Origin of the sequence: Chryseobacterium sp. LAM-KRS1 (assembly GCF_013184525.1) — a bacterium.
GTDB classification, from domain to species: Bacteria; Bacteroidota; Bacteroidia; order Flavobacteriales; family Weeksellaceae; genus Chryseobacterium; species Chryseobacterium proteolyticum.
The window spans coordinates 749,729-796,817 of sequence record NZ_JAAOIZ010000003.1; the positions used below are offsets into that span (position 1 = coordinate 749,729).

38 protein-coding genes are annotated in these 47,089 nt (G+C 36.6%); 23 read left to right on the top strand and 15 right to left on the bottom strand.

Features of this window, described 5'->3' with window-relative positions; all coding sequences use genetic code 11:
* The first annotated feature begins 215 nt into the window (after window positions 1–215).
* From G9C87_RS10870 to G9C87_RS10885, 4 genes are all read left to right on the top strand, one after another.
* Window positions 216–413, top strand: coding sequence for a KTSC domain-containing protein (locus G9C87_RS10870; protein ID WP_172280929.1), 198 nt, complete (start codon window positions 216–218; stop codon window positions 411–413).
* A gap of 110 nt (window positions 414–523) precedes the next feature.
* Window positions 524–988 carry a redoxin domain-containing protein gene (locus tag G9C87_RS10875; RefSeq protein ID WP_172280931.1) on the top strand — a complete coding sequence of 155 codons (465 nt, stop codon included), beginning with the start codon at window positions 524–526 and terminating at the stop codon, window positions 986–988.
* Between the two features lie 5 nt (window positions 989–993).
* The gene (locus G9C87_RS10880) at window positions 994–1,512 is read left to right on the top strand and encodes a DsbA family protein (protein WP_172280933.1); all 519 of its coding nucleotides are present in this window, start codon (window positions 994–996) and stop codon (window positions 1,510–1,512) included.
* A gap of 209 nt (window positions 1,513–1,721) precedes the next feature.
* Window positions 1,722–1,898: a bacteriocin-like protein gene (locus G9C87_RS10885; RefSeq protein ID WP_172280934.1), complete on the top strand. Its 177-nt coding sequence runs from the start codon at window positions 1,722–1,724 to the stop codon at window positions 1,896–1,898.
* A 92-nt stretch (window positions 1,899–1,990) separates the two neighbouring features.
* Here the strand turns inward: G9C87_RS10885 and guaB are convergent, their stop codons facing one another.
* The 8 genes from guaB to G9C87_RS10925 form a co-directional block, all read right to left on the bottom strand.
* On the bottom strand, window positions 1,991–3,451 hold the full coding sequence (gene guaB / locus G9C87_RS10890) for an IMP dehydrogenase (protein ID WP_172280936.1): 1,461 nt from the start codon (window positions 3,449–3,451) through the stop codon (window positions 1,991–1,993).
* Window positions 3,452–3,618: 167 nt separating this feature from the next.
* Window positions 3,619–4,326 (bottom strand): hypothetical protein, encoded by a 708-nt coding sequence (locus tag G9C87_RS10895; protein WP_172280938.1) that lies wholly within the window; start codon window positions 4,324–4,326, stop codon window positions 3,619–3,621.
* Window positions 4,327–4,352: 26 nt separating this feature from the next.
* Window positions 4,353–4,853 carry a DUF4252 domain-containing protein gene (locus G9C87_RS10900; RefSeq protein ID WP_172280939.1) on the bottom strand — a complete coding sequence of 167 codons (501 nt, stop codon included), beginning with the start codon at window positions 4,851–4,853 and terminating at the stop codon, window positions 4,353–4,355.
* 11 nt (window positions 4,854–4,864) lie between these two features.
* Complete coding sequence (locus G9C87_RS10905; protein ID WP_172280940.1) at window positions 4,865–6,148, bottom strand: DUF4252 domain-containing protein; 1,284 nt, start codon at window positions 6,146–6,148, stop codon at window positions 4,865–4,867.
* A 62-nt stretch (window positions 6,149–6,210) separates the two neighbouring features.
* Window positions 6,211–6,879 (bottom strand): hypothetical protein, encoded by a 669-nt coding sequence (locus G9C87_RS10910; RefSeq protein ID WP_172280941.1) that lies wholly within the window; start codon window positions 6,877–6,879, stop codon window positions 6,211–6,213.
* On the bottom strand, window positions 6,854–7,363 hold the full coding sequence (locus tag G9C87_RS10915; RefSeq protein WP_172280942.1) for an RNA polymerase sigma factor: 510 nt from the start codon (window positions 7,361–7,363) through the stop codon (window positions 6,854–6,856). Before G9C87_RS10915 ends, G9C87_RS10910 begins: the two co-directional genes overlap by 26 nt.
* Before the next feature lie 98 nt (window positions 7,364–7,461).
* A complete protein-coding gene (locus tag G9C87_RS10920) occupies window positions 7,462–8,622 on the bottom strand; it encodes a GlmU family protein (protein WP_172280943.1) in 1,161 nt (386 codons plus the stop codon).
* 591 nt (window positions 8,623–9,213) lie between these two features.
* The gene (locus G9C87_RS10925; protein ID WP_002976190.1) at window positions 9,214–9,465 is read right to left on the bottom strand and encodes a type B 50S ribosomal protein L31; all 252 of its coding nucleotides are present in this window, start codon (window positions 9,463–9,465) and stop codon (window positions 9,214–9,216) included.
* Window positions 9,466–9,650: 185 nt separating this feature from the next.
* On the opposite strand from G9C87_RS10925, the gene G9C87_RS10930 reads away from it, so the two are divergent.
* The 4 genes from G9C87_RS10930 to G9C87_RS10945 all read left to right on the top strand — a co-directional run bounded on the left by G9C87_RS10930 (window position 9,651) and on the right by G9C87_RS10945 (window position 14,024).
* A complete protein-coding gene (locus G9C87_RS10930; protein ID WP_172280944.1) occupies window positions 9,651–11,057 on the top strand; it encodes a hypothetical protein in 1,407 nt (468 codons plus the stop codon).
* Window positions 11,057–11,383, top strand: a complete 327-nt coding sequence (locus G9C87_RS10935; RefSeq protein ID WP_172280945.1) for a nucleotide pyrophosphohydrolase — start codon at window positions 11,057–11,059, stop codon at window positions 11,381–11,383. The genes G9C87_RS10930 and G9C87_RS10935 overlap by 1 nt, the downstream gene beginning before the upstream one ends.
* 104 nt (window positions 11,384–11,487) lie before the next feature.
* On the top strand, window positions 11,488–12,765 hold the full coding sequence (locus G9C87_RS10940) for a 3-phosphoshikimate 1-carboxyvinyltransferase (RefSeq protein ID WP_410499183.1): 1,278 nt from the start codon (window positions 11,488–11,490) through the stop codon (window positions 12,763–12,765).
* 257 nt (window positions 12,766–13,022) lie between these two features.
* Window positions 13,023–14,024: a phosphatidylinositol-specific phospholipase C gene (locus G9C87_RS10945; protein WP_228457000.1), complete on the top strand. Its 1,002-nt coding sequence runs from the start codon at window positions 13,023–13,025 to the stop codon at window positions 14,022–14,024.
* A 94-nt stretch (window positions 14,025–14,118) separates the two neighbouring features.
* On the opposite strand, the gene G9C87_RS10950 is transcribed toward G9C87_RS10945, so the two are convergent.
* The 3 genes from G9C87_RS10950 to G9C87_RS10960 form a co-directional block, all read right to left on the bottom strand.
* Window positions 14,119–15,945, bottom strand: coding sequence for an alkaline phosphatase (locus G9C87_RS10950; protein WP_172280947.1), 1,827 nt, complete (start codon window positions 15,943–15,945; stop codon window positions 14,119–14,121).
* A gap of 223 nt (window positions 15,946–16,168) precedes the next feature.
* Entirely contained in the window at window positions 16,169–17,677 is a 1,509-nt protein-coding gene (locus G9C87_RS10955; RefSeq protein ID WP_172280949.1) for a RagB/SusD family nutrient uptake outer membrane protein, read from the bottom strand.
* 25 nt (window positions 17,678–17,702) lie between these two features.
* Window positions 17,703–20,588: a SusC/RagA family TonB-linked outer membrane protein gene (locus G9C87_RS10960; protein ID WP_172280951.1), complete on the bottom strand. Its 2,886-nt coding sequence runs from the start codon at window positions 20,586–20,588 to the stop codon at window positions 17,703–17,705.
* Window positions 20,589–21,005: 417 nt separating this feature from the next.
* Between G9C87_RS10960 and G9C87_RS10965 the strand changes: the two genes are divergently transcribed.
* The 10 genes from G9C87_RS10965 to G9C87_RS11010 all read left to right on the top strand — a co-directional run bounded on the left by G9C87_RS10965 (window position 21,006) and on the right by G9C87_RS11010 (window position 36,346).
* Entirely contained in the window at window positions 21,006–21,794 is a 789-nt protein-coding gene (locus G9C87_RS10965; RefSeq protein WP_172280953.1) for an SDR family oxidoreductase, read from the top strand.
* Between the two features lie 125 nt (window positions 21,795–21,919).
* Window positions 21,920–23,524, top strand: coding sequence for a hypothetical protein (locus tag G9C87_RS10970; protein WP_172280955.1), 1,605 nt, complete (start codon window positions 21,920–21,922; stop codon window positions 23,522–23,524).
* Window positions 23,525–23,708: 184 nt separating this feature from the next.
* The gene (locus G9C87_RS10975; RefSeq protein ID WP_172280957.1) at window positions 23,709–26,849 is read left to right on the top strand and encodes a SusC/RagA family TonB-linked outer membrane protein; all 3,141 of its coding nucleotides are present in this window, start codon (window positions 23,709–23,711) and stop codon (window positions 26,847–26,849) included.
* Between the two features lie 21 nt (window positions 26,850–26,870).
* A complete protein-coding gene (locus tag G9C87_RS10980) occupies window positions 26,871–28,346 on the top strand; it encodes a SusD/RagB family nutrient-binding outer membrane lipoprotein (protein WP_172280959.1) in 1,476 nt (491 codons plus the stop codon).
* Window positions 28,347–28,427: 81 nt separating this feature from the next.
* The gene (locus tag G9C87_RS10985; protein ID WP_172280961.1) at window positions 28,428–30,776 is read left to right on the top strand and encodes a phosphocholine-specific phospholipase C; all 2,349 of its coding nucleotides are present in this window, start codon (window positions 28,428–28,430) and stop codon (window positions 30,774–30,776) included.
* A gap of 281 nt (window positions 30,777–31,057) precedes the next feature.
* The gene (locus G9C87_RS10990; protein ID WP_172280963.1) at window positions 31,058–31,636 is read left to right on the top strand and encodes a hypothetical protein; all 579 of its coding nucleotides are present in this window, start codon (window positions 31,058–31,060) and stop codon (window positions 31,634–31,636) included.
* A 96-nt stretch (window positions 31,637–31,732) separates the two neighbouring features.
* The gene (locus tag G9C87_RS10995) at window positions 31,733–32,533 is read left to right on the top strand and encodes a WxL protein host-binding domain-containing protein (protein ID WP_172280965.1); all 801 of its coding nucleotides are present in this window, start codon (window positions 31,733–31,735) and stop codon (window positions 32,531–32,533) included.
* Window positions 32,526–35,282, top strand: coding sequence for a hypothetical protein (locus G9C87_RS11000; protein WP_172280967.1), 2,757 nt, complete (start codon window positions 32,526–32,528; stop codon window positions 35,280–35,282). Before G9C87_RS10995 ends, G9C87_RS11000 begins: the two co-directional genes overlap by 8 nt.
* The gene (locus G9C87_RS11005; RefSeq protein WP_172280969.1) at window positions 35,279–35,809 is read left to right on the top strand and encodes a hypothetical protein; all 531 of its coding nucleotides are present in this window, start codon (window positions 35,279–35,281) and stop codon (window positions 35,807–35,809) included. Before G9C87_RS11000 ends, G9C87_RS11005 begins: the two co-directional genes overlap by 4 nt.
* A gap of 21 nt (window positions 35,810–35,830) precedes the next feature.
* Window positions 35,831–36,346 carry a hypothetical protein gene (locus G9C87_RS11010; RefSeq protein WP_228457001.1) on the top strand — a complete coding sequence of 172 codons (516 nt, stop codon included), beginning with the start codon at window positions 35,831–35,833 and terminating at the stop codon, window positions 36,344–36,346.
* A gap of 55 nt (window positions 36,347–36,401) precedes the next feature.
* Here the strand turns inward: G9C87_RS11010 and G9C87_RS11015 are convergent, their stop codons facing one another.
* The 3 genes from G9C87_RS11015 to G9C87_RS11025 all read right to left on the bottom strand — a co-directional run bounded on the left by G9C87_RS11015 (window position 36,402) and on the right by G9C87_RS11025 (window position 42,032).
* Window positions 36,402–38,303, bottom strand: a complete 1,902-nt coding sequence (locus tag G9C87_RS11015) for a SusD/RagB family nutrient-binding outer membrane lipoprotein (RefSeq protein ID WP_172280973.1) — start codon at window positions 38,301–38,303, stop codon at window positions 36,402–36,404.
* A gap of 10 nt (window positions 38,304–38,313) precedes the next feature.
* Window positions 38,314–41,214 carry a SusC/RagA family TonB-linked outer membrane protein gene (locus tag G9C87_RS11020; protein WP_172280975.1) on the bottom strand — a complete coding sequence of 967 codons (2,901 nt, stop codon included), beginning with the start codon at window positions 41,212–41,214 and terminating at the stop codon, window positions 38,314–38,316.
* A 224-nt stretch (window positions 41,215–41,438) separates the two neighbouring features.
* Entirely contained in the window at window positions 41,439–42,032 is a 594-nt protein-coding gene (locus G9C87_RS11025) for a PadR family transcriptional regulator (protein WP_172280977.1), read from the bottom strand.
* Between the two features lie 252 nt (window positions 42,033–42,284).
* Between G9C87_RS11025 and G9C87_RS11030 the strand changes: the two genes are divergently transcribed.
* The 5 genes from G9C87_RS11030 to G9C87_RS11050 all read left to right on the top strand — a co-directional run bounded on the left by G9C87_RS11030 (window position 42,285) and on the right by G9C87_RS11050 (window position 46,880).
* Complete coding sequence (locus tag G9C87_RS11030) at window positions 42,285–43,367, top strand: cupin domain-containing protein (RefSeq protein ID WP_172280979.1); 1,083 nt, start codon at window positions 42,285–42,287, stop codon at window positions 43,365–43,367.
* 36 nt (window positions 43,368–43,403) lie between these two features.
* On the top strand, window positions 43,404–44,291 hold the full coding sequence (locus G9C87_RS11035) for a fumarylacetoacetate hydrolase family protein (protein WP_172280981.1): 888 nt from the start codon (window positions 43,404–43,406) through the stop codon (window positions 44,289–44,291).
* Between the two features lie 23 nt (window positions 44,292–44,314).
* Entirely contained in the window at window positions 44,315–44,818 is a 504-nt protein-coding gene (locus G9C87_RS11040) for a DinB family protein (protein WP_172280983.1), read from the top strand.
* 35 nt (window positions 44,819–44,853) lie between these two features.
* Complete coding sequence (locus tag G9C87_RS11045) at window positions 44,854–46,146, top strand: spinster family MFS transporter (protein WP_172280985.1); 1,293 nt, start codon at window positions 44,854–44,856, stop codon at window positions 46,144–46,146.
* A 203-nt stretch (window positions 46,147–46,349) separates the two neighbouring features.
* On the top strand, window positions 46,350–46,880 hold the full coding sequence (locus G9C87_RS11050; protein ID WP_172280987.1) for a hypothetical protein: 531 nt from the start codon (window positions 46,350–46,352) through the stop codon (window positions 46,878–46,880).
* Here the strand turns inward: G9C87_RS11050 and G9C87_RS20800 are convergent.
* Window positions 46,873–47,089: hypothetical protein (locus G9C87_RS20800; RefSeq protein ID WP_228457002.1), on the bottom strand; the 217-nt coding region annotated here is incomplete at its 5' end. The genes G9C87_RS11050 and G9C87_RS20800 overlap by 8 nt on opposite strands.

Sequence of the window (47,089 nt, forward strand, 5' to 3'; positions counted from 1 at the left end):
ATTGCAAATTAAATAACTATTATTTACATCAAGTAACACAGTTTATATAAAAATTTACTCAAAAAATAATAGCAAATTATAAACAGATCCAAGAAAATAAATTATCTCGGATCTCTATTTTAAAATACCTTTCGAATATTTCAGTACACCCTAAAAATCATAATCCAACAGTTTTTTATATCCTAAATAGGAATATTTTTTGCAGTTCCTATACCATGCCTTCCTCAGTTGTACATAGTTATGAATATTTTCCGGAAACTGAAATACTACGAATCGTATATCAGTCGGGAGCAGTTTATGATTATTTGAAAGTACCACAGATCATTGTTGATCAGTTCAAAGCTTTTACTTCTAAAGGGACATTTCTTAATAAGGTTATCAAAAAGAAATTTAAGTATACCAGAATAAAATAAAATTCTCTGCTTTATTTTAACAATAATTTAAGTCGTTATCGGCTATGAATTAATTTCTTATTCCTAATTTTAGTTTTTCATTCAAAGAATTTACAACTAATCACAAAAATATGATACTACAACAAGGAACCCCGGCACCGGATTTTGAGCTCCATGCCACTCCCGACCAGAAACTAAAACGTTCTGATTTTTTAGGAAAGAACCTGATTTTAGTTTTTTATCCTGCAGACTGGAGTCCGGTTTGTGGTGATCAGGTGAGCCTATATAATGAAATGCTTTCCATTTTTCATAAATATAATGCAGATATCCTGGGTATTTCTGTTGACAGCGCCTGGTGCCATGATGCTTTCATGGAAAACAGAAAACTACACTTCCCTCTGTTGGCCGACTTCAATCCCAAGGGAGAAGTTTCAAAAGCTTACGGCGTCTATAATGAAGATAACGGAACTTCACAAAGAGCACTATTTGTTATTGATCCTGAAGGAATCATCCAGTGGAGCTACTTATCACCCGATGGAATTAATCCGGGAGCTGACGGAATCATTGATGCTTTAGAAAATTTAAAACAAAAATAATATTTATGTCTACTTTAAGAATTCCCATTGGTCCTAACGACCACGTTCAGGGAAATCCAGATACCGCGAAAATAGTTTTAGTAGAATATGGTGACTATCAATGTCCTTATTGTGGTCATGCTTTTCCTTTAATAAGAAGATTTGTTCAGGAAAACAGTGATGATGTAGCATTTGTATTCAGGAACTTTCCTTTGACTGATGCCCATGAATATGCCATGGCAGCCGCAACAGTTGCCGAGGCAGCAGGAAAACAAGGAAAATTCTGGGAAATGCACGACCTCATCTATGACAACCAAAATATATTGAACGAAGCACTACTCAAAGAGTGTGTAAAAGTTCTGAAACTGGATGTGAATAAAATCGAAAATGAGATTAACACCGAAGAACTTCAGGCAAAGATTGAGGCTGACTTTGAAGGCGGTGTACGCAGTGGAGTAAACGGAACTCCATCTTTTTTCGTCAATGGGCAAAAATGGGAAGATTATGACGGAACGTACGATTCATTCATTGACCTAATTTCTTAGTTTAACGATACTATTTCCGAATAGATTTTGGATAAAAGCCATATTGAGGAATATCATATATTTTCTTCACTGAAATGATCGCATAGAACAATTGAATTTTAAATTATTATTTTCCTTAGTAACTCTCTTTTTTTAAGAAATTCATTCAAATTGTGAAAAAAAAATTTACATTTGATACGTTGTACAAAACCTAAAACAATTAACTTATTATGAAAAATTCAAAAAAAATTTCAAGAGAAAGCTTGAAAACAATTAAGGGAGGATTTAAAATGTGTAATGCTGAGTTACCTAATTTCGGCTGTGGTGATGCAGAGTTTTTCTGCTGTGGACCTGGCGGTTGCAGAAGAATAGCAGATCTTCCACCAGGATCTTGTATTGCACAGTAATTTTTCCTTTTATTCAAATTATTAAATTACAAATACGGCTGGCTCAATAATGAGCCAGCCGTATTTTTTTTATATTAATCTTATTACTACAATTATAAGGAATAATTAGGAGCTTCCTGTGTGATAATCACATCGTGCGGATGAGATTCTTTCAATCCACTTCCTGTGATCATGACCATTTTTGTATCTTTCTGTAAAGCCTCAATATCTTTTGCTCCACAGTAACCCATTCCTGCTCTAAGTCCACCGGTTAATTGGAAAATTACATCTTCCAGTTTTCCTTTGTGGGGAACCCTACCTTCAATTCCTTCAGGAACGAATTTTTTAGCCTCACTCTGGAAATATCTTTCTTTTCCTCCTCTTTTCATTGCCGAAAGACTTCCCATTCCCTGGTAAGACTTGAACTTTCTACCCTGGAAAATAATTTCTTCTCCCGGAGCTTCATCAGTTCCTGCTAAAAGAGATCCAAGCATTACCGCTCCTGCCCCACTCGCAATAGCTTTTACAATGTCCCCAGAAAGTTTAATTCCACCGTCAGCAATTACCGCTACATTTTTAGATTTAGCATAATCGTACACATTGTATATCGCAGATAACTGAGGAACCCCAACTCCTGCTACTACTCTGGTTGTACAGATTGAACCCGGGCCAACACCTACTTTAAGAACATTTGCTCCTGCTTTGATCAAATCTTTTGCTGCTTCAGCAGTTACAATATTTCCTCCCACGATATCCAGATCCGGATATGCTTTTCTGATCTCAGAAATCTTATCTAAAACTCCTTTGGAGTGTCCATGAGCCGAATCAATCGCTACAATATCAACACCTGCCTTTACCAGCGCTGCAATCCTGTCCATGGTATCTTCTCCTACTCCTACTCCGGCACCCACAATAAGGCGGCCATTCTGATCTTTATTCGCATTAGGATACTCCAATTGATTGTCGATATCTTTAATCGTAATCAATCCTACCAATTTATTGTCTTTGTCTACAATAGGAAGTTTTTCAACACGGTTCTTAAGAAGGATTTCTTTAGCCTTTTCAAGATTGGTGTTTTTATCGGAAGTGATCAGATTTTCTTTCGTCATGATCTCCTCAACTTTCATATCAAGATTTTCCTGATACTTAACATCTCTGTTTGTGATGATCCCAATAAGAACATTATTCGGATCTACAACTGGTAAACCAGAAATTTTATATTTGGACATCATTTCTTTAGCCTGAGCTAAAGTATGATCTTTTGAAAGGGTAACTGGATCAGAGATCATTCCATTTTCAGAACGTTTCACACGGTTTACCTGTGCCGCCTGTTCTGCGATCGTCATATTTTTGTGAATGAAACCAAGTCCACCAACTCTTGCTAATGCAATAGCCAGATCGCCTTCAGTAACTGTGTCCATCGCAGCAGATACTATCGGAACATTCAGGGTAATTTTATCGGTAAGTCTTGATTTTAATGATACCTGGTTAGGTAAAACTTCTGAATAAGAAGGGACTAGAAGAACGTCATCGAAAGTGATGGCTGTCTCTACAATTTTGTTATGAATAGACATCTTTACTTTCTTTGCAAAATTAGGCTATTTTAGTGAGATATGAAAATCCTTTTTAATAGTTTAAATAAAAATTAATAATCAATAAGTTAAATCAAAAAACCGCCCTTATATAAAAAGCGGTTTGCACAAAATAAAATGAGTTATATGAACTAAATATAATATATTTTTTATTTAGCCGTGAGCTGTCCCTTTTCGTCGACACTCTCTATATGCGTCTGGTTGTTTTTATCTACATAGATCTTAAGACGTATGCGTCCTTTATCATCCCGTATAAAAAGTCCTACATCGCCATTCGCTGTTTTTCCGGCGAAAAAACGCTCACTCCCCAATTTTCCTTCTTCTTTCAATTTGGCAAAAGCTTTCTTCAGCGCTATTGGGTCATTAAGCTTTTGTAAAGAATCATCAAACCTTATTACTTTTTCGAGCGGGAAATCATCCGGTCTGTCCCAAAGTTTGAGTCCGTATGATCTTTTTTTATCCGCCCCAATACCTTCACTATATTGAAGTTGCATGATCTGATCCGTTTTCCTCTGGTCTACAGAGTATACCATTCCTGAACCTTTTTCATCGGCATCATATACCAATCCTCCACATTCATCACCTAAAGAATTAAAGAAAATCAGTCCGGCTTCCCTTTCTCTTGCTTTAAGAGGTTTGTTATTCAGTAATCCTGGATGCTGTCGTTTTTTATTACTGATTACCATTTTGAGTGTTCCGTCTTTTTCGACAATATTAATTCTTTCAACATCAATTTCCTCAAACCTCTGATGGTCATTACTGCTTTTAAAAGCCAGTAAAAACAACAAAACAAAAGCTACTGTAAGCGATGCTGCATATATCTTCAGCATGCGCACTTCTCTGATTAATTTTTCCATGTAAATAATTTATTGTTAAAAATAAATTATTTATCTGAAGCTGAATTAATGAATTTTGAAATATCATCCGGAGTAAAATTCCCCTTTACATCCACGAATACCAATTCTCTATCTGAATTTACCGTGATCAGCATATTTTTTATGGTTTCCCCGGATTGCTTTACACGAACATTTACATTATCTCCATTATGTTTTATGGTCGCCCAGTCTTCATAATTGTTATTATTAAGATATCTTGCATAATCTGCTAACATCTCCTGATCTCCGTTTTCTACCGTCAATACTTTTATTTTTGATATTTTCTTTACCAACTGAGCGGTAGCCTCACCATCCTCTTCTTCTTTTAATGCTTTTCTGATAAAAGGTTTTGCCAGGAACATGGGTACATTGACGCTTTCAAACTTTGCTCCTTTAAAATCATAGCCTGAGTCCGAAAAGAATTCCATATTAGGTTTGTGTGATACTACACAAGACTGAAGCAAAAATACCGTGCAAGCTGCAAGCAAAATGGTTCGTAAGTTTTTCATGGTCATCAGGTTTAGTTTATGGATCTCAGACTTCCACCGGAAACCTTACTGATATTGGAGTCAATTCTCGGATTTCCTTTATATTTAATGGATCCTCCGGAAGATGCTTTAGCCTTAAGCTTATCCGTTACATTGATGGTAAGACTGGATCCGGATGTAGATTCCACTTCCAATTCACTTAATCTTAAGTTTTCTGCTTTACAAGATGCACCACTGCTTATATCAATAACTCCGGAAGTTGCCTGCCCTTCAAGTATGGTATCTGACCCACTTGAAGCTTTAACAACGACGGACGAAGTATTAAGACTTATTTTTATACTGGCTCCTGAAGTAGAACTCACGTCTGTGGTACCAGAAACATTAAATTTTCCTTTGATTGTAGATCCTGATGAAGCATCAATATCCATACGGTTCTCCTTTACCGGATTTACTGCTGTAAAGTTTGCTCCGGAAGATGCTTTCACACTACTCATTCTTGGAGAAGAAACATTTACACTTAAGTTTTTAAATCTGACATTTCGTTCGCCCTTATTGTCAACATAAACTTTTAAAATACCATTCTCTACTTTGGTGATTACATATTGAAGCTTATCCGCATCTGCAATAACCTTTACACTTGTCGGGCTTTCCTGCTTATAAACGAGATTTACTCCCGTGCTCACCTGAATTCCTGAGAACTCACCCACATTTCTTGCTTCACCATTAAGGTATGAAGTACTACTCTCTGAAGTAAAGCTGCTTCGTGTAGTATTGGTACTCGAGCTTACTTTTGTTTCACTGGATTTTATAATCTTACTGAGATCATCCATTGATAGTTTCCCATCCAGCATTACTAAAACATTCCCGCCATCACCACTGTCAATACTCAACAGGACATCATCCAATATTCCTTCTTTTGCTCCTGAAGATAGAAATTTTATTTTGCTTTCCTTACTATTCACGCTCATCACTTCGCTATAGTTCAGGTTATTTAAATAGGTAGAAATATCTTTATTGATCTGGGAGATATTACTTTGTATTTTTTTACCTCCCGGAGAGTTTACGTTTTCAGGGCTCTCTGTAATCAGAATCTTTAATCCATTAATCTTTGTCAATAATGGTTTGATCTGATCCAGCTGAGAATCATCGATATTCAGGCTGCTAAGCATCCCAAACATGGGTTTTGCAATTTTAATAGAAGTTACACCTTCTACCTGCTGGTATTTTTCAAAAAGTTTATCGAATTTGTCATCCTGCCCATATACTGTAAAGAAGTGGGAGAAGGCAAGTGCGAATATTATCAATATTTTTTTCATGAGTCAATTTTTAATTTTAAGCTGATAATTAATACCTGATCAGGGAGTAATCTCTTTTTTTGTTAATAGTTATCATCCATTACTTTTGGCTGTACTAACTTTTCGCTAACATTATTTGCAAATATTTGAAATGAATATTTAGTCACATTAATAGCCTCTTCAACATTATCGATCCTTTTTCCGTTTACAATAACATAATTGTTATTGTAGCCTGTAGAATCTTTCGAAGCAACATTCAATTTTCTATAAGAAGAATTATCTGTAAATTTTGGTCTTACTTCTTTTTTCAGTCTTCCTCTTTTAGGAAGAATCTCATCCAGAACATCTTTTTCCGCAACTGTGTTTCTCTGAAAGACAGAATCACTTTTTATTGCTGCAATACTGTCTGCACTGTTTACAGCGACCTGCCGTTCTGGTTCATGATTTTCTTCAATGAAATCCTGCTTTTGTTGCTTGATCTGGTTTTCTACCAATTTTGACTGGTCTGCTACCGGAACATTTTGGTAGTAATTGAAGATCAATCCTGCACTTACAAGCAATACTACACTTGCAGCCATCCAGAACCATTTGGGGAAAGAAGGTTTTTTCTTTTCCAGAGGAATGATCTTATGATCATCATTATCTATACCTTCTGCTTTTTGAAGAAAATCTTCAAAATCCCAATTCATCTTTTCTTCCTTCATACCACGGAAGATTTCGTCGTACTTATCTTGAAATTGATCGTTGTTCATAATTCATCAGTTGTGAGATTTGTTCTTTTACTTTTTGTCTTGCACGCATAAGATTGACTCTTACTGCATTTTCCTCCATTTCCAGCATCTCTGAAATTTCAGATACTTCATATTCCTCTACATCTTTCAAATGGATAACCATCTTTTGTTTTTCAGGAAGTTCATTAATAAATCCTATAATATGTTCTTTAAGGTTATTAATATCCATACTGTAAAGTTCCGACCGGTGAATCTGCATATCTGCAAAACCAGCCTTCACATCATGATGCTTCAATCTGTTAAGGCATTCATTCCGAACGGATTTTAATGCATAGGATTTTAAATTTCCGAATTGCTCCAGTTCTTCTCTTTTCTGCCAAAACTTTACCATAAGATCCTGCACCACATCTTCTGCTTCATCACTGCTCATGACAAACCTCTTCGCAAAACGATACATCTCGTTTTTGAGAATAAACACCGTATTCTTAAAGGTCTCTTGGGTCATAAGTTTTGTTTCTATGAGTAAGACAATCAAAAATTAAATTCTATTACATCACAAAATAAAAAAACTTCAAAAAAATGAAGTTTTTTTTATAATCAGGATTAATAGCTGTCAAAAATATATCTTAAAATCCTCTTATCTTCGTCTGTGAGAGCCACTTTTCTTCTGGCCATTGCTCTTTCTGCCACTTCGTAAGCTTTATCCAATTTAAATCGTTCATCTCCCTTAAATCCACCCCAGGAAAAATTCTCTATGAGATTAGGAGGAAAACCTTCTTTAAAAATATTGGAAGCAACACCAATTACAGTTCCTGTATTCAGCTGGGTATTGATTGCTGTCTTGGAATGATCTCCCATGATCAGCCCGGCAAACTGTAATCCTGTATCTTCAAATGCCTTCGTCCTGTAGCTCCAGAATTTTACTGTTCCGTAGTTATTTTTCATATTTGACGAATTGGTATCCGCTCCAAAATTACACCACTCCCCGATTACCGAGTTTCCGACAAATCCTTCATGACCTTTACTGGAATACCCGAATACAATAATATTATTAACCTCTCCTCCTATTTTACACTGAGGTCCAATGGTGGTTGCACCATAAATTTTTGCCCCCAGATTAAATTTAGAATCATCACAAAGGACAATAGGACCACGAAGATGGCAGCCTTCCATTATTTCCGTATTCTTTCCGATATAAATCTTTCCGGTCTTTGTATTGAGTGTTGAAAATTCTATCTGTGCCCCTTCTTCAATAAATAAATCTTTTTTATCTCCTAAGAATCCATTGGTGGAGGAAAGTTCCTGAGAGGTTCTTCCTTTGGTAAGGAGATCAAAGTCAAAATCAATCGCCTTATGATTATAGGTAAACAGGTCTTTAGGTTTTTTAAAGAAAACAAGTTCTTCTTTGATATCAGTCATTTTTTCAATCTGATTCAGGGAAAACTCCTTCATATTGATTTTTGCCGCAATCAATTCGTCTTCGTATACTAAAGCTTCACCTTGCTTAAGGTCTTTTATTTGTTGCAGGACCTGCTCAGTAGGTAGAAAATTAGTAACGAGAAAAAGACTTTCTTTTTCTTCCGGGTTTTTAAATTTTTCCTGAAGGTAATTTTCTGTGAAATAGGAAATTTCAGAGTTTTCCAATAATTTCTGCCATCTCTCTGAAAATGTCAGGATTCCGCAACGCATTTCTGCAATGGGGCGGGTAAAAGTAAGGGGAAGAAAGTCTTCCCAATATTGTGCATCTGAAAATACTAATTGCATTTTTAAGAAGTTAGAGGTTAGAAGTTAGAAATCAAAGGCTTGAAACTGGAAGTAATACCGTACTTGTGGTGTTGTTTTCCGGATATGAGCTCCTTATTTCTACTCAGAACAAAAATACAAAAACATATGAGAAATCAGAAAAGGTATTTCGGGGATGCGGGATCCGAGGTATGAAGTGCGAGCGTGCTGATCTTATCTTTTAATAAATGACCTCTGCAATTTCGGTAGAAATCTGTTTTTAAAATGGTCAAAGTGAGTATTGTTAATTACTTACTTTATATTATATTTTAGATCTCTGATCTTCTCAGATTCATACAGATTTTTGCATTTGTTTCATGAATCCTTGTAGGCTTTTGTAAAAATATGATTGTTAATTTATAATATTGACAACTGTTTATCATTTATCAATTATCATTTATTATTAATTAATCTAGCCCCGATAGAAGCGGATACCCCGCAACAAGTATTGGATTTGCCCTGGCGTGAGGAGTAAGAGTGGATAGCGGGAAAAAGCTCCTAAAAAGAATCTCACCTCATAAAAAAAGTCTTCCAAAATTTTGGAAGACCTTAATATCTTTAAATGTCAAAAAATTACTTAGCGAATTTTTTGTATTTGTTCATAAATTTATCTACTCTACCAGCAGTATCTACTAACTTTACTTTACCAGTGTAGAAAGGGTGAGAAGTAGAAGAGATTTCCATTTTGATCAAAGGGTACTCTTGTCCTTCATACTCGATAGTGTCTTTTGTTTCTGCAGTAGACTTGCAAAGAAACACCTCGTCGTTACTCATATCTTTGAAAACAACAAGTCTATAATTTTCTGGGTGAATTCCGTTTTTCATAATACAATTTTTAAAAAAATTAAAGTTTGCTTTCGAAATAGTAATGGATATTTCTCTGCTAATTTTAGGCTGCAAAAATACAATATTTTTTCTAATATCCAAATAGCTAGTCCAATATTTTTTTCTTGATAAGAAATTTAAAGTATTTTCGTTAAATTTGGAATCTATATTAAACTTTAATTTCGATGAAATTCAAATTATTACTGGCTTTTTCTTTCTGGATGCTTCTGATAGCGGTATCATGTAATAAAGATGATATCAGCTTTGATGCTCCTTCACAGCAATTAAGATTTTCCAGGGACACTGTGTTTTGTGATACGGTTTATCACCAGGTCCGCTCTGAAACTTATGTTGTAAAAGTATATAATAATGAAGACAAAGATATTTCTATTCCCAGAATTAATCTTGAAAAAGGAGCAGCTTCTTTATATAAAATCAATGTAGACGGAAAGGCAGGATACGATTTTAAAGATGTTCCCCTGAGAAAAAAAGACAGTCTTTATATTTTTGTTGAAATTGCCCCACAAGCTACCGGTCCGGAGGCTATTGCTGAAGACCGTGTGATATTTACAAGTCCAGCGGGACAACAGCATGTCACTTTATTTTCTGTTGTTCAGGATGCTGAATTCTTTATCCAGACTCCAACCAACCCTAATGTGATCAGTAATCATACAACCTGGAGTAACACAAAAGCGAAGATTATTTATGGTGACCTTACGATAAATCCGAATGTTACCCTGGATATTCAACCCGGAACTAAAGTATATTTCCATAAAAACAGCGGAATGAAAGTAGGCACAGGTGCTACATTAAATATAAACGGAACCTTGAACAATGAGGTTGTTCTTCGGGGTGACAGGAATGATCCGTACTATGATACTATTCCTAAAAACTGGAATTCAATCCGTATGGAAGCAGGATCTACCCTCAATATGAATTACGGAAGACTTTTCGGAGGAACAAGAGGACTGGAGATGAAGCAAACGAATGCCACAATCAGCAATTCATTTATTCATACATTTCAGGAATATGGTATATATGCTGTAAATTCAACAGTGAATGGAAAAAATCTTGTTATGAATAACTGCGGGGAATCTGCAATAGGTATTTTTAAAGGAGGAAACCATAACTATACACATGCTACCATAGCCAATTATTCGAAAACGCTTTCTTCTTCCAACCGTAACGGAATTTTTGCTACCAATGAGTGGAAAAATGATGCTGGGCAAACAGAACAAGGCGCATTACAGCTTAATGTGAGAAACAGTATTGTGTATTCCGACAGGGATAATTCAATTAATTTTGAACAAACTCCAGGACAGTTATTTAATTTTCAGTTCCAAAACTGCCTGCTAAAGTATTCAAACACTTCGGAAGCCGGCTTTAACTTTGACAGCAATACTAATGTCATTCAGAGTTTAAAAAATGAAGACCCGCAATTTGTCAATTATTTTATTGCTCATCAGAATTTAAGAGTTAAGACTACCTCCCCGGCTAAAAATAAAGGAAATGTTGCAGTAGCAGCAACGGTTCCAACAGATATAGCCAATGTATCGAGAACTACCCAACCAACTCTTGGAGCTTATCAGTAATGGAAATAACGAATTTACAACAGCAGGTTGATGAATGGATAAAAACAATTGGTGTCCGTTATTTTAATGAACTTACCAATATGGCAATGTTGACAGAGGAGGTAGGTGAAGTGGCCAGAATTATCGCGAGGCGATATGGTGAGCAAAGTGAAAAAGAAAGTGACAAAAGTAAAGATTTGGGTGAAGAATTGGCGGATGTCCTTTTTGTAACCTTATGCCTTGCCAATCAAACAGGGGTAAATCTACAGGAAGCTTTCGACAAAAAAATGAAGCTAAAAACGGATCGCGATAAAGACCGACATCAGAATAATGAAAAACTGAAGTAAAGATTTCAGATATAATATATACAAAGGACTTTACTTAGCTTATCATCTGCTTTTAAAAGACTGAATCTTATCAGAATAATAAAATTGAAACAGAGACTACGTTGATGATAACAGACAATAACCGTCTGAAATCTGATGACTTAAATCTGAAACCTATAGAAATAATGAAGTTAGAGAAATCAAAATTAGAAGGAGATCAAACCATACAAATCAGCGGTTCGAAAAGTATTTCGAATCGTTTGTTGATTTTGGAAAGCCTGTTTAATAACATACAAATCGGAAATCTTTCCAATTCCCAGGACACAGAAATGCTTACGAAAGCCTTATCAGAAAATTCTGAAGTGGTGGACATTCATCATGCCGGAACCGCCATGCGCTTTCTTACTTCATATTTTTCTATCCTCGAGGGCAGGGATACTATCCTAACCGGATCCGGAAGAATGAAAGAAAGGCCTATCAAAAACCTGGTCAACGCTTTGCGTGATCTGGGAGCAGATATTAAATATATGGAGAACGAAGGTTTTCCTCCTTTAAGAATTAAGGGTAAGAGGATTACACAATCTGTGGTGAATGTTCCTGCCAATATTTCCAGCCAGTTTATTACTTCTTTACTTCTTATTGCAGGGAAGCTGGAAAATGGTTTGGAGATCAATCTTGTCGGGGATATCACATCGAGGTCTTATATTGAAATGACGCTTGATATTATTACCAGATTTGGCATTAAAGCTACTTTTACAGGCAATGTGATTAAAGTAGAACCTTTTGCAAACCCATCTTCTGTTATCCATTATGAAGTAGAAAGTGACTGGAGCTCTGCTTCGTACTTCTACTCTATCTGTGCATTGGGAAGAAAAACTATTCATCTGAAAAGCTTCTATAAACAATCCACTCAGGGAGATTCTGCAATAGCAAACATCTATGAGAAGTTCTTTGGAATTACAACGACTTTTTCGGAAGAAGAACATAAAATTACTTTAAAGGCTGACCCTTACTTTTCTTTTCCGGAAAAAATTGAACTGGATATGAACGACTGCCCCGACATTGCGCAAACTCTTTGTGTAACGGCAGCTGCATTAAAAATTCCTTTCGACATTTCAGGTCTGGGCACCTTAAGGGTTAAGGAAACAGACAGACTACAAGCTTTATATAACGAACTAAAAAAAATAGGAACCGACACTGAAATTACAGATTTCACAATCAAATCAGTGAGTTTTGGAGAACCGGAAGAAAATATCTCGATCAAAACTTATCAGGATCACAGGATGGCCATGAGTTTTGCTCCATTCTGCCTGATCAAAGAGCTTACAATAGAGGAAGAAAATGTGGTTGAAAAATCGTATCCCATGTTCTGGAAAGATCTTTCCACAATTCTTATATCGTAATGTAAAGAATATTTCAAACGACAACACAAAACGACGGTCCTTTCATCAGATCGTCGTTTTGTGTTTATATGGACAATACAATACTCAAGTTAATTTAGAAAACAGACGATTTTTGCAATTTCAGCAATTCTGTAATTTTTGCCTTTTAGGAGAATTTCTACATTTAAACATCATAACTTAATTATCTATTAAAATTCATTTAACTCCCTTATAATAGATATATGCTTATTTTAGGTTTAAATAAAAATACTTAAACTATGTCCAAATTTAATGTGAGACATCTTGCGATTCTCCTTCTCGGTATTACAGCTACCTCAACGATGCTTTCTTCATGTTCAGAAAATCTAACCGCTATGAACTCTGATGATAAGAACTTCAGTATTCAGGCAAAGAATACCGGTAAAGTTACTCTGGCCACTATTGGTATCAGCAACTGGATGTCCGGATTAGAGGATAATACTTCCCTTTCTAAAACTTCTATCCCCGGCACTCACGATTCAGGAGCAATGAGAGAGGTTCCTTCGAACAGTGGTACGGCAAAGACCCAAAACCTTACCATCAGCGAGCAACTCAATGCAGGAGTCCGTTTTCTGGATGTCCGTTGCAGACATATTGATAATTCTTTTGCTATCCATCATGGTGCTATTTATCAGAATTTAAATTTTGATGATGTTCTTAATGCATGCTACTCATTTTTAGACAGTCATCCTACAGAGGCCATCATCATGTCTGTAAAAGAAGAATATAATGCTTCGAATACAACAAGAACCTTTGAGAAAACATTCGATTCTTACATCCAGAAAAACCCTTCAAGATGGGATCTTGGAACTCATATTCCTACTTTAGGATCTGTGAGAGGAAAAATAAAATTACTAAGAAGGTTTTCAGCAGAAACAGCTAAAGGAATTGATGCTACATCATGGGCAGATAATACAACCTTTGAAATCAATAATTCCAATGCTTCATTAAAAGTTCAGGATTATTATCAGGTAAGTAATAATGATGATAAATGGAATAAGATTTCTGCTCTTTACAATGAGGCTAAAAATGATACCAGCAGTAAACTTTTTATTAATTTTACAAGTGGTTACAAACCCTTAATATTTGGAATTCCCAGTATTCCAACAGTTTCCAATACTATTAATCCTAAACTTAAAACTTTATTTCAGAACAGCCCACAGGGAACTTACGGAATAATGCCAATAGATTTTGTCAGTGCGGAACTCTCAGAATTGATTATTAAAACTAACTTCAACTAGATTTCTTAAAAAAACTGAAAAATAAAATCGCAGCCTTTATTGATTAAAGGCTGCGACTTTTTTAATGATTATTACATTATTCCCAATAAAAGCTTTACTTCTTTATTCCATACGCGCTGAGTATTTTACTAAAGATCTCAGTATTTTCAAACAATCCTGTAAATTCTTTAGAATTGGGGCCATAAGCAAATACAGTAGATGGAATGGAAGTATGGTCATTGGTGCTGAAATTTCCGAAAATCCATCCTTCTTTAAGACTTCCATCAAGAAGTGAGAGTCCTCCGGTTTCATGATCCCCTACAACAATCACCAATGTTTCTTTATTTTCATCCGCAAACTTCATGGCTTTTCCTACCACATGATCGAAGTCTAATAATTCTGTAACAAGCTGCTCAATATTATTACTATGTCCACCGCCATCTGTTTGGGATGCCTCAACCATCATGAAAAATCCATTTTTATTTTCTTTTAGATCATTGAGGGTAAGGTCAAAGGCATCGGCTAACCAATTTCCTCTTCCTTCGGTTATTCTTTTTGAAGCCAGAGGATCAATGATCAATGTCCGGTTATTGATTTTCTTTACAGATTTTAGATCCTGGTAAGTATCTATTTTTGCTTCTTTAATTTTCAAAACATTATCCGACGTCAATCCACTGGTAGGACCGCCAATCAGAATCTTGGTTTTGGAATTCACAAAGCCTTTCAGGATTGGCTCCGAGCTATTTCTGTTATCTGAATGTGCATAAAAATCTGCGGGTGTAGCATCTGTGACGTCTCCGGTAGAAATTAATCCTGAAACCTTTCCCTGGCCAACAATGATATCCGGAATTTGTGCAATAGAATTTCCTCTTTCATCAACTCCAACGAAGCTATTCTTCGTCTTCACTCCCGTAGCAAATGCTGTTGACCCCGGAGCAGAATCCGTAATATAAGCATTGGACGAATTGGTCTTAGACAATCCGGTAGCCTTGATATTAAATACATTTAACTTTCCTTTATTCGCTGTAAAGGCAGCATAATACTGGGGCAAAGAGGTACCATCCGGAATTAAAAGAATCACATTTTTAACATTCTTAACCACTCCATCCGTTTTGTAGGTAGGTGCATATGTAGTGTATTCTTTGGTATTTTTATAAAAATTCCTAGGAATGGTATTGAGAAATTTTTTCAGATCGGGAATGTGATCGGTATTGATGTAATCCACTCCCAAATCTATAAAATTCACCCATGCATTAGGGAAATCCGGAGCTCCGTAAAAACGTACTGGCTTTTGCCGGGCATGAGCTGCCTCCACTGCCTTTTTTATATTTTCGGTTTCTTCATCTCTGGGGATTCCCTTTCCATTCCACTTTACCAGCTCCTGCAAATCTGCACTGAATAATCCTACTCTTCCAAGCTCGTCAGAAGTATATTTTTTATTAAGATCCCCATCAAAAAAAAGATAATCCGGATAATTTTTGAAATCAGAAGGCTGAGGTCTGTTACCGGTTATTACAATTTTGACCCCGGAATTACCCGTAATGTCAGGATATTTTTTCAACGTTGCTGACAAAGCATTGAGACTTGTTTTATAATCTTGCTTAATATCAATAAGCAATTGTAGTTTTTTAGAAGAATCCGGATAAATCGTTCCTTTATTGAGTTTGATTTGTTTTGAAATATTATCCAGGTAGAGGCTTTCCAATGTCCTGTCAGGAGATAATTCTTTTTCTGTATGGGCTACCCACAGCTTGCCATTAACAAGAAAAACATCTGCTTCAACAGAACCGAAGTTTGCATAATATGCCTCCCAGAATGGTACTTTCTGTTCATAATCATTATGTGAGTGCGCATTGCTTACAGTATAGTTCAGATAATTCTGCGCCTGATTTTGTGAAAAAATGGCGGTGGCTAACAAAGCCCATATTTTTATTTGTTTCATAATATTTTAAAAAGACCTGTTTAAAGGGTTTAGAGACTGAAAGCAAAAAGGCAATCTGTTAAATTGTGATTTCTATTTTTGCATTGTTCATCTTTATCAAGATAAAAATTCAATATCCCTTCGTTTCAATCTGAAACCAATGATGACCATAAAAAATAAAAGTTTAAACTATACCACTGCATAGTTTCAGCAATGGTATAGTTTATCATTATTAACTAAAGTTTTACCAGCCTTGGTTTTGTTTGATGATCCCGTGACTGTTCACGATTTCAACCTGTGGCACTGCCCACACATTATGAACCGAAGGATTGAAATTTCTGGCAGCCCATACTACCTGTCCATTAATTCCATGTAAAGGCTGTGCATAAGTACTTTGAGCATCCCCCCAACGCACAAGATCCCGGTGCCTGTCAGCCCATTCACCTGCCAATTCGCAACGTCTTTCGTGCTTCAGGTCAGCCAATATACATCCGTTTTTCGAGGCTAATCCTGCACGGTTACGGATCATATTAATTTCCTGGTCCGCATTCTGTCCCATCATAATTTTTGCTTCTGCTTTGATCAGAATAACTTCAGCATAACGCATAATCGGAACAGCAAGGTCGGTACACGGATAATCTCCATTAGCGCTTACATGCCCACTGTTTAATGCGTACTTAAATGCATCCATATATTTATTAAACTGATATCCGGTAAGGGAATTGATAGAAGCATATGTTCTTACACTTCCGTTAAACGTGAACTGATCTCCCAATTTCAGAATTGTTGCACTTCTTCTTAGATCTCCGGCTTCATATTCATCATATAGTTCTTTGGTAGGTTGAAAATATCCCCAACCATTATACAATCCCCATCCTTTATTTTCAAGCATAACGCCCGGAAGAATACTGCCTACCGAATTAAATTTAGGGGTACTCGGTATAGACCAGATATATTCCGAGCTATAATTATTTTCAGCTTTGAAAACATCAGCGTAATTATTTAGTAGATTTCTGTTTCCTTTTGTCATTACTTCATTCGCCCAAAATGCAGCATTTTGCCAGTCTTTCATAAATAAATACACTTTCGCCAGAAGTGCCCATGCAGCCACCTTGTGTGGTCTTCCGAAGTCTTTTGCCAGCAGTTCTTCCTGTGCAGGCAATAATTCTGCGGCCCTCTTAAGATCGGTTACAATATAATTGTAGTTCTCCATTACATTGGCCGCTCTCGGTATCGGATTAGGATCGGCTTCTTTATTTCTATCGATAATAGGAACTCCAGCTTTGTCATTTCCATAGTTATATGCCAATTCAAAATACATCCGGCTGCTCATAAATAAAGCCTCTCCCAGATATTTATTTTTTACCCCAGCTGTAGTCTGAATATTATCGATGTTCCGAATGACACGGTTTGCAACACCGATTACATTGTATCTTTTATTCCACTGAGTTTCTAGATCACCTGCAGCAATATAATTACTGCTGAAATTCTTTGCATTATCGGCTTCACTTTTTGATCTTCCTGTAACCATATCATCGCTGGCATTAATGAACCAGAATAAACCTCTCCCATAAAACTCACTATCGGACAAAGGCTTATACATTGCATTAGCTCCGGTGATCAGGTCATTCTCTGTTTTCCAAAAACTCGCCTCGGTAGGTGTCCCTTCCGGCTGAACATCTAACTCGTTTGTACAGGATGAAAGCACGACTGCAATCCCTGATATCCAAAATATATTTTTTAAAAATTTCATCTTTTCTTTTTTTAGTGTTAAAAAATTACAATCCTATTTCCACCCCGAAAATAAATGAGCGAGCCTGAGGATATCTTCCGGTATCCACTCCATAAGTATCCATTCCAACTTCCGGATCAAATCCTGTATATTTGGTGATGGTAAACAAATTATTTGTTGTTATATAAATTCTCAGCTTTGTCACATCAAGCTTTCCATACAATTCTTTAGGCAAGGAATAACCGATGGTAAGGTTTTTCAGTCTTAAGTAGGACCCATTTTCTACGTAGAAATCCGATACTTTAGAGTAATTCCCGCTTGGGTCTCCCTGAACGAGTCTAGGTATATCGGTATTTGTATTTTGTGGTGTCCATGCGTTAAGAATTTCCCTGTCCATATTGTAGTTCTGTCCTGTTCCTCCCGGATTTAATGAAATAAACTTCAGTCCGTTAAATATTTTATTTCCGTACACTCCCTGAAAGAATACATTAAGGTCAAAATTTTTCCAGGTCATATTATAAGAAAGTCCGTACGAAAACTTGGGATAGGGATTTCCGAGATTTACAAAATCATCATTATTCAGCACTCCTGTATTTCCTTCTTTTTTCAGGAACTTGATGTCTCCCGGCTTAGCATTGGGCTGGATGAGATTTCCGTTCTTATCCTTATAATTATTGATCTCTTCCTGTGTTTGGAAAATGCCTCCGGTTTTGTATCCGTAGTAGGAATACAAAGACTCTCCTACCCTTATACGGGTGGGTTTCAGTACTCCACGCACTCCATTGCTGTTAATAAAAATCTCATTAACATCGGCCAGCTGCTTCACCGTGTTTTTTAGTTGACTGAATGTTGCTCCTATTGAATAGGAAAAGTCTCCTGTACTTCTGCTGTTATAATTAATTCCCAACTCATAGCCTTTATCCTGAAATAAACCAGCATTTACATATTGATTATTATAGGTAGCAGTACTTGGTAAACTTACATTGAATATCTGGTCTTTGGAATTTTTGATAAAATAATCAAACTGTAAAGAAAGGCTGTTTTTAAGAAAAGAAGCATCCAATCCAAAATTCGTCTGTTCCGATTTTCCCCACTTCAAATTCGGATTGGGTCTGGTAGTAGCATAATATGCAATGTTTTGAGAAGGGTCCTGCCCGAAAATCACATTATTATCCCTGATCATTAAAGGATTAACAGCCTGAGGTGAAATCCCACCTAGATTTCCCAGTATCCCGTAGCTGCCTCTTAATTTTAAGCTTGAAAGCCAGGAAATGTCTTGTAGAAAATTTTCCCTGGACATGACCCAGGCTCCTGAAAGAGCATAATAATTGGCAAATCGGTTTTGCTTCGCAACTAAGGATGATCCATCCCTTCTTCCCAATACACTGATCACATATTTACCGGCATAGTCATAATTGATCCTGGCAAGATAGGATACCAGGGATTGCTGATATTTATAACTGGAAACATCTTTATTGGTATCCGCAGCATTCTGAAGGTGCTGAAAAACTTCTACTTCGCTTCGGAAATCATAGGCTTTCGCCAGGAAACCTTCATCAATTGTTTTCTGAAATGTAAAACCACCCAGAAAATCAAAATTATGCTTGTCAAGAGCTATTTTATACGTAAGAAGCTGTTCTGCAAGGGCTGTCGAAGAGTTGTTGGACTGATACTCAAGATTGTTGGTATCGAAAATCTTTCCCACTTCCAAAACTCTGTATGTAAAATTCTTAATGGTCCCAATTTTAAATGTCTGAGAAAAATTCGACCGGAACTTAAGATCTTTAGCTAAAGTAACCTCAGCATAAGGATTGATGAGAATTTCATGGGTAGGATTTCTTATGCTGATTCTTTGCAGATAGGCTACCGGATTGATCATATCTCCGTAACCTCCAGCCACATCAATTGGTAATCCTGAAAAGGCTCCCGTCGGAGTATATACAGGAACATTTGGCGGATAATACATCGCGGCTACCAATGCCCCTGTATATCCACTTTTGGTATCCGCGGTATTTCCATCTGAGTAATTATAATACATATTTTCTCCGATGGTTAACCAATCCTTGATCTTATGCTCAGAATTAACTCTGAAATTATATCGTTTTGCCTGGGTATTCAATAATATTCCTTCCAGATTCCTATGGTTCATTCCAACAAAAAAACGGGATTTTTCACTTCCCCCACTTACATTAAGATTATATTCCTGGATCGTTCCCGTACGAAAAATTTCTTTCATCCAGTCGGTCCTTGTTACTCTTCCATCCGGATATTTATCCGCATTAAATGCCAAAGGTAAGCTGCTTAGTTTACCTGCATTCTCAAAGGCCTGACGCATCACATCCTGAAATTCAGCAGCATTTAATGATTCTTTCAACCTCCAGGCTTTATTAACACCATACTTCACATCAAAATCTACGGTCAGCAATCCTTTCTTCCCCCTTTTTGTGGTTATAAGAATTACTCCTCCTGAAGATCTTGCTCCGTAAATAGCTGCAGAAGCATCTTTAAGTACGGATATATCCTGAATGTCATTAGGGTTAATAGCCGGAGTTCCGTTAAACACCACACCATCCACCACATAAAGTGGGGTTTCACCGTTGATTCCTCCTAAACCACGGATATTTACCTTCGGGGAGCCGTTTGGATCTCCACCCTCGTTAACAACAGTTACCCCCGGAGCTTTTCCCTGAAGGACCTCACCGATGCCGGATAGGGATCTTGAAGAGAGCTTATCTAATGAAGCTTCGGAAACAGCACCGGATACTTTACTCTTTTTCTGCGTTCCGTATCCTACGACGACCTCATCGATTGATTTTTCTTTTAAGCTGTCTTTTTTCTGAGATAGCAACACCGGAGACATACACAGTGCGCCGATTAGTAGTCCGCGGCCTGTTAAATAGGCCACCGAGACAGGAGTTTTCAGTACAGTCATTTCATGCTTTTGATTTCGGATGCAAAATTAGAACAGCATACTCCTTAGGGTTATTAACATTTTTTTATATTTCTATTAAGAAATAGTTTTTCAATCGGTTAAAATCCGCACATAAAACACTACATATCAAATAAATATTGATAAAATAAACATTAATTATGTATTCCCTACATCATTAAGGTTAAGTTTATTTTAAGTTTTATCCCTGTAACAAAAGTGTGTATCAATCTATCCACCTATTGGTATTTATCTTTAGTCTGTATTTTCAGGAAGAATAAGTTACAGAGTTCATTATTCTTTTTTTTACATTTGCTGAAAATACGAGTCCGGTGCTGTCTGATGAGGAATATAAAAAACTTGTCAATAATCAGTAGCCGGAAATATGAATAACAACAATTCTAAAAGCAATAAAAAGAAATGACCATTATCATCACCGGAACTTCATCAGGAATTGGTTTCGTTTTAGCAGAATATCTGGGAAAGAAAGGACATCATGTATATGGATTGAGCAGAAAACATACTGAAAGTCAATATTTCAAGTCTATTCCTACCGATATTACAGATAACACAGCAGTGGGCAACGCCATAACTGAAATCTTAAAAACAGAAACAAGAATTGATGTGCTGATCAATAATGCCGGGATGGGAATGGTAGGAGCTGTAGAAGATTCTTCGAAAGAAGATATCCTGAAGCTGTTCAACCTTAACCTGGTAGGCTCTGTTCAGATGATGAGTGCAGTAATGCCTGTAATGCGTAAACACAAATTCGGAAAAATCATTAATATATCGAGTATCGGAAGTGAAATGGGACTGCCATTCAGAGGATTTTACTCAGCTTCGAAATCGGCTTTGGATAAGGTTACTGAGGCAATGCGTTATGAGGTATATCCCTGGAATATCGATGTATGCTCTCTCCATTTAGGAGACATCAAAACCAATATTGCAGAAAACAGGGTGAGAACTAAAGTTTCCGAACCTTATAAAAGTGTCTTCGATAAAGTTTACGCATTGATGAATTCTCATGTCGGTGACGGAACAGAACCATCAGAAGTAGCAGAATATATTGAAACCCTTCTGACAAAAAATAAGTGGAAAGCCCATTATTATTTTGGAAAATTCGGCCAGAAAATAGGAGTTCCTTTGAAATGGATTCTTCCACAGGGAACTTATGAAAATTTAATGAAAAAATACAATAAACTGGATTAATTCCGGTTAGTATTGAGTGAGGAAAGGAAAAATAATAAAATAGTTAAATCTATAATTTGCAAAATTGTGATTGAGCGGCAATTTTCACTTCACCGGATTTCTGAATGGTTTAAATAAATGGAGTATTGAAGTTATTTCTGAAAATATTTTTTGTATTGTTTTGCGTTTTTGTTCAGGCGCAAAAAAAAGTCTATTGGCTTACAGATACCCAAACCAAACAAACAAAAAAAGTAAAAGATTCCGCTTCGGCAGTAAAATTCCTTGACTCTCTGGCTCAGAACAACTATTTTTTCACCCAGCTTAAGGAGGTGAAAGTAAAAGGGGATAGTACGGAGATCATTTATGATAAAGGAAAAAACTTCAATGAAACATATGTCAGTATCTCAGATTCAATTGTAGGTAAACTGAAGATCAAAAAAGATTTTTTTACTAAAAATTTAGATTCAACCAAAAAGAGCATTAATAAAAGGTACGTTGATGACGGGTATTCATTCAGCCGGATCAAGTCCAAATACAAAGGCCAGAAGAACGGCTATCCAATGGTTGAACTTGAAATCAACAAGAATGATAAAAGAACGATCGATGGTTTTGTTGTAAAAGGATATGAAAGAGTTCCTAAGCGATTTATCAAAAACCTTGAAAAAGATTTTAAAGGAAAAACCTATGATGATAAGAATCTGATTGCCATTAATAAAAATTTTCAGAGTCATCCGTTTGTTTCACTGGAACGTCCTCCTCAAACGCTCTTTACAAAAGATTCCACCCAGATCTACTTGTTCATGGAAAAGAAAAAGACCAATACGTTTGATGGGGTTATTGGTTTCGGGAATGATAAAACGGACAAGTTCACATTGAACGGAACATTGAATGTGAACTTCAGGAATATGTTCAATGGTTTTGAAACGATCAATTTATATTGGCAGCGAAATCCTGACAAAGGACAAACTTTTGACTTACAAACAGATATTCCGTATCTCTTTAAATCGAATGTCGGCCTCAATATGAAGGTCAATATCTTCCGGCAGGATTCAACATTTGCGAATGTAAAGTTACTCCCTGCATTATACTATCACATCAACAACAGGTATAAAGTAGGTCTCAGAGGAACTTTTGAAACATCAAGTATTATCGACACTTTATATGTTCAAGGAAAAGATTACAACAAAAAAGGGATCGGAGTATGGCTTGATATGACAGAGCCTACTGACATCGATCTTTTTCTCTACAAAACAAAAATAAACGCCGGTTACGATTTCCTTACGACAACATATACTAAAGATAATATTAAAGCCAACCAAAATCAGTTCTATTTTTTCGGGGAACATAATTATCACATTTCAGGCAATCACTTCCTCAACATAAAGGCAGAGGGCGCCATGATGGATTCAAAAATAGAATTTTCAGCCAACGAATTGTATCGTTTTGGAGGATGGAATTCCATGCGTGGGTTTAATGAAAAATCCCTTGCCGCTGATTTTTACTATTATGCCGGGTTAGAATACCGCTATCTGATCGGAAGCCAGGCATTTTTTGATTTCTTTGGACAATATGGGCAGCTTAACAACAAATCCTTAAATGTAAAACCCAAGCTATACAGTATTGGGTTAGGATTTAATTTCTTTATTCCGATAGGGCTCATGAGCTTCCAGATTTCAAACGGTAATGAGTTCGGAAATCCATTCAAGTTTAACGACATTAAAATTCACTGGGGGATCTTAAGCAGATTTTAATGAAAAATGCTTTTATTACTTAAAAAAACAACCATTTATAGTAAAGTAAAAAAGTGATATATATAGGCTTTCTGTTTTATAATTATATTAACTTTTCTTGATACAGATCAGCAAATGATATTTTTATCTTAATATATCATTAAGATATAGGTAACAATGCAGCGCTAAATTTGTCCTCAAAAAAATGAAGAAGACTTTAGCTACTTTTGCAATTTTTTTGCTCCCCCTATACCTAACTGCTCAAGAAGTCAACATTTCCGGAAATGTAAAATCCGAAAACGGCAATACAGTCTCCGGTGTTAACATCACCGATAAAAACACTGGGAAAACAGCTATTACAGATGAAAATGGAAATTTCACCATTTCAGCAAATCCAAAAGATATTCTGGAGTTTTTCTCACCTGATTATTCATCCTACACTATAGAAGTTTCTTCGAGAAGACAATATTCCATTGTTCTAAAAAAAGTAAATGAAAAACAAATCGAAGGCGTTGTGATCACTGCCTTAGGGATTGCCAAAAAGAAAGAAAAAATCGGCTATTCCACACAGGAAGTGGGGACAAAACAATTTGAGTCCATCACCACTCCGAGTATCGGAAATTTATTCTCCGGCCAGGTTGCAGGATTGAATGTTTCTAATCCTACGGGAATGCAGCAGGCACCTCAATTTACATTAAGAGGAAATTCCAATCTGGTATTTGTCATAGATGGGGTTATTGTTGAAAAGGAAGTCTTTCAGAATCTGGATCCTAACAACATTGATAATATTAATGTATTAAAAGGGGCAACAGCTTCTGCATTATATGGTTCCAGAGGTAGATACGGAGCCGTTCTTATCACTACCAAAAGTGCTAAAAAGAAAGGATTTACAGTAGAATTTTCTCAAAACACAATGATTACTTCCGGGTTTACCAATCTTCCGAAGACCCAGACTCAATATGGAAATGGTTCTCACGGAAAGTATGAATTCTGGGATGGAGCAGACGGAGGAGTGAATGACGGAGACATGATCTGGGGTCCGAAATTTGTTCCCGGACTAAAAATAGCGCAATGGAACAGTCCGATCAGGGACAAAGTTACAGGGCAGGTCATTCCGTGGTATGGAACCGTTGCAGGAAGTCAGTACAATGATAAATCAAGATATGAAAGGGTTCCTATTGATTGGGAATATCATGATAATTTAAAAACATTTCTAAAGCCAGCTGTCATAAACAACAACAGCTTTTCCGTAAGCTATAAAAATAATAAAGATATTTACAGGCTTTCCGGGAACTTCATGAACTATGACGACAGAATTCCCGAAGCTTATTTACAGCGTTATGGGATCAACTTCTCTTCAGAAAACCACCTGACGGACAAATTAATCTTTGATACAAAATTTAATTTCACTCAGACTTTTACCCCAAACATTCCCAATTACGATTATAACCCAAGTGGCCATATGTACACTATTCTTATCTGGATGGGAGGTGACGTAGACGGAAGGGATCTGAAAAACCACATGTGGGTACCCGGAAAGGAAGGGACTTTACAAGCCAACTGGAATTACGCATGGTATAATAACCCGTGGTTTGGAGCCAACTATTACAAGAACAGAAACAGGACTAATGTTATTAACGCACAGACAGGTTTAGAGTATAAGGCAACGGAAGATTTCTCAATTAAAGGTAAGATATCTATTGTTGAAAACCACAATAAACAGGAAATATTAAGTCCTTATTCATATTTCAATTACAGTGCTCCACGAAGTGGCGGATACATTCTGAACGACACCAAAACCTGGAACCTCAACTCTGATGTTTTAGCAACGTATAAGAAAAAGATCTCTGAAAATTTCGATTTTACCATCAATGCCGGAGCATCCACATTCTATTATAAAAACAATGTAGATAATGCCTCAACAGACGGTTTGAAGATTCCTGAATTGTACGAATTATCAAATTCCATCGGAGCTATAAAGTATTATGACTACCTTAAAGAAAAATTGATTTACAGTACATATGCAACTGTAGATATTGGATTGTATAATGCTTTTTTCATCAACGTTTCCGGACGTAATGACTGGTCTTCTACATTACCAAAAGCGAACAGGTCTTATTTTTATCCTTCTGCATCATTAAGCGCTGTGATTTCGAATCTTGTAAAAATGCCTGAAGCCATTAACCTTCTGAAATTATCTGCTTCCTGGGCGAAAGTGGCTTACGATTTCCAGCCCTACTCGATCAGAAACTATTATATGAATAACAATGGAATTACTTTTAATGGTAATCCAACCAATTATTATCCTACAACTTTAAATTATGAAAACTCACTAAAGCCTGAACAGACTAAATCTTATGAACTAGGTCTTAGTGCCGGATTATTTAAAAATAGAATAACACTGGATGCAACATATTTCAGAACTTTGGATTACAATAATATACTACAGTTTCCGAGTGCCGAATCTTCAGGTTTCAAATCTCAATATGTAAATGGTAATGAATATACTACAAAAGGAGTTGAAATCTCTTTAGGGCTGATACCTGTAAAGACAAAAGATTTTATGTGGAAATCTTTGATCAACTGGAGTAAGTATGAACAAAAACTAACATCTATTTATGACAACATGCCTAACTATAACAACATTAAGCTAGGTGAAAGAATGGATTCTTATTATGACTATACATGGCAAAAGTCTCCGGATGGAAAAGTAATCCTGAATGCAGAAACAGGAATGCCAACTAAAGCAACCACTCCTACGAATTTAGGACATTTCAATCCGGATTGGACGTTCGGCTTTAATAACACATTCAAATACAAAAAACTGAGTTTAAATATCGGTATTGACGGAAGTATAGGCGGAGTAATGAGATCTCAGGTGGTTGAGAAAATGTGGTGGGGAGGAAAACATCCGAATTCTGTGGCCTACAGAGATCAGGAATATGCAAATCCGGGAACTTATTATTTTATTCCTGACGGTGTCAATTATAATGCAGCTACCGGCACTTATACTCCGCACACAAAACCTATCAGTTTTCAGGACTGGGCACAAAACTATCCTTATCAGGCAAGGGTGACACAGGATGAAAGTGAAGAATTCGCCAATGTCTTTGACAGGACCTTTATAAAGCTAAGATCTGTGGTTCTGGAATACGACTTCTCTTATTTGCTTAATCCAAAAGGATTTGTAAAAAACTTCACGGTAAATATATCCGGATATAATCTTGCGATGTGGAAAAAATCCAAAAATCTATACTCTGACCCTGATTTCCAGATAAAAACAGGAAATGATATCCAGGATCCATCGAGCAGATGGTTTGGAGTTGGATTTAACCTTAAATTTTAATTAAATAACATTTCAGTCAAAATGAAAAATATTATAAAATCATTAATTGTTATAGGAGCATTCGCCCTTACATCATGCGAAAGTAACCTTGATAAAATCAATGAAAATCCAAATGACCAGGCTACTATTGATCCTAAATCTCTTTTAACTTACGTTTCACAGTCTGCTTTCCAGGTAAATGGTGATAATATGTATGCTTCAAGGATGATGATCGGAATAGACGGAGAAAATGTTTATCAATACATGAAATGGAACGACTCATCTTTTGAAGTCTATTCCAATGGTCTTCTTAATACGGTTAAAATGATGCAGGAGGCTGAGAGAATCAATAATAAAAATTATATCGCGATCGGTAAATTTTTCAGAGCTTATTATTTTTTCAACTTAAGTTTAAAGTCCGGAAGCATCCCTTATTCTGAAGCAGTAAAAGGAGAGTCTGGAATTACCCAGCCTAAATATGATAGCCAGGAAGCCGTAATGTCCGGAATATTAACCGAATTAAAAGAGGCCAATGACCTTATTAACAGCAACGATAAGATAGAAGGTGATATTATTTATCAGGGAGATGCAACGAAGTGGAAAAAACTGATTAACTCTTTTCGTCTTAAGATTTTAATTACTCTTTCTAAAAAAACTACTGTAGGGAATTATAATATTGCCACAGAATTTGCATCTATTGCAGGAAGCCAGCCTTTGATGTCTTCTATTACGGATAATGGAGAGCTTAAATTTGCAGATGCCGCTGACAGCAGATACACAATGTTTAATAACAGTGGTTACGGTTCAAGTTTGTATATGGCCGATTATTTTATTAATTTCTTTAAAAACAGACAGGATCCAAGACTATTCACATTTGCTGCCCAAACTACCGCAGCAAAAGAAGCAGGAAAACCTATTACTGATTTTACAGGATATAATGGAGGAAATCCTGTTTCCCCATATTCTGATAATGCTGCATTAGTGGCTGCAAAAAATATCTCCAAAATCAATGATCGGTTTTATAAAGATCCGACGAATGAACCTTCTTCGGTATTGAGTTATTCCGAGCTGGAATTTATTCTGGCAGAGGCCACTGCGAGAGGGTGGATTTCAGGATCTGCAAAAACACATTATGATAATGGGATTAAAGCAAGTTTCAGTTTTTATCAGACATATGTAAAAAATCCAAATCTTTATTTTTCAGGATTTAATGTGAATAATTATTTAGCTACTCCCTTAGTGGCATATGATAATTCCGCATCGTTATCCAGCCAACTGGAAAGAATTATGACCCAGAAGTACATGACGATGTTCCACCAGTCACAATGGACATCTTATTATGATTATCTGAGAACCGGCTATCCCAATTATCCTTTACAAACTGGGGTTGCTGCACCTTTACGGTTCCGATATCCTCAAAGTGAGTATAACTACAACAGTGTAAACCTGAAAGCCGCATTAGCAGCTCAATATGGAGGAACAGATAATATCAATTCCAAACCTTGGTGGTTACAATAAAACTCTAACATTTTTAATTTACTTGAAAGAAATCGCGGGAAATACTTTTATCTTGCGGTTTCTTTCTTATTTTATTTCAGCATGAACAGAAAAGAATTTTTACAGAAATCAGGTTTGTTACTGGCAGGTCTAGGAACTTCAAGTGTTTTGCACCCTTCTATTTTAAAAGCGCTCACAATAGAACCCGCTGCCTTGTCTACATTTTATGACGCCGAACATGTGGTTATTCTGATGCAGGAAAACCGCTCATTTGATCACGCCTTTGGATCATTGAAAGGTGTAAGAGGATTCCTTGATAAAAAAGCATTTGTAAAACAAGACGGACATTCTGTTTTTTTCCAGAAAGGAAATGACGGAAAGTACGCTGCTCCGGCACGTTTAGACTTAAGAAACACGAAATCCACATGGATGAGCTCATTACCTCACTCCTGGTCCGACCAACAGAAAGCTTTTAACAAAGGAAAATATGATCAATGGTTACAATTTAAGGCTTCTGGAAATAAAAATTATAAAAATATCCCACTGACATTGGGATATTATAATCGTGAAGACCTCCCCTTCTACTACCAGCTTGCGGATGCATTTACGGTATTCGATCAATATTTTTGTTCATCGCTTACCGGCACCACTCCGAACCGACTTTTTCATTGGTCAGGAACTCTTAGAGAGCAGCAAAACGGCAAAGTGAAAGCAAATGTTTACAATGAAAATATTGATTATGATAGTAACCGTCAGGCAAGATGGAAAAGTTTTCCGGAAATATTAGAAGAACAAAATGTTTCATGGAAAATATATCAGAATGAAATCAGCCTTCCTAAAGGAATGTCCGGAGAACAGGAAGCATGGCTGAGCAATTTTACAGATAATCCCATCGAATGGTTTTCAGCGTTCAACGTAAAATTCTCTAAAGGATATTACACGCATATTCCTTCTATTATCAGCTACTTACAGAAGGAAATAGAAAGAAATCCTAATCAGAAAGAAAGATTGGAAAAGCTTATTGCTGAACTGAAAGAAGATCAGGTAACATATCATCCTGATAACTATGCAAAATTGTCCCAAAAGCAAAAAGATCTTCACGAAAAAGCATTTACCAATAATTCGGGAGACCCTGATTTCTGGAATCTGGAAACAGGAAATGATGAACATGGAGAAAAACTAGTAGTTCCTAAAGGAGATGTATTATTTCAGTTCCGTAAGGACGTTGAAGAGAAAAAGCTTCCTTTGGTTTCATGGCTGGTTGCTCCGGAACACTTTTCGGACCATCCGGGATCACCTTGGTATGGGGCATGGTATATTTCTGAAGTTCTAAATATCTTAACGAAGGATCCTGAAACCTGGAAAAAAACCATTTTTATAATCAATTATGATGAAAATGATGGATATTTTGATCATGTTTTACCTTTTTCTCCACCCTTAAATCCAAGCCAGCCGGTAGATGTGAACGGAAAAGAAGGAGTGGAATATGTTAATAAAGATCAAGAATACATGTCGTCACCTCAATTGAAAGATTACGAACGTATTGAAGGAACAGTTGGCCTTGGTTACAGGGTTCCTATGATTATTGCTTCCCCGTGGACAAAAGGAGGTTTTGTGAATTCAGAGGTTTCGGATCATACTTCTGTGTTACAGTTTCTTGAGAAATTCATCAGGAAAAAATTCAGTAAAGATGTTACGATAGATAACATAAGCGATTGGAGACGAGCCATTTGTGGAGATTTGACTTCTGCTTTTAATGATTCAAATGTGACGGTCCCAAAAATGGATTATCTGAATCAAAAAGAATATACCAAAACCATTAATGCAGCCAAGAATAAGCCTGTTCCTGATCTGAAATGGCATTCTGAACATGAGCTATCTCATGCATTACTGGAAATTCAGGAGAGAGGGATAAAGCCATCCAATGCACTCCCTTACAATTACCATGTTAATCTCACAGATAACAGTATTAAAATGGAGAACCTGAAGGAGACAGGAGTTCCATTATTAATCTACGACAGAACAAAGCTAGATGATCATGGTAATTATTATTTTTCCTATGCTTTATACTCAAAACAAACATTGTCACACACTGTTTATCTGGATAATTATGATTATGAAGTTTTTGGACCCAATGGTTTCTTCAGGAAATTTAAAGGTGTGCAGAAACCGGAAGTAGAGATACAAATGCTTAATGATACGAAAAATAATGAAACTCAATTGATATTTAAAAAGAAGAAAAATGGAAATATCATGATGGATATAGAAGACCTGTATGAAAAGACCCGTAAAAAAATTGCGCTTAGTAAAGATGAAGAAAAAATAACCCTTAACCTGAAAAAGAACAAAGGCTGGTATGACGTAAAAATAAGTTCATCCGGTCACATCTGGCACTTTTCAGGAAGAGTAGAGACAGGAAAAGTTTCTATTTCTGATCCACATTGGGCATAATTTCAATTGAAATTTCAAAAAAATATACAAAAGTCTTACAGCATTGTGAGACTTTTTTTCTTTTTCATTTTCTCAAATATTGAATTATTTTTTAATCGGATATAAAAAAATTAGGCATTATTATTAATAACAACAATCAAATAGTTCTCTATTTTGTGATAAAAATTCATTATGTTTCGCATTAGAAATGAGGAGGTAAGGAGTCATAAAAAAGATAAAATCTTTTATACTTTCTCTTTATTTTATTAACTTCACTTGAAAATTAATAATAACTAACTACCATGAAAAAATTCACACTTCCATTATCATTATCTTTAGTTGCGTTGGCCATTTCAGCCCATGTAAACGCACAAGATACCAACACCGACAATCACACCATTACGATTTCCGTTCCGGAAGTTGCGCTTGTTGATATTGAACCTGCGGCTACCAAAAATATTACTTTAGGATTTACAGCTCCTACAGAAGCTGGACAACCTATTGTTGCAAGCCCTGCCAATACAACACTTTGGCTTAACTACTCTTCAATAAAATCAGTTGCAGATCCATCCCGTAATGTTACCGTTCGATTAAATGCTTTAGTTCCCGGGATAGACATTCATGTTACCGCAGCAGCGGCAACAGGTGCTGGTGCGGGAACATTAGGAACGCCATCAGCTCTGATTACATTAAGTGCAGCAGACCAGACAATTATCTCTGGGATCGGAAGTGCTTATACCGGAAATGGAGCTAATAACGGCCATAATCTTACGTATGCCCTTGCAGCAGGAAGTGGACCTGGCGGAGTTGCAGCTTACGCTGATCTACAAGCTACAGCGACAACTGTTGCTACTGTGACTTATACTATTTCGGACAATTAATATCTGAAAATACATATTTGAATAAGAAGAAATCGCTTTGTCAGTTTCTTCTTGTTCATCTATTGCATGATCTTCAACTTAAAATTTTTAATAAGAATGACAAAGCGAATCTTTCTTCTTACTTTCCTGATCTTACCTTACCTATTTTTGCATGCGGGTATCGTTGTGCTTAATGGGCTTTCGCATAATTACAAGGTAGAAAACGGACAGATTTACAAAGGAAAAATAGCCTTGCAAAACACCGGTGACAAACCTCAAAATGTGAAAATATTTTTACAGGACTTCAGTTACCAGTCAAATGGTTCTATCTACTATACAACTCCGCATACGAATGAAAGGACCAATACGGATTGGATAAGGCTTAATACAACCTTTCTTACTTTAAAGGCTAAAGAAAAAACGGAGGTCTTTTATGAAATTGCCATTCCTAATCAATTAAATTCTCCCGGTAGTTACTGGAGTGTTGTCATCGTTGAACCTGTAGATGAAATAAAACCGAGTGATAGTAAGCAGGGAATTAATATTACTTCTGTTGTAAGGTATGCCATCCAGATCATAACTGATTTTGATTCCGAAAAGGTAAAACCAGATCTAAAGTTTGAAAATATTAAAGTTGAAAAAGAAGAGGGCAGACAAGTATTAAAAATCGCCATCGCCAACCAGGGAGCAATCTATTGCAGATCAACGGCTTCCGTTGAGATATACAACCGAAAGAATGGTGAGAAAATAGGAACATTTTCATCACAGGCAATGGGACTATTACCGCAAACCTCCAAATCCTTTCCCATTGATATCAGTAAAATGCCTCCCGATAAATATACTGCAGTCATCATTGCAACAGATGAAGATGAAAACGCATTTGCTATCAATGTGGAACTAGAAGTAAAAAATGACTAGAAATTGGGCCTTATATCTTTTCATACTATTCCCAGTACTTATTTTTTCACAAAAACAATCCAGAGAAATTGTCAATAAAAAAGATAGTATACTACCGGGAACGGCTTCTTCTATTTCTTTTTCCCTGGAAAATACGACTTCTCAGAATAAGGTTTATGATATTGTCATTGAAACTTCAAATCAATACATTATTCCCATTTTAAAGAAGAATCAAGTTTCAATTGCAGGCGACGAAACTTACCTATATCTGGTTCCATTACGTATAGCCACAGAAACACCGCAGGGAAAATATACCATAACATTACGAGGTTTGGGAAGTGATAAAACCGATCAATTTATTAAAACGGCAGAAATAAATGTTCTCCCGGTCAGAAAGCTTTCAGTAACGGCAATCAATTCTCCGGAATTCGTAAAAGCAGGTGAAACCATCACCTCCTCTTTTCTACTTAAAAACAGTGGAAATGTTACTGAAAAACTGATCCTGGAAAGTAAAAATGCCGTGGTAAATCACGATGCAACTCTCCTTTTACCTCCAGGCGAAGCAAAAGTAATCAACATCAGTAAGGTCACAAATCCAGATCTGGGTAAAAATGAATATCAAAATCTTAACCTGTATGTGTATTCAGTGGATCATCCGGCAGAAAACCAAACGGCTTACAGCAGTACGAAAATTATTTCTGTTAAACCTGATGAAGATGATATATACCATCGTTTACCGGTTTCCGCCTCGATGGCTTTTATTGGAATGAAAAACAGAGGAGAATACCACGATGGCTTCCAGGGTGAATTGTATGGTAAAGGAACGCTGGATAAAGAAAATAAAGGGACATTGGAATTTCACGCTGTAACTTCCAACCCGGTTGAATTCAATTCCTTCACCCAATATGAGGAATATTTTATTAACTACAGACGGGATGAATTTTTCGTTCATCTGGGAGACAAGACCTATTCTTCCTCTTATCTTACCGAGTATGCACGATATGGCCGTGGAGCTGAAATTCGTTATAATTTCAAAAAGGTCAGTATCGGAGGATTTTACAATCACCCTAGATTTTTCCGGGATATCAAAGATGAATTCAATGTATATTCCACATTCAGGCTTCATAAAGAATCTGAAATTACAGCAGGTTATTTGTACAAGATTCCAAGACCCGGTGAAACAAGTTTAAGTTTCAGTGGTCTGAGATTAGATTCTAACGCTCACCTTCCCTATGCTACCGGAAAATTCAAACTGAATAAAAATCTTGATGTTTCCGGTGAAGTAGCCTATAGCAAAACAGATCGAATGGAAGGAAATGCCTACATGGTTCAGCTTCTTGCCAGCTACACGAAAATCAACGGAAATCTGATGTATATTAAATCAAGTCCTGATTTTGCAGGATATTTCAGCAATACAAGCACATTTAACGGTAACGTCCAGTATAAGATCTCCTCCAGGCTCAATGCATTTGCCAATTATGTTCAGGATGCCCGAAATTTTCAAAGAGATACTTTGTTTTTAGCAGCTCCTTACAGAAATTATTTTCAATATGGAATAAGCTACAGATATCTTAAAAATGGTTCTATCATGTTATACAACGGATATCAGAAATATAAAGATCGTCTTGAACCGAGACAGTTTGACTATTATGAAAGATTCGTAAGGGTAAGTATTGATCAGCAGATTGGTATTTTTCAGGTCAATCTTCAGGGGCAATTTGGAAAGACAGATAATTACCTGAGTGGATTTACTGGAAATTCCAGCTTTTACACCGTAAATCTGGCTTTTGAAAAGCTGAAAACCTCCTTCAATGTATTTGGAAGTTACGCAATAACTTCCCGGTATCAGTTACAAGACCAGGAACAGATATACTACGGTGCCCGTGTTATAAGTAGATTCTCACCGAAAACAAATCTTAGTATTTTCTATCAGAATAACTATATCCCTGAAGAGTATTTTAATGACCGCAACCTTTTTGAGGTCTTATTTCATCAGCAGATTTTTCCGGGCCATGAATTTGATTTATCGGGTAGATATGCTTTGCAGAGAGGACAATTAGGAAACAAAGATTTTATTTTTTCATTACGATACACCTGGCGTCTGAATATGCCGGTACAAAAAACTGCAGAGTACACAACGCTATCTGGAAATATCGGAAATCTGGGAGTTAAAAAAGTGGAGGGCATAAGACTTACTATGGGAAATCATTTATCCATTACAGATAAAAACGGAAATTTCATTTTTAAAAATATAAATCCGGGAGACTATATTTTAGAAATCGACCGTTCAACCACTGATATTAATGACATTCCTGATATCAGCCTTCCTGCTACCGTATTGTTAACAAATAAAGAGAATATATTTAATTTTGGTTTAACCACTGCTGCCGCTATTCAGGGAGTTATTCAATTTAAGGAAACTACGGATCCCAACCAGCTCAGTTTTGCTCAGTTCCAGCTTAAGAAAGAGAAAAAAAGAAAAGAAAGCATCATTATTGAAGCTTCCAATGGAGACCAGACCTATCGTAAAATAGCTTATATAGGAGAAAATTTCGATTTCACCTATTTACGCCCTGGAGATTGGGACATTAAGTTGTATAGAAATGGCCTTGACAAACGATACAAAATATCAATGGATGCCTTTCATTTTACCTTACATCCTTCTGAAACAAAATCCCTTGTTATTGATGTCGTAAAGCAGCAAACCGAAATTAAGTATCAAAAAGAAAGCATAAAAGTAGGATATAATACCATAAAAAAACAAAAATGAGATCACTATCAGCCTTATTTTATGTGATATTTATTTCAATAATTTCAATATCTGGCAAAGCTTTTTCCCAGATCTCAGTTGCTGCGACATTACCTATTGTAACATTATTGGATATCGAACCTGCAGGAAATATCACATTAAGTTTTGCAGCCCCTACTGAAGCAGGCCTGCCTTTGGTAAATCCAGCAGTAAATACAACAAAATGGATCAACTATACTTCGGCCATCGCTGCTGGTGGCCTCACAAGGAGAGTCACAGCATCTGTTAACCAGGTAATTCCCGGAATCAATATAAGATTACAAGCTGCTGCTGCATCCGGCTCGGGTGGAGGTACATTGGGTACTCCAGCTGCACAGGTAACCTTAACCACAACAGCAGTCAATATCATTACAGGTATAGGAGGTGCATTTACCGGAAACGGAGCTAACAATGGACACAGACTAAGCATTAGCTTAGTTCCCAGTACTTATGGAAGCATAACGAGTACCAATACTCCCGTAGTCATTACCTATACCATCACCGAATAAAAAAAAGAAATGGAATACAATATGAATTTTTTAAAGAAAGGAAAACACGCTATAAGTAGTCTGTGTGTTTTTTTATTAATCATATTGACGGGCTCTGCTCATGCACAATCTTTAACAGTAGGTGGCAGCAACTGGACCGTAAGCATCCCTCCTATCACTGAAGCAGGAACAAATTATGCCGGAACGTATGAAAGTGCAACCAATCAAATTCTTCTGGCTGCAAGTGTCCCTTTATTACTTGGTACGGCTAAGGTAACGGTACGCTATATACCGGATCCCACATGGAATAATTCTCTGGTTTTAAATATAAGGAGAACAGGTAACGGAACCACAGTTTGTGTATTATGCTCCATTACCGGAGGTACAACCTACCAGGCTATTACCCAAGCTGATCTTGAATTATTCAGAATTACTGCTGTATTAGCTCTTGCCTCATATAGCAATATTCCTCTTCAATTGGAATTAACGGGAGTATCTGTAACAATTCCGGCTGCAACTTATAACGCAAGGATAGTTTTTACAATAGGACCGATATAATTTAAATAAAAATCCCTGCTCAAGGTCTGAACAGGGATAAAAAGAATTATTTTTATTAGTGTTTTGCCCACCATAGCGGAGTCAGTATAGCATCTTCTGCCCCTAAAAGCTGTACAGCTTTCTGATAACCATCGGGATCTGAATTACGGAAACTGCTTGGATACCTTAGTCTCTGAGGAAAATTCTTAATTGAGTTGGTCATATAATTACCTGTTGTAATAGCTGGTAAGTTAACTAAGGGAGTTTCCACAGCCGGATTTTCAAAAAACGGCAATCCCAGCCTTCGGTGGTCATTCCATGATTCAAGCGGAAGCCACGGCATGTTAGCCAAATACTTTTGCGTAATGATTTTAGTTAATTTATCATTTTTAAATGCTCCATTTTTGTATATCGTATTAACAGGATAGTTAACAGAGACTGAGACCAAATTATTGGTCGCCGGATCTTTGTACTTCATTGTGTGTGTTGCTCCAGGTTCCGAAATATGACTGTATGCAACAGAAGTTCCGTCACGGTTATAATCGGTAGAAGCAATATACTGTCCGTAAAATTGAGAAACCCCATTATAAGTAAAGCTATCCTGGATCCCTTTGTTATAGGCGACTTCATCGCTCATTGGAGTAGACCATCCTTTCAAAGCAGCTTCTGCAATCAGGAAATAAGATTCCCAGCTCGCAAAAAATATCCTGGAATTAGCGCTTTCCCTGTATTGCTTACCCAACGCCGGTGCACGGCCAATTAATCCTCGTAATCCATTCCTTTGTCCTTTTTCGGCCCAGTTTCCAATAGTAAATGCATTCCAAGTATTGACTGCATTTACAGTAATGGTCGTATTATCTGAAAATTTAAGTTCTCCATAATTGGTTTTCGCATCGTTGGTATAAGTAGGATAAAGAGAATAAATAGGATTGTTAAAATCACCGGGAATGTAAAATGTTTTGTATGCCCTAGGATCCATTTTGTTCGGAATTCCATCCAGCCAATATCCTGCGGATGGATCATTAGTAAGTTTTGTAAACTGCTCATCATATCTTATTCCAATATAATCTTCGTCCCGTATTGCACTATGCTTATCAGCGCTAAGTTGATCTGCAGAATTTATACCTCCCAATCCAACATATAGATTGTTAAGAGTAGCAGATAATAACTGTGAATTCCATTCACGCGACATCACACCGGTAAGAGCGTCCCATCCCGGTTTTTCCGCGACACTAAAATTTTCGCTACTTACGCTTATAAAATTATTAGTTGCCACAGCCGCCTCAAATTCTGATTTTGCCTTAGCCGGATCTACTTCAGAAATTCTCATTGCTATTCTCATGCGAAGCGAATTGGCATATTTAACCCATAAATTCCATTTTAATTTATAGGCAAGATCATATTTTGAGATATTGTCCGCAGGCACCGGCTGATTAAGATCGATTTTGCCCACAGCATCTTTTAATTCCTCCAGGATATAGTAATATACTTCTTTTTCAGAATTAAAATCAGGATTAACTGCCTGAAATGCCTGGATCGGCTGAGGTCCAAAATTATCCGAAAACTCACTCATTAGATAGGCTCTCCATATACGGGCAACCTGAATCAAATTGTCATAATGAGGCAGCCCCTGACCCTTAGCTTTCTTTTCATTGGCAATTTGAATGGTAGCATTGGCATTATTCAGCCATTGTGAGATATACTTCCAATATTCCACACTCCACGCATCATTATCCGTACCGCCGGCTATACCTGTACTGAGATGCTGCCTTGCTGCTGTTTTCCAGTATAACACAAAAACTCTTTCTGCAATATTGGGATCTTGCTGTGCTCCTAAGATTGAACTGTTTAAAAAATATTCAGGCTGTACCTGATCAATATTGGCAGATAACGGATCTGTATTAATTTCTTCAAAATCTTTACATCCTGAAAATGCTACAAAAATTAATACGAGAAGTGTAATTATATATTTTTTCATGGGTATTGTATTAAAATCCTAAGGTTATGGTAAATAAATATGATCTCATGGTCGGAAAGGCAAGGTTTTCAAAACCTACCGCATTTGAACTTATAGCAAACACTGATTCGGGGTCAATTCCCTTTGCCTTACTATAGATCATCCAAACATTATTTGCTGTGAATGCCACTTTAGCGCTTTTTATCACAAACTTTTCAAACATTGTCTTTGGAAAGTTATAAGAAACCTGAATATTTCTTAGTCGTATGTTCGTTGCATCATAAATATTCTGTTCTGTAATACCTAAATTTCCTGTGGTAACCGCTTCCCAGTAATTCTGCTGTGTAATCTCTTTAGTGTTGGCTGTAAAACCTCCATTATTTCCGGCAACGACTCCGTCCACTACAAAATTATCGCGTTTTCCGCCAGGTGCAGTATCTTTCGCTAAACCTGATTTTTGCAATGCTAATTGGGTTCCTGAGAAAAATTCTCCACCGATACGCCCGTCAATTTGAAAGGAAAGACCAAAATTTTTGTAAACAAAACTATTGGTAAAACCAAATAATGCTTTAGGAGACTGATTTCCCAAATAGAAAAGACCGGTTTCCTTTTGAGGCGCACCATTTCCATCTACGATCAGTTTACCAAAATAAGGACTGCTTGTATCTTCAACCCTCTTAAATTTGGAGCCGTATATAGCACCATATCTTCTTCCAACCTCTGCGAATATGCTTACATCATCAAATCCGCCAAGCGAATATTTAGTAACCTCTCCATCGATCTTATCAATTCTGCTTGTCATTTGGGAAAAGTTGATATTCATATTCCATGTAAAATCCTGTTTTTTAACAATATCCGTATTGAATACTACTTCAATTCCCTGATTCTGTAGGCCTCCTGCATTGATCTTTTTTTTCTCATACCCTGAAAGAGGATTCATTGGCAGGTTGATCAGCTGATCAGTTGCTTTGGTATTGTAATAACTGACATCCAGTGAAATCCGGTTAAATAATCGCAGATCCAGTCCAACTTCAAATGTTTTAAGTTTTTCATTCCTTAAGTTCGGATCATATAAAATCTTTTTCCGATCTGCTGTTACGTTTCCGTTAGGATCTTTTTTAACTTCAAAAGTATTGTAGAGTTCATAAGCTTCCAACGAGTTTCCAGTTACAGCATAAGAAGCTCTTACTTTAGCAAAAGATAAAAATTTGAGCTTGGTCCCGTTTATTTTTGCAAGCATATCGGTAATAACCAATGAAGTACTTATTGAAGGATAAAAATAAGACCGGTTTTCTACCGTAAGCGTTGATGACCAATCATTCCTTGCTGTAGCATTAATAAACCAATATCCATCATAATTTATCTCTGCTGCTGCAAAAGCTGAGTTGATTTTTTTATTTAAAATAACTTCCCGTATGTCAGGATTACCTACAGAATTATTGATATTAAAAAAGTTGGGAGAAGTCAGATTGGGAGCTGAAAGATAGATCGCATTTGTCCTTGTTTCCATCATTTGTCCATATATCGATAAGGAACCACCCCATTTTCCAATAATATTGTCCTTTTTGGCATTCAAACTCGTTATATAATTATTCTCATAAAACTTTTCCTGGCTTGTATTATAAGAATTATTCAGCCTGGATCCCGTCCATGTTTTCGCATTGGCATCCAAAGAATAAAAGTCCGTTCCTAAGCGAACATCCGCACTCAGCCAGTCATTGAATTGATATTTAAGATAGCCACTTAGCAAGAAGCGGTCTTTTTTATCTTCATTCAACCTATTGTAAGAAGCCCAATAAGGATTAACTCCGTTATTTGTTATCCATCTCTGCGTAACGTTATTCTCGGTCATTCCTTCTTTGTAATCTCTTATATCAATATTTCTCGGCATTAATAAGACACTACCATAAGTATTATTATCCAAACCTCCATTAGGACGATTATTTGCCTTGGTACTTATATACTGGATTTTCACATCAGTTGTCCATCTCTTTTGTGCCCCGAAATTAGAATTCATTTTAGCCATAAAATTCCATCTTTCATACTTCGAGTTGGGAACCTGACTATTGTCGTATAAATAATTTCCGGAAGTATATAAGTTTGTTCCCTCGCCCAGGTTTTCCTGAAAACTTATTGTATGTTGGACACTCGTACCTGTCCTGAAAAAACCTTTAAGGTTATCATAGACTTTCATATCTGTTCCATCGATCTGAGGTCCCCAGCTGTTTGTATTATCAAGATTACTTGGTAGATTTGGAAGTCCGTTGCTTCCCTGAGCAAAGTTACTTTGCAAGTCGGGCTTCATAAATATCTTTTCAAAACCTAAACTTGTGGAGTACGTGATGCCAACTCCTCCTTTCTTTTTGCCGGATTTCGTTGTGATGAGAATAACCCCGTTTCCAGCTCTTGCACCATATAATGCCGACGCAGCTCCTCCTTTAAGAACAGAAATAGTTTCGATATCGTCAGGGTTAATATCACTTAAACCATTTCCCATATCAGTATCCGGGTTCCATAAATCATTATTCTTTGCCCCGTCCTGGCTCCTGCCTTTTACTCCGGCTGAATTATTAATGGGAATACCATCCACGACAATTAAAGGCTGGCTATCTCCTTCAAAGGAATTGAATCCCCTGATATTGATTCTGGAAGATGAAGCTGGTCCAAATCCGCCCTTTACAACCTGAAGTCCCGCCACCTTACCTGTTAGTGCATTGGTGACATTGTTTTCCTTAGCGTCTACTAAAGCCTGTCCTTTAACATCCTGGAAAGAATATCCCAGAGATTTCTTCTCTTTTTTCACACCATATGCAGTAACAACTACTTCATCAATTTTTGAAGTTTTAATTGAATCTGTAGATTGTGCATAAAGCCCATTGAAACAAAAGAATGCAGATTGTAGTAGACCAATCCTAAATAGTGTTTTATTCATATTATATTAATGTGATGTGACACAAACATAATATTTTAATACTATTTAACAAAGAAGCAAAATCTAAAAAGAGGAATTAATGTATAAATTTGAATCTAACACATTTATATTCAAATCAAAAAAATGACGACAAAGTGAAATATTCCACTATATTTTAACCGGAATATCGTGTTTCTGTTGCATTATAACAATTAGGAAAATCAGAATATTTACCTAACAGGCTTTTACAAATCATTTTCTGAAAAAAAAGAATAGGCAAATTGTCTGATTCGTTTTGCCTGTTCAACCTCAAACCTTGCCTTGGCAGCAATTTCCCCATAAGCAAAAGCACGCGCCATCTGAATTTTTTTAAACTTCTCTTTTGGAGTAGATTCCGATCTCATTTTCATCAGCTTGTACTCATTGGTTTGTATTTTATACGTCGCTTCTTCAAGCTGGCGTGCTCTTTTTTCAAATTTTTCAATATGTTTATCTATCACAGAAAGTGCCTGTTCTAAAGTACACTTTTCCATGTAAGAAGACCAAAGTAAAAAAGGCTCCCGAATGGGGATATATTGAATATCATCCTGAATCCAATCATCAAGCTCTTTTCGACCGGTGTCGGTAAGGGTATACTGCTCCACATTCATTTTTTCTCCCCTGATACTATTTTCAGTTTCTACCAGGTTGCTCTCTTTCATACTTTTAAGAGCATTATAAATCTGGCTAGCTGTAGCACTCCAAAACGGAACTACTGAAGTACTCAAATTTTGAGCAATTTCGTAACCTGTCATAGGGGCTATTTCCAACATAGACATAATGATGTGTTTGGTCGACATACAGATGTTTTATACAAATATACTCATTACAATTCTATTTTTTCATCAATCTCAAAATATTACTTTAAATACTATTTAAAAATAATAATACAAAAAAGGATGCATTATCAAAATATTTAAATTTATTCAAATTTAATTTGGAATATTCATTTATTTATATCTAAATTTAACATCATCATATTATTTACATCATAAAAGCAATAATCCATATTTTGAAAAAACAAAGTAAAATAATATCATAAATACTATATTATGAAAGAAAAAGCAGCGTTATACTCCAAACTAAAAGAACAAAATCTAGTTCCTCTTTGGCTTGTCGAGCAAGATGTATTACCGCTACGGCCTAATCCGGCTGCAATCCCCTGGCTTTGGAAATGGGATCAACTTTATGAACTGGCAGCAGCTTCCGGAAAGCTCGTAAATCTTGAAGAAGGTGGGGACCGACGTGCTTTAGGATTAAGCAATCCAGGGCTTAATGGAAAACCTTATGCCACTGAAACTTTATGGATGGCATTACAATGGTTAAATGGTAAAGAGATCGCTCCTCCACACCGCCATATTTCACAGGCCTCAAGATTCATTATCCGAAGCGAGGGTTCTTATAGTACAGTTGAAGGAAATAGAATCTTTTTGGAAAGAGGAGATTATGTACTTAATCCCCCCATGCTGTGGCACGACCATGGCTCTACCAATGATAAACATGCGATCTGGTTAGACGCTTTAGACATTCCGCTTACCAACTATCTCAATGCCAATTTTTTTGAATCCTACCATTTGGATCAACAGGAAATAACCAAAAAAATGAATGCGTCTGTACTGAAGCATGGCAATGGTAATTACCGTCCTTTATGGGAACCTTCTAATAATGAATATCCTCCGGTATCAGTTTTTAAATGGAAAGACACCCTAAAAGCACTTAATGATCTTAAAGAAGCAGATGAAACGAGTCCTTATGATGATGTTGCCCTGGAATACGTCAATTCATTCAATGGAAAGGCAGTCATGAAAACCTTTGGTGCATCAATACAAATGATCCGTCCTAAAGTACATACCAAAGCCCATCGTCATGTTTCCAGCAATGTATACTATGTTTTTGAAGGAAATGGCTATTCAGTGATAGATGGGGTACAATTTAACTGGTCGGAAGGGGATTTCTTTGTGATTCCTACCTGGGCCTATCATGAACATTGTAACATTTCAGAGGATTCTGATGCAATCCTATTCTCCGTAAATGATACCCCGCTGATGCAGACACTCGATAAATACAGAGAAGAACCTTATCTCGAAAACGATGGTTATCAAACCGTTCGCGAAGTCTTTAAAAGTCCTCTCTAATTCTTCTAATCAATTTAAAATTTTAAAATACATCCAATGAAATTATTAATGTTTACCGTGGGCTCTTCACAGCCCAAATTCGGGGCTTTTGTTCAGGAAAAAATCATTGATCTTAATGAAATTGCCCGCCTGGCAAAGCTTTCCCTGCCTCCCAGTATACAAGAATCTCTAAAAAGCAGTTCCGGATTATCAGATGCTGAAAAAGTTATCGCATATGCTGTGGCAAACTGGAATCAACTTCCGGAAAATGCGATTTGGAAAGAAGATCAGATTGAATGGCTTCCTATAGTAGGATCTCCCGAAAAAATTGTATGTGTGGGACTGAATTATAAGCACCATATTATGGAAATGAAAAGAGAAATGCCTTCCACACCCGTATTATTTGCTAAAATGGCAACGACATTAAACGGACATAGACAAGATGTTCCGTATATAGACCTCTCTAACTCTTTAGATTATGAAGCAGAAATGGCTGTTATTATCGGTAAAAAAGGGAAAAATATAAAAAAAGAGAATGCCTTGGAGTATATAGCTGGGTATTCATGCTTTAATGATGTAACAGTACGTGAATATCAATTTAGAACTATTCAGTGGATGCAGGGAAAAAACTTTGATGGACATGGACCTATAGGCCCTATGATGGTAACCCCCGATGAAATAGAAGATCTTGCTGCTTCCAGAATTACCCTTCGACTCAATGGAGAAGTAATGCAGGAGTCTTTTATTGGTGATCTCATTTTTGATGTTCCCACCCTTATTGAAGCTATATCAGAAATCATGACCCTGAATCCCGGAGACATCATCGCCACTGGCACTCCCTCTGGTGTCGGATTTGGGAGAACTCCAAAAGTATTCATGCAAAGAGGAGATGTAGTGGAAGTAGAAATTACCAATATTGGCTTGCTACAAAATACTATTAAATAAATACGATTCTTAAAACATAAATCATGAGCAATACAACATTAACTCTTGAGGAGATCAAGGAATCTCTTCAACATTCCCAAAAAAAATTCTTGGATTTACTAGACAAAGTTGTTCCCACACAAAAGCTATATATAAGGCCTTCGAGCGAAGAATGGTCTTCTGGTATTGTATTCTGGCATATTGGTGAAGCCCGGATTTTCTTTGTAAACGAAATCCAAAAAGTATTGGATGATCCTTCTATTTCTATTGGTAGAAAAATGGATAATCCAATTCGTTTAGCCAATATAGAAGAAGCGGATAAGACTCAACCATCACCAACAGAAATCCGGGACAGGTTGGAAAAAAGCTATACCGAAATTACCCGTTTATTTGAAAAGCTGACCCCTTCCGACCTAGAAAAGGAAATTCAGCATATGAATCCTAAATTCGGATTAATGAAAGTTAGGGATTTTATTGATCATTTTATCGTTGAGCATGATGCTATCCACGTTGCCCAAATTAACAGGGTCGTGAGTCAGATCAACTAGGGATATAATATATTCACATAAAAAATAAAACTTATATGGACTCTCAAATTTCTGAGCATAAAAGGCTGGGGCAAACCCAGCCTAATTATGCACTACTATTACTGACTCTGGTATTTGCGCTAGGGTTATTGGACCGGGTAATTTTCAATGTACTGTTGGACCCTATCAGAGAGGAATTCCACCTATCAGACACTGTGATGGGTTTATTATCAGGCTTCGCTTTCGTTGCATTTTATTCTGCCATGACCTTTCCCGTTGCAAGACTTGCCGACCGATATAACAGAAGGAATATTGTGGTTACAGGACTTACTATATGGAGTGCTATGACTGCTTTTAGCGGACTTGTGGCTAATACTCTTCAGCTTACTATTGCCAGGATCATGGTTGGCTTTGGAGAGTCAATGGGGTCTGCTCCTGGTCATTCTCTTCTTTCCGATTTTTTCCCGAAAGAAAAGCGTCCTAAAGCTTTCAGCATTTATTCCGGAGGTCTTCACATTGGAATACTGTTAGGCTATATCATTGCTGGTCTTGTAGGCCAAATGTTGGGATGGCGTTATGCCTTCTTTTTTGCCGGAGCACCCGGACTTATACTTGCTCTCATTATCCGTTTAACAATGAAAGAACCATTACGAGGCAGCTCAGAAGAACATTACAAACTAAAAGAGCTTGGAATTCCTTTAAAAGAAGCCCTTAAAGACATTTTTAGCCGGCAAAGTTATCTTCTTGTACTCATCGCAACCACTATGGGAGCTTTCGTGATTTATGCATTAAGTACGTGGGAAGCAACTTTCCTCAGAAGAATTTATCACTTTAATGGAAAACAAATAGGATTGATTGTAGGAGTGGTGAAAGGGGGAACGGGTCTTGCAGGTGCCTTTCTTGGAGGATGGCTTTCCAATACCTTTGGAAAGAAAGATTATAAATATATCTTACAAATCCCAGCTATAGCAACATTTTTATGTGCCGCCTTTTCTCTTGTATTCCTATTTTCCACAAATGCTGCTATGGCCATTATAGGACTCGGTATGACAACATTTTTTCTCGCATTTCATATTGGAGTATCGTGGGGTGTAGCTCAGACAGTCACACGTGTTGAAGTACGTACACTGGCTGCCGCAATATTAACCATTTCCTGCAACTTTATCGGTCATGGATTTGGCAGTTCTGTCCCAGGCTTTTTCAATGATCTTTTGTCTGAAACATATAGTGTTAATGCCATACGCTATTCATTGTTATCTGCAACAGGTGTAGCATTGCTAGCAAGTATCATTTATTGGAAAGCTTCAGGGCTTCTAAGAAAAGACATTAATACAATAGAACAAAGATAGATTTATTCTTACTGTTTTTGATACAACCTATTTTAATTGTTCATTTTAAAACTTATATCTCTATGCTGTATTCGTATAAAAAAAATTTCAGCCATTGCCTTTTACTTTTATCATGCCTATTTCACGCACAAATCACCAATGATAGTATCCCATCTCCACCGATAATTCAAACAGAGATTGATGCAGGTTATAGAAAAATACTGATGTCCACAATTGTTACAAAAAAAATTGATAGACAGAAGAAATTTAATTTTCTTAACATAACAGCTGTACACAGCTTCTATACTAAAGATGATCGCCGTTTTGATGAAGTATTTAGTAATATGGCTGTAACCTATAATTACGCAGGTCCTTTTGCGGCGGGTGCCGGAATGAAATTCGTCAATACTACCGGAATTACTCCTTTTCTAACAGCACAATATTCCAAACGTACTCCAAGATTATCCGCTATAATACTTCTTTCTTACATGGTAATCAATATTCCTTTGCGGGAAGCTATTGTAATGATCAATTATCGGTATCCAATCAATCGAGATTATCAGCTCTTTACCCAGCTACTGGCCACTACCAGCTGGTTAGATTTTAAACTACACCGTAGAAGTCAGCAACAATTTCGGATAGGATTGGACAACAAAGCATTTCAATATGGACTTGCTATAGATTTTGATCAGTATGGCTTAAACCCCGTAACCAAAACCAATGTTGGATTGTTTCTTCGAAAAGAGTTTAGATAGATAGCATTAATAATAAATGATGATTGATAGTTGATGGATCTTTTATTGCTATCGTGTGGTATAGTAGGTATAGATATGTATAGGTATAGATATAAAACAAAAAAGTCTCATACAAATTCATGTATGAGACTTTTAATAAAAACTGGCGGCGACCTACTCTCCCGCTTGTCGCAGTACCATCGGCGCTGGTGGGCTTAACTTCTGTGTTC

What these genes read in the sequence shown, in the direction of transcription:
- G9C87_RS10905 (WP_172280940.1), bottom strand. Translation starts at nt 6,148, where the DNA reads ATGAAAAAAATATTGATAATATTCGCACTTGCCTTCTCCCACTTCTTT.
- guaB (WP_172280936.1), bottom strand. Translation starts at nt 3,451, where the DNA reads ATGTCTATTCATAACAAAATTGTAGAGACAGCCATCACTTTCGATGAC.
- G9C87_RS10920 (WP_172280943.1), bottom strand. Translation starts at nt 8,622, where the DNA reads ATGCAATTAGTATTTTCAGATGCACAATATTGGGAAGACTTTCTTCCC.
- G9C87_RS10940 (WP_410499183.1), top strand. Translation starts at nt 11,488, where the DNA reads ATGATAACAGACAATAACCGTCTGAAATCTGATGACTTAAATCTGAAA.
- G9C87_RS10870 (WP_172280929.1), top strand. Translation starts at nt 216, where the DNA reads ATGCCTTCCTCAGTTGTACATAGTTATGAATATTTTCCGGAAACTGAA.
- G9C87_RS10950 (WP_172280947.1), bottom strand. Translation starts at nt 15,945, where the DNA reads ATGAAACAAATAAAAATATGGGCTTTGTTAGCCACCGCCATTTTTTCA.
- G9C87_RS11050 (WP_172280987.1), top strand. Translation starts at nt 46,350, where the DNA reads ATGTCCACAATTGTTACAAAAAAAATTGATAGACAGAAGAAATTTAAT.
- G9C87_RS11015 (WP_172280973.1), bottom strand. Translation starts at nt 38,303, where the DNA reads ATGAAAAAATATATAATTACACTTCTCGTATTAATTTTTGTAGCATTT.
- G9C87_RS10930 (WP_172280944.1), top strand. Translation starts at nt 9,651, where the DNA reads ATGAAATTCAAATTATTACTGGCTTTTTCTTTCTGGATGCTTCTGATA.
- G9C87_RS10875 (WP_172280931.1), top strand. Translation starts at nt 524, where the DNA reads ATGATACTACAACAAGGAACCCCGGCACCGGATTTTGAGCTCCATGCC.
- G9C87_RS11020 (WP_172280975.1), bottom strand. Translation starts at nt 41,214, where the DNA reads ATGAATAAAACACTATTTAGGATTGGTCTACTACAATCTGCATTCTTT.
- G9C87_RS10900 (WP_172280939.1), bottom strand. Translation starts at nt 4,853, where the DNA reads ATGAAAAACTTACGAACCATTTTGCTTGCAGCTTGCACGGTATTTTTG.
- G9C87_RS11040 (WP_172280983.1), top strand. Translation starts at nt 44,315, where the DNA reads ATGAGCAATACAACATTAACTCTTGAGGAGATCAAGGAATCTCTTCAA.
- G9C87_RS11000 (WP_172280967.1), top strand. Translation starts at nt 32,526, where the DNA reads ATGACTAGAAATTGGGCCTTATATCTTTTCATACTATTCCCAGTACTT.
- G9C87_RS10885 (WP_172280934.1), top strand. Translation starts at nt 1,722, where the DNA reads ATGAAAAATTCAAAAAAAATTTCAAGAGAAAGCTTGAAAACAATTAAG.
- G9C87_RS11035 (WP_172280981.1), top strand. Translation starts at nt 43,404, where the DNA reads ATGAAATTATTAATGTTTACCGTGGGCTCTTCACAGCCCAAATTCGGG.
- G9C87_RS11005 (WP_172280969.1), top strand. Translation starts at nt 35,279, where the DNA reads ATGAGATCACTATCAGCCTTATTTTATGTGATATTTATTTCAATAATT.
- G9C87_RS10925 (WP_002976190.1), bottom strand. Translation starts at nt 9,465, where the DNA reads ATGAAAAACGGAATTCACCCAGAAAATTATAGACTTGTTGTTTTCAAA.
- G9C87_RS10910 (WP_172280941.1), bottom strand. Translation starts at nt 6,879, where the DNA reads ATGAACAACGATCAATTTCAAGATAAGTACGACGAAATCTTCCGTGGT.
- G9C87_RS11030 (WP_172280979.1), top strand. Translation starts at nt 42,285, where the DNA reads ATGAAAGAAAAAGCAGCGTTATACTCCAAACTAAAAGAACAAAATCTA.
- G9C87_RS10955 (WP_172280949.1), bottom strand. Translation starts at nt 17,677, where the DNA reads ATGAAATTTTTAAAAAATATATTTTGGATATCAGGGATTGCAGTCGTG.
- G9C87_RS11010 (WP_228457001.1), top strand. Translation starts at nt 35,831, where the DNA reads ATGAATTTTTTAAAGAAAGGAAAACACGCTATAAGTAGTCTGTGTGTT.
- G9C87_RS10995 (WP_172280965.1), top strand. Translation starts at nt 31,733, where the DNA reads ATGACAAAGCGAATCTTTCTTCTTACTTTCCTGATCTTACCTTACCTA.
- G9C87_RS11045 (WP_172280985.1), top strand. Translation starts at nt 44,854, where the DNA reads ATGGACTCTCAAATTTCTGAGCATAAAAGGCTGGGGCAAACCCAGCCT.
- G9C87_RS10915 (WP_172280942.1), bottom strand. Translation starts at nt 7,363, where the DNA reads ATGACCCAAGAGACCTTTAAGAATACGGTGTTTATTCTCAAAAACGAG.
- G9C87_RS11025 (WP_172280977.1), bottom strand. Translation starts at nt 42,032, where the DNA reads ATGTCGACCAAACACATCATTATGTCTATGTTGGAAATAGCCCCTATG.
- G9C87_RS10895 (WP_172280938.1), bottom strand. Translation starts at nt 4,326, where the DNA reads ATGGAAAAATTAATCAGAGAAGTGCGCATGCTGAAGATATATGCAGCA.
- G9C87_RS10960 (WP_172280951.1), bottom strand. Translation starts at nt 20,588, where the DNA reads ATGACTGTACTGAAAACTCCTGTCTCGGTGGCCTATTTAACAGGCCGC.
- G9C87_RS10980 (WP_172280959.1), top strand. Translation starts at nt 26,871, where the DNA reads ATGAAAAATATTATAAAATCATTAATTGTTATAGGAGCATTCGCCCTT.
- G9C87_RS10990 (WP_172280963.1), top strand. Translation starts at nt 31,058, where the DNA reads ATGAAAAAATTCACACTTCCATTATCATTATCTTTAGTTGCGTTGGCC.
- G9C87_RS10985 (WP_172280961.1), top strand. Translation starts at nt 28,428, where the DNA reads ATGAACAGAAAAGAATTTTTACAGAAATCAGGTTTGTTACTGGCAGGT.
- G9C87_RS10965 (WP_172280953.1), top strand. Translation starts at nt 21,006, where the DNA reads ATGACCATTATCATCACCGGAACTTCATCAGGAATTGGTTTCGTTTTA.
- G9C87_RS10935 (WP_172280945.1), top strand. Translation starts at nt 11,057, where the DNA reads ATGGAAATAACGAATTTACAACAGCAGGTTGATGAATGGATAAAAACA.
- G9C87_RS10880 (WP_172280933.1), top strand. Translation starts at nt 994, where the DNA reads ATGTCTACTTTAAGAATTCCCATTGGTCCTAACGACCACGTTCAGGGA.
- G9C87_RS10975 (WP_172280957.1), top strand. Translation starts at nt 23,709, where the DNA reads ATGAAGAAGACTTTAGCTACTTTTGCAATTTTTTTGCTCCCCCTATAC.
- G9C87_RS10945 (WP_228457000.1), top strand. Translation starts at nt 13,023, where the DNA reads ATGTCCAAATTTAATGTGAGACATCTTGCGATTCTCCTTCTCGGTATT.